Annotated in this window: 53 protein-coding genes and 1 pseudogene (1 of these 54 running past the window's edge); 39 read left to right on the top strand and 15 right to left on the bottom strand. The window is 63.9% G+C overall.

What is annotated here, in order from left to right; all coding sequences use genetic code 11:
* Together murJ and ABEA06_RS08395 are read right to left on the bottom strand one after the other, a co-directional pair.
* Window positions 1-1282 carry the 5' portion of a murein biosynthesis integral membrane protein MurJ gene (murJ, locus tag ABEA06_RS08400; protein ID WP_345311175.1) on the bottom strand. It extends 371 nt beyond the left edge of the window, so the window shows 1282 of its 1653 coding nt (coding positions 1-1282); it begins with the start codon at window positions 1280-1282; its stop codon lies off the left edge, out of view.
* 64 nt (window positions 1283-1346) lie between these two features.
* Window positions 1347-1847 carry an NUDIX hydrolase gene (locus ABEA06_RS08395; RefSeq protein WP_303381739.1) on the bottom strand — a complete coding sequence of 167 codons (501 nt, stop codon included), beginning with the start codon at window positions 1845-1847 and terminating at the stop codon, window positions 1347-1349.
* Window positions 1848-1940: 93 nt separating this feature from the next.
* Here ABEA06_RS08395 and ABEA06_RS08390 point away from each other — a divergent pair, with 93 nt between their 5' ends.
* The 9 genes from ABEA06_RS08390 to ABEA06_RS08350 all read left to right on the top strand — a co-directional run bounded on the left by ABEA06_RS08390 (window position 1941) and on the right by ABEA06_RS08350 (window position 8993).
* Window positions 1941-3365 carry a CCA tRNA nucleotidyltransferase gene (locus ABEA06_RS08390; protein ID WP_345311174.1) on the top strand — a complete coding sequence of 475 codons (1425 nt, stop codon included), beginning with the start codon at window positions 1941-1943 and terminating at the stop codon, window positions 3363-3365.
* A 197-nt stretch (window positions 3366-3562) separates the two neighbouring features.
* Window positions 3563-4825, top strand: coding sequence for a glycosyltransferase 87 family protein (locus ABEA06_RS08385; protein WP_345311173.1), 1263 nt, complete (start codon window positions 3563-3565; stop codon window positions 4823-4825).
* Between the two features lie 62 nt (window positions 4826-4887).
* Entirely contained in the window at window positions 4888-6021 is a 1134-nt protein-coding gene (locus ABEA06_RS08380) for a hypothetical protein (RefSeq protein WP_345311172.1), read from the top strand.
* 28 nt (window positions 6022-6049) lie between these two features.
* Window positions 6050-6493 carry a TM2 domain-containing protein gene (locus tag ABEA06_RS08375; protein WP_345311171.1) on the top strand — a complete coding sequence of 148 codons (444 nt, stop codon included), beginning with the start codon at window positions 6050-6052 and terminating at the stop codon, window positions 6491-6493.
* Between the two features lie 127 nt (window positions 6494-6620).
* Window positions 6621-6926: a 30S ribosomal protein S6 gene (gene rpsF, locus ABEA06_RS08370; protein WP_095797186.1), complete on the top strand. Its 306-nt coding sequence runs from the start codon at window positions 6621-6623 to the stop codon at window positions 6924-6926.
* 124 nt (window positions 6927-7050) lie between these two features.
* Window positions 7051-7737, top strand: coding sequence for a single-stranded DNA-binding protein (locus ABEA06_RS08365; protein ID WP_303381744.1), 687 nt, complete (start codon window positions 7051-7053; stop codon window positions 7735-7737).
* Between the two features lie 65 nt (window positions 7738-7802).
* Window positions 7803-8039 carry a 30S ribosomal protein S18 gene (rpsR, locus tag ABEA06_RS08360; protein WP_016998183.1) on the top strand — a complete coding sequence of 79 codons (237 nt, stop codon included), beginning with the start codon at window positions 7803-7805 and terminating at the stop codon, window positions 8037-8039.
* A 20-nt stretch (window positions 8040-8059) separates the two neighbouring features.
* A complete protein-coding gene (rplI, locus tag ABEA06_RS08355) occupies window positions 8060-8509 on the top strand; it encodes a 50S ribosomal protein L9 (RefSeq protein WP_303381745.1) in 450 nt (149 codons plus the stop codon).
* Between the two features lie 172 nt (window positions 8510-8681).
* The gene (locus tag ABEA06_RS08350) at window positions 8682-8993 is read left to right on the top strand and encodes a hypothetical protein (RefSeq protein ID WP_303381746.1); all 312 of its coding nucleotides are present in this window, start codon (window positions 8682-8684) and stop codon (window positions 8991-8993) included.
* A 96-nt stretch (window positions 8994-9089) separates the two neighbouring features.
* On the opposite strand, the gene ABEA06_RS08345 is transcribed toward ABEA06_RS08350, so the two are convergent.
* Window positions 9090-10136: a hemolysin family protein gene (locus tag ABEA06_RS08345; RefSeq protein ID WP_303381747.1), complete on the bottom strand. Its 1047-nt coding sequence runs from the start codon at window positions 10134-10136 to the stop codon at window positions 9090-9092.
* The gene (locus ABEA06_RS08340) at window positions 10133-11569 is read right to left on the bottom strand and encodes a hemolysin family protein (protein WP_345311170.1); all 1437 of its coding nucleotides are present in this window, start codon (window positions 11567-11569) and stop codon (window positions 10133-10135) included. The genes ABEA06_RS08345 and ABEA06_RS08340 overlap by 4 nt, the downstream gene beginning before the upstream one ends.
* Before the next feature lie 253 nt (window positions 11570-11822).
* On the opposite strand from ABEA06_RS08340, the gene dnaB reads away from it, so the two are divergent.
* The 5 genes from dnaB (at window position 11823) to ABEA06_RS08315 (ending at window position 18671) form a co-directional block, all read left to right on the top strand.
* Complete coding sequence (gene dnaB / locus ABEA06_RS08335; RefSeq protein ID WP_345311169.1) at window positions 11823-14195, top strand: replicative DNA helicase; 2373 nt, start codon at window positions 11823-11825, stop codon at window positions 14193-14195.
* 819 nt (window positions 14196-15014) lie between these two features.
* A complete protein-coding gene (locus ABEA06_RS08330; protein WP_303381750.1) occupies window positions 15015-15236 on the top strand; it encodes a hypothetical protein in 222 nt (73 codons plus the stop codon).
* Window positions 15237-16180: 944 nt separating this feature from the next.
* Window positions 16181-17323 carry a Fic family protein gene (locus tag ABEA06_RS08325; protein WP_303381751.1) on the top strand — a complete coding sequence of 381 codons (1143 nt, stop codon included), beginning with the start codon at window positions 16181-16183 and terminating at the stop codon, window positions 17321-17323.
* Window positions 17324-17455: 132 nt separating this feature from the next.
* The gene (locus ABEA06_RS08320) at window positions 17456-18256 is read left to right on the top strand and encodes a helix-turn-helix domain-containing protein (RefSeq protein WP_303381752.1); all 801 of its coding nucleotides are present in this window, start codon (window positions 17456-17458) and stop codon (window positions 18254-18256) included.
* Window positions 18257-18260: 4 nt separating this feature from the next.
* A complete protein-coding gene (locus ABEA06_RS08315; RefSeq protein ID WP_303381753.1) occupies window positions 18261-18671 on the top strand; it encodes a VOC family protein in 411 nt (136 codons plus the stop codon).
* Window positions 18672-18762: 91 nt separating this feature from the next.
* Here ABEA06_RS08315 and ABEA06_RS08310 read toward each other — a convergent pair whose 3' ends face one another.
* Window positions 18763-19623 (bottom strand): lipid II:glycine glycyltransferase FemX, encoded by an 861-nt coding sequence (locus tag ABEA06_RS08310; RefSeq protein WP_303381754.1) that lies wholly within the window; start codon window positions 19621-19623, stop codon window positions 18763-18765.
* Between the two features lie 310 nt (window positions 19624-19933).
* Here ABEA06_RS08310 and ABEA06_RS08305 point away from each other — a divergent pair, with 310 nt between their 5' ends.
* The 6 genes from ABEA06_RS08305 to recQ all read left to right on the top strand — a co-directional run bounded on the left by ABEA06_RS08305 (window position 19934) and on the right by recQ (window position 27899).
* Window positions 19934-21283: a threonine/serine exporter family protein gene (locus ABEA06_RS08305; protein ID WP_303381755.1), complete on the top strand. Its 1350-nt coding sequence runs from the start codon at window positions 19934-19936 to the stop codon at window positions 21281-21283.
* Between the two features lie 226 nt (window positions 21284-21509).
* On the top strand, window positions 21510-21893 hold the full coding sequence (locus ABEA06_RS08300) for a response regulator transcription factor (protein ID WP_345311168.1): 384 nt from the start codon (window positions 21510-21512) through the stop codon (window positions 21891-21893).
* A 7-nt stretch (window positions 21894-21900) separates the two neighbouring features.
* Window positions 21901-22998 (top strand): HEAT repeat domain-containing protein, encoded by a 1098-nt coding sequence (locus ABEA06_RS08295; RefSeq protein WP_345311167.1) that lies wholly within the window; start codon window positions 21901-21903, stop codon window positions 22996-22998.
* Window positions 22985-24430: a glycosyltransferase family 2 protein gene (locus ABEA06_RS08290; protein WP_345311166.1), complete on the top strand. Its 1446-nt coding sequence runs from the start codon at window positions 22985-22987 to the stop codon at window positions 24428-24430. Before ABEA06_RS08295 ends, ABEA06_RS08290 begins: the two co-directional genes overlap by 14 nt.
* Window positions 24427-25986, top strand: coding sequence for an ATP-binding protein (locus ABEA06_RS08285; protein ID WP_345311165.1), 1560 nt, complete (start codon window positions 24427-24429; stop codon window positions 25984-25986). The genes ABEA06_RS08290 and ABEA06_RS08285 overlap by 4 nt, the downstream gene beginning before the upstream one ends.
* Window positions 25987-26033: 47 nt before the next feature.
* On the top strand, window positions 26034-27899 hold the full coding sequence (gene recQ / locus ABEA06_RS08280) for a DNA helicase RecQ (protein ID WP_345311164.1): 1866 nt from the start codon (window positions 26034-26036) through the stop codon (window positions 27897-27899).
* 46 nt (window positions 27900-27945) lie between these two features.
* On the opposite strand, the gene ABEA06_RS08275 is transcribed toward recQ, so the two are convergent.
* Window positions 27946-29499 carry an LTA synthase family protein gene (locus ABEA06_RS08275; protein WP_345311163.1) on the bottom strand — a complete coding sequence of 518 codons (1554 nt, stop codon included), beginning with the start codon at window positions 29497-29499 and terminating at the stop codon, window positions 27946-27948.
* A 246-nt stretch (window positions 29500-29745) separates the two neighbouring features.
* Here ABEA06_RS08275 and ABEA06_RS08270 point away from each other — a divergent pair, with 246 nt between their 5' ends.
* Window positions 29746-30333, top strand: coding sequence for a DUF805 domain-containing protein (locus tag ABEA06_RS08270; RefSeq protein ID WP_312397698.1), 588 nt, complete (start codon window positions 29746-29748; stop codon window positions 30331-30333).
* Window positions 30334-30415: 82 nt separating this feature from the next.
* Window positions 30416-31180: a hypothetical protein gene (locus ABEA06_RS08265; RefSeq protein WP_303383830.1), complete on the top strand. Its 765-nt coding sequence runs from the start codon at window positions 30416-30418 to the stop codon at window positions 31178-31180.
* A 20-nt stretch (window positions 31181-31200) separates the two neighbouring features.
* Here the strand turns inward: ABEA06_RS08265 and ABEA06_RS08260 are convergent, their stop codons facing one another.
* From ABEA06_RS08260 to ABEA06_RS08250, 3 genes are all read right to left on the bottom strand, one after another.
* Window positions 31201-31458, bottom strand: a complete 258-nt coding sequence (locus ABEA06_RS08260; RefSeq protein ID WP_345311162.1) for a DUF6480 family protein — start codon at window positions 31456-31458, stop codon at window positions 31201-31203.
* Between the two features lie 47 nt (window positions 31459-31505).
* Entirely contained in the window at window positions 31506-31967 is a 462-nt protein-coding gene (locus tag ABEA06_RS08255) for a DoxX family protein (RefSeq protein ID WP_303382778.1), read from the bottom strand.
* Between the two features lie 131 nt (window positions 31968-32098).
* A complete protein-coding gene (locus tag ABEA06_RS08250; protein WP_303382777.1) occupies window positions 32099-32518 on the bottom strand; it encodes an organic hydroperoxide resistance protein in 420 nt (139 codons plus the stop codon).
* 82 nt (window positions 32519-32600) lie between these two features.
* On the opposite strand from ABEA06_RS08250, the gene ABEA06_RS08245 reads away from it, so the two are divergent.
* From ABEA06_RS08245 to ABEA06_RS08235, 3 genes are all read left to right on the top strand, one after another.
* Window positions 32601-33047 carry a MarR family winged helix-turn-helix transcriptional regulator gene (locus tag ABEA06_RS08245; protein WP_345311161.1) on the top strand — a complete coding sequence of 149 codons (447 nt, stop codon included), beginning with the start codon at window positions 32601-32603 and terminating at the stop codon, window positions 33045-33047.
* 63 nt (window positions 33048-33110) lie between these two features.
* The gene (locus ABEA06_RS08240; protein ID WP_345311160.1) at window positions 33111-33950 is read left to right on the top strand and encodes an NAD(P)H-binding protein; all 840 of its coding nucleotides are present in this window, start codon (window positions 33111-33113) and stop codon (window positions 33948-33950) included.
* Window positions 33947-34363, top strand: coding sequence for a hypothetical protein (locus ABEA06_RS08235; protein WP_345311159.1), 417 nt, complete (start codon window positions 33947-33949; stop codon window positions 34361-34363). Before ABEA06_RS08240 ends, ABEA06_RS08235 begins: the two co-directional genes overlap by 4 nt.
* Before the next feature lie 46 nt (window positions 34364-34409).
* Here the strand turns inward: ABEA06_RS08235 and ABEA06_RS08230 are convergent, their stop codons facing one another.
* Both ABEA06_RS08230 and ABEA06_RS08225 read right to left on the bottom strand, forming a co-directional pair.
* Entirely contained in the window at window positions 34410-35285 is an 876-nt protein-coding gene (locus tag ABEA06_RS08230) for a serine hydrolase (RefSeq protein WP_345311158.1), read from the bottom strand.
* Complete coding sequence (locus ABEA06_RS08225) at window positions 35282-36124, bottom strand: LysR family transcriptional regulator (protein ID WP_345311157.1); 843 nt, start codon at window positions 36122-36124, stop codon at window positions 35282-35284. Before ABEA06_RS08225 ends, ABEA06_RS08230 begins: the two co-directional genes overlap by 4 nt.
* Window positions 36125-36200: 76 nt before the next feature.
* Between ABEA06_RS08225 and ABEA06_RS08220 the strand changes: the two genes are divergently transcribed.
* On the top strand, window positions 36201-38147 hold the full coding sequence (locus ABEA06_RS08220) for a penicillin-binding transpeptidase domain-containing protein (RefSeq protein WP_345311156.1): 1947 nt from the start codon (window positions 36201-36203) through the stop codon (window positions 38145-38147).
* Window positions 38148-38155: 8 nt separating this feature from the next.
* On the opposite strand, the gene ABEA06_RS08215 is transcribed toward ABEA06_RS08220, so the two are convergent.
* Window positions 38156-38839: a GntR family transcriptional regulator gene (locus ABEA06_RS08215; RefSeq protein WP_425559510.1), complete on the bottom strand. Its 684-nt coding sequence runs from the start codon at window positions 38837-38839 to the stop codon at window positions 38156-38158.
* Between the two features lie 173 nt (window positions 38840-39012).
* Here ABEA06_RS08215 and ABEA06_RS08210 point away from each other — a divergent pair, with 173 nt between their 5' ends.
* Window positions 39013-41502, top strand: a complete 2490-nt coding sequence (locus ABEA06_RS08210) for a GcvT family protein (protein ID WP_345311155.1) — start codon at window positions 39013-39015, stop codon at window positions 41500-41502.
* A 40-nt stretch (window positions 41503-41542) separates the two neighbouring features.
* Complete coding sequence (gene purU / locus ABEA06_RS08205) at window positions 41543-42445, top strand: formyltetrahydrofolate deformylase (protein ID WP_345311154.1); 903 nt, start codon at window positions 41543-41545, stop codon at window positions 42443-42445.
* A gap of 14 nt (window positions 42446-42459) precedes the next feature.
* Here purU and ABEA06_RS08200 read toward each other — a convergent pair whose 3' ends face one another.
* Window positions 42460-43296, bottom strand: coding sequence for an IclR family transcriptional regulator (locus ABEA06_RS08200; protein ID WP_345311153.1), 837 nt, complete (start codon window positions 43294-43296; stop codon window positions 42460-42462).
* 10 nt (window positions 43297-43306) lie between these two features.
* Window positions 43307-43657 carry a bifunctional 3-phenylpropionate/cinnamic acid dioxygenase ferredoxin subunit gene (locus ABEA06_RS08195; protein WP_303382779.1) on the bottom strand — a complete coding sequence of 117 codons (351 nt, stop codon included), beginning with the start codon at window positions 43655-43657 and terminating at the stop codon, window positions 43307-43309.
* 346 nt (window positions 43658-44003) lie between these two features.
* On the opposite strand from ABEA06_RS08195, the gene ABEA06_RS08190 reads away from it, so the two are divergent.
* The 11 genes from ABEA06_RS08190 (at window position 44004) to ABEA06_RS08140 (ending at window position 55688) form a co-directional block, all read left to right on the top strand.
* The gene (locus ABEA06_RS08190) at window positions 44004-45194 is read left to right on the top strand and encodes an NAD(P)/FAD-dependent oxidoreductase (protein WP_345311152.1); all 1191 of its coding nucleotides are present in this window, start codon (window positions 44004-44006) and stop codon (window positions 45192-45194) included.
* Window positions 45195-45363: 169 nt separating this feature from the next.
* Window positions 45364-46017 (top strand): aromatic ring-hydroxylating oxygenase subunit alpha, encoded by a 654-nt coding sequence (locus ABEA06_RS08185; RefSeq protein WP_425559512.1) that lies wholly within the window; start codon window positions 45364-45366, stop codon window positions 46015-46017.
* Window positions 45938-46342: an SRPBCC family protein gene (locus ABEA06_RS08180; RefSeq protein WP_345311150.1), complete on the top strand. Its 405-nt coding sequence runs from the start codon at window positions 45938-45940 to the stop codon at window positions 46340-46342. Before ABEA06_RS08185 ends, ABEA06_RS08180 begins: the two co-directional genes overlap by 80 nt.
* A complete protein-coding gene (locus ABEA06_RS08175) occupies window positions 46339-48348 on the top strand; it encodes a BCCT family transporter (RefSeq protein WP_425559509.1) in 2010 nt (669 codons plus the stop codon). Before ABEA06_RS08180 ends, ABEA06_RS08175 begins: the two co-directional genes overlap by 4 nt.
* A 446-nt stretch (window positions 48349-48794) precedes the next feature.
* Window positions 48795-50075 (top strand): FAD-dependent oxidoreductase, encoded by a 1281-nt coding sequence (locus ABEA06_RS08170; RefSeq protein WP_345311149.1) that lies wholly within the window; start codon window positions 48795-48797, stop codon window positions 50073-50075.
* Between the two features lie 188 nt (window positions 50076-50263).
* Window positions 50264-50806: a hypervirulence associated TUDOR domain-containing protein gene (locus ABEA06_RS08165; RefSeq protein ID WP_345311148.1), complete on the top strand. Its 543-nt coding sequence runs from the start codon at window positions 50264-50266 to the stop codon at window positions 50804-50806.
* A 37-nt stretch (window positions 50807-50843) separates the two neighbouring features.
* Window positions 50844-51614, top strand: coding sequence for a spermidine synthase (locus tag ABEA06_RS08160; RefSeq protein ID WP_345311147.1), 771 nt, complete (start codon window positions 50844-50846; stop codon window positions 51612-51614).
* Between the two features lie 102 nt (window positions 51615-51716).
* Complete coding sequence (locus ABEA06_RS08155; protein WP_345311146.1) at window positions 51717-53174, top strand: MFS transporter; 1458 nt, start codon at window positions 51717-51719, stop codon at window positions 53172-53174.
* Window positions 53175-53716: 542 nt separating this feature from the next.
* The gene (locus tag ABEA06_RS08150) at window positions 53717-54412 is read left to right on the top strand and encodes an adenylate/guanylate cyclase domain-containing protein (protein WP_345311145.1); all 696 of its coding nucleotides are present in this window, start codon (window positions 53717-53719) and stop codon (window positions 54410-54412) included.
* The gene (locus ABEA06_RS08145) at window positions 54412-54912 is read left to right on the top strand and encodes a Pycsar system effector family protein (RefSeq protein ID WP_345311144.1); all 501 of its coding nucleotides are present in this window, start codon (window positions 54412-54414) and stop codon (window positions 54910-54912) included. The genes ABEA06_RS08150 and ABEA06_RS08145 overlap by 1 nt, the downstream gene beginning before the upstream one ends.
* Before the next feature lie 77 nt (window positions 54913-54989).
* Entirely contained in the window at window positions 54990-55688 is a 699-nt protein-coding gene (locus ABEA06_RS08140; RefSeq protein ID WP_345311143.1) for a hypothetical protein, read from the top strand.
* Window positions 55689-56440: 752 nt separating this feature from the next.
* Here the strand turns inward: ABEA06_RS08140 and ABEA06_RS08135 are convergent.
* Window positions 56441-57476, bottom strand: a pseudogene (locus ABEA06_RS08135) (IS481 family transposase); the annotation flags it as partial.
* Between the last annotated feature and the right edge of the window lie 195 nt (window positions 57477-57671).

Genomic DNA, 57671 nt, shown 5'->3' with positions numbered 1-57671 from the left:
CACGGGCAATGCCGATCGCGGATATGACCGTGAAGATCGAGACGATCAGCTGGACCACGAACGGTGTGCGGGCGTCCTCCTGCGCGTAGAAGGCGCGGCCGAGCATGAACGCGGTGGACATGAACGGTGCGCCGATCGCGATGACGGTGATGACTTGGCCGATCACTGCGCCGGCCGGGGCGATGCCACCGGAGAACATCATGCCCAGCGGGCCCGCGTACACGATGAGCGCGACCATGCAGAAGACCGTGGCCACGCTCGTGATGCGCATGCTGGAGGACAGCGAGGAGACCAGGCTGTCTCGGTCCTCGGCGTCCGCGGCGGCGGCCATGCGGTTGAACAGGACCGTGGCGATGGACAGCCCGATCACACCGTGGGGCAGCGAGTAGAGCAAAGAGGCCTGGTTGAGGGCGGTGACACCGGCGATCTGCTCCGAGACCCCGCCGGACGGGTCTACGTCACGGGCGCCGGTGGGGATCGCGGCGGTACGGGTCAGGGCAAGGAACGCGAGGTTGGCGATGACGCCGGTGGCCAGCGTCCACCCGCCCAGCTTGGCGGCGGTGGACAAGCCGATGCCGCGCCAGCCGAACTTGGGGCGCAGCCCCAGGCCCAGGCGCTTGAGCGGCCAGAAGAGAATGAGCGCCTGGGCGATCACGCCCACCGTGGACATGCCCACGAGCCAGAAGGTTTGAGCCGCGGTCCAGTTCTCCAGGGTGTGGGGAGTGCGCGCGAACGGACCGAACTGGTAAATGAACACCAACAGGCCGGCAATCGCAATGATGTTGTTGAGTACCGGCGCCCACATGTACGCACCGAAGGCACCCTTGGCGTTGAGCACCTGGCCCACCACGGTGTACAGGCCGTAGAAGAAGATCTGGGGGAACGTGAGCAGGGCAAAGGTGATGGCCATGCTCAGCTGGCCCTCGGACCAGCCCGGACCCATGATCCGGATGATCGGGATCGCACACGCGAGCACCACGGCCGTGACCCCGAGCAGCGCGAGCACGGCCAGGGTGATCAGTCGGGAAATGTAGTCCGCGCCCGCATCCGGGTTCTTGGAGGCCTTAATGATCTGCGGAACCAGCACGGCATTGAACACACCGCCGGCGATCAGGACATAAATCAGGTTGGGCAGGTTATTGGCGAGTTCGAACACGTCCGCCATGGTGGTTAGCGAGCCGATGGCCACCGTGATCAGCAATGCCTTGGCAAAACCGAGAACCCGGGAGACCAAGGTTCCGGACGCCATGATGGCGCTGGAACGCGCACCGGATCTCTGCATGAAACAGGCCTTCCTGCACGGGGAATGCAACGGCAGTCACCGCGGAGCCGATCCGCGGGCGCGATTACAACTGATGAATGATGTACTCCCGAGCGATGTCAGCAATGCGCCGCTCGTTGGGGAAGGACAGTTTGCGGTCAAGATCGTCGATACCGGACCAGGCGACGTCAACGGCCTCGTGATCGGGATCGTTCTCCGTGGTCAGGAAACCGCCGGTGGCTTCCAACAGGAAATGGTGAACGGTCTTGTGAACTCGGTGGCCGGACACCGTGAACCAGTAGTCGATACTGCCCAGGGGAGAGAGGACGCGGCCCATGATGCCGGTTTCCTCCTCGATCTCACGGACAGCAGCTTCTTGGTTGGTTTCATCGCCTTCGGGGTGGCCCTTGGGGAGGCACCATTCCAGGCGGCCACCGCGATTGATGCGAGCAATAATGGCCACCGGATGAGTGGGGTCCTGAAGGTTCACCACAATGCCGCCGGCCGAGACTTCTTCCACCGTGGGCAGCGCGGAGACCGGTTGGTTCGGTCGCCTCTTGGGCGCGCTAGGGACGGGAAAAGCCATGACTCCTACCTTAGCCATATTCCCCGAACACTCCCTGACCCGGGAATTGGCGGGCCGGGCACGGGTGGAAGAAATGAGATAATTACGGCCATCATGACGCAGCTGTTCGATACCTCCTCTCTCCACCCCGTCTCTTTCGAACTGGGGCGGCTCTTTGCCGACGCCGGATACGAGTTGTCCCTGGTGGGTGGTCCCGTGCGGGACCTCTTCCTGGACCGGGACGCCCTGGACCTGGATTTCACCACCAACGCCACCCCGGATCAGACCCTCGCGGTCATCAAGAAGTGGGCGGATGCGCACTGGGAGATCGGTCGGGACTTCGGGACCATCGGGATGCGCAAGGCCGGTCTGCAGCTCGAGGTCACCACGTATCGCGCAGAGGCCTACGATCCCGATTCACGCAAACCGGTGGTTGCCTTCGGGGAAGACCTCACCGAGGATTTACGACGCCGCGACTTCACCGTCAACGCCATGGCCCTGCGGTTACCGGACCTGGAGCTGGTGGATCCCTTCGGCGGTATCAAGGACCTGCACGCCGGTGTGCTGCGCACTCCGGGAACCCCCGAGGATTCCTTCACGGACGACCCCCTGCGCATGATGCGTGCGGCGCGCTTCAGTTCACAGCTGGGGTTGGAGGTGGTCGAGCCCGTCCGGGAGGCGATGACGGCCATGGCGCGGCGCATTGAGATCGTTTCCGCCGAACGCGTGCGCGAAGAACTGGTCAAGCTCGTGTGCGGCGCATATCCCCGCCGAGGCATAGAAATCATGACGGACACCGGTCTTGCGGAGATCGTGCTTCCCGAGGTGCCCGCACTCAAGTTGGAGACCGATGAAGCGCACCACCACAAGGACGTCTACCAGCATTCCCTGACGGTGATGGAGCAGGCGGCGGAGAAAGAGACCGGTGCGGACGGCCCGGTTCCGGCTCCGGACTTCGCCTTGCGTTTCGCCGCGCTCATGCATGACGTGGGTAAGCCGGCCACCCGTCGCTTCGAGCCCAGCGGCGCCGTGAGCTTCCGACATCACGAGGTGGTCGGTGCCAAGCTGACCCGCAAACGGATGAAGGCGCTGCGTTTCGACAACGACACCATTAAGAAGGTCACCCGCCTGGTCGAACTACATATGCGTTTCTACGGATATGGGGATGCGGGGTGGACGGACTCCGCGGTGCGCCGCTACGTACGCGATGCCGGTGACCAGTTGGAACGATTGCATCGCCTCACGCGCTCAGACGTGACCACCCGCAACAAACGCAAGTCTGCGCGCTTGGCCACCGCCTACGACGACCTCGAACGGCGCATCGCCGAATTGCGCGAACAAGAACAGCTCGAGGCCGTGCGTCCCGAACTGGACGGTCAGCAGATCATGGAAACCCTGGGGATCGGTCCCGGCCCCGAGGTGGGCAGGGCCTACAAGTTCTTGCTCGAGATGCGTTTGGACCAAGGTGCAGTGGGTGAACATGCCGCGCGCGAACGGCTCATCGAGTGGGCCCGATCCAAGGGCATCGGCACGGTCTGACGGCACGGGCCACTGAATGGGACCACCGGCGAGTCTGGTGGCGTGAAGTGCGTGGGCCCGCACCGGGGCCGGGTCCGCGTGCGCGACGTGCGCGAGCGGCGTCGTAAATTGTGGGGGTGGGTCGCGCCACGAGCGGCGAACGGGGCGGGGCCGTGGAAGACTAATGCCGTCCCTGTGTCCACCGGAGGAGTACGCGCATGAGCATGGAAGGCGCCAAGAAGCGCGGCGGCGGCGGAAATTCCGGCCTGCTGCTGCTCGGTCTGGGCCTCTACACGGTCATGATGGCGTACCTGCTGCGTGTGCCGTGCCGGGTGCCCAACTGGAACCTCGCGGAGGACGTCCCCGAACTGTGCGCCACCGTGATCGGCACCGGCGATATGGGTGTGCGCTCCACGGACGCGGCCGGCGGCTTCTTCACCGGCGGACCGACCGGGGATCAGCCGGTCCTGGTGGGCATGATCACCACCATCATCGGCTGGTTCGCCTCCAACCTCTCCTCCCTGCTGGGTATCGACGTGGACCAGGGCATCTACCTGGACCTCTCCCTCGTTCTGCTGGCCCTGGTGTGGTTGGCCATCGTGGCCGTGGTGTCCTCGCTGAGTGGTTCACGCTCATCAGATGCGCTGGTCATGGCCCTGTCACCCGTGGTGGTGCTCGTGGGTTTCCAGACCTGGGACCTGTGGGCCGTGCTTTTCATGATGCTCGCCCTGCTGGGCTACGTGCGCGGCAACCCGGCGCTCGCGGGATTCATGGTGGGCTTTGGCGCGTCCGTGGCGTTCTTCCCCGTGGTGGTCCTGCTGGCCATCCTGATCATGGCCGCACGCCACCGGTTCATCAAGGACTTCATCAGCGCGCTCCTGTGCGCCGCTATCGCGTGGATTCTGATCAACGGCACGTACATGCTCACGGCGTGGGATCAATGGCGGGCACAGTTCGACAACATCGTGGACTCCAATACGGAACAGTCCTCGTTCTGGAACGTGTGGAACAACAACATTGAACCGCGCACCGGTCTGGCCCTGGACGGCGGCAGCGTGGGTCAGTACGTGCTCCTGACCATGGTGCTGGGCTTGGTGTTCGTGCTGCTGATCTCGTTGCTGAGCCGCCGTGAACCGTCCGTGGTGCAGGTGATGTTCCTGCTGCTGGCCCTGTGGGTGCTGCTGGCCAAGGATTACTCGCTCAACTACGTGCTGTGGCTGGTGCCACTGGTGATCCTGTGCCGCCGCAACTGGATCGAATTCGGTCTTTGGCAAGCGGTTGAAGTGCTCTACTGGGCCACCGTGGTGCTCCCCGCTGCCGCCTGGCCCACCCTGCCGTGGGTCGAACAATTCGGGTGGGCGCCCCAGGACATTCTGGCGGTCATCCGCTACCTGTTCCTGATTTACTTTGTGGTGGCCGCGGTGATCGACATGTTTCGCGGCCGCAAGGCGCTGGCGCTCGGGGCGTCCGCTCTCACATGATGCAACCCCGGTCACCAGGCCATGAGCCAACCCCAGCCACCCATGCCTCTCGGAAAGGGATCATGGAGAACCGCAAGCCTTCGATGGCCCACTGGCAACCGCCCTCGTTGCGATCACTTCTCAAGCCCTTGTTGTTGATCTTGGCGGGAGTGGTCGTGGTGGTTCTGTTGTGGAGCACCGTGATCAACTTCTTCCTGGTCGCACGCGAACCCGAGTCCGCTGTTGACAACTACCTCGCGCAATTGGAGCGGGGCAGTGCACGGCAGGTTTTGGCCCCGCTGAGCATCACCAGCAGTGATCCCATGGTGCAGATCCTGCCCAACTCCGTGTACCGCAATTCGCACGACCGCCCGGTGGCTCATGAGATCGTGTCCGTCTCCGAGCACGGAACCCAGGCCGATGTCGAGGTGGACGTGCGCACGGGTGACGACCAGACCCACCGCCTGACGTACACGGTGGACAAGCTGACCACTTCCGGTTTCCTCAACGACACGTGGCGGCTCAAGGACCTGGACAACCAAACGGTCGAGGTGAAGCTGCCCGCGGCGGTGGACACCCTGTCCGTGAACGGCCAGTCCGTACGGCCCGCCACCGGCGCGTTGCGCGCTATAGATGACGGCCCCGCCCGTGCGTGGCAGTTCGCGGGCCTCCCCGGTAGTTACGACGTGGGTTTCCCTGAGGACTCCTACTTGGTGGCTAGTACGAATGCCACTGGGAGCATAGACATTCGAGATCCCCGGTCCGTGTCCATGGAACTCACGTTCGGGCCCTCCCCGCGAATGTGGGAGACGGTTGACCGTGAAATCGGCGCGGTGATCAGCGATTGTGAAGGTGGGCTTCGCCTGGACCTCGAAAAGTGCCCGGCGCCCAGCTCATGGGCGGAGGGAGCGGCGTCGGAGTCGGAAAACGCGCAACCCGACGCCCTGCCGGACGGGGTGAGCAATGTGGAATGGGAACTGGAGGTCCGGCCGGCACTGGTTCTGCAACCCGATGACGCGGATCCGCTCCAGTTCCATGCTCAGCGCTACCGCCCGGCCGTGGCCAAGGTGACGTATCGCGAAGACGGACGCGCCAAGACCGAGCGCGTGGAATTCGGTCTGGACGTTACCACTCGCTCCACCGGGAACGACATCACCACGGACGTGCAATTGCGCCGAGCGCTGACCGATACCGAACGGGCATTCGACGCCTCGTAAACTGGAACCAGTCGAAGAGGGAGTCATCGTGGCCCAAGAGCCGGAATACTACACACCTCAGCCGCTGCCCCCACGCGACGGCACTCGAGCCGGTGGATATCAGCGGGGCAATCACCAGGACGGCGGATTCCGCCCCGGCGGTTTCCAGCACAACCCCGGGCAGTCCTCCTGGGGTCAACCCCGCCAGGGTCCGGCCGTGGTCAACGTGGTGGGCGGCAAGTCCGCCCTGTTGTCCTATGTGCTGTGGTTCTTCCTGGGCTGGCTGGGTGTGCACAAGTTCTACCTGCAGCAGCCCTTTCAGGGAATCTTCTACATTCTGCTGTGGGCCATTGGTTGGTTCACCACCCCGATCATCATCGGCTGGTTCATCCTGGGCTTCTGGGGGCTGCTCATGATCATTGATCTGTTCCTCATCCCGCTGCGGGTCGCGCAGCTCAACGTGCGGCTGGCCCGCCGTGTCAATGGCTACTGAGCCGCAGTTGTAGTAAACTCGGCAAGTCTGTGTGCCGTTCGATACGCGATCGGTACCGACAAACGCACAGAACCTCCTGCTGCGGAAGGACCGCAGCCGTTTAGCCCGAAGGAGGTGGGTTCTTTACATGCGTGAATACGAATTGATGGTGATCCTCAACCCCGAGGTCGAGGAGCGCGCCGTTGAGCCGACCCTCAAGAAGTTCCTCGAGGTAGTCACCAAGGAGAACGGCACCGTCGACAACGTCGACATCTGGGGCCGTCGTCGCTTGGCCTACGAGATCCAGAAGAAGGCCGAAGGCATTTACGCCGTTGTGAACTTCACCGCTGAGCCGCACACCGCTCAGGAACTGGACCGTGTCCTGGGCCTGAACGAGGCCGTGATGCGCACCAAGATCATCCGCCCTGAAGAACAGAAGATCGAAGCCAAGTGAGTTGACTGTGCGGTCCACCAGGGCTGCACAGGGCGTCTCACCCACGCCCCTTACGGGATAACCGTGAGATGCTTCAAAACCCACAACGTCTCGCATCCAGCGTCCACAGATACCGGAGGTTCACATGGCTGGCGATACCGTCATTACAGTGATCGGCAATCTGACCGCCGACCCCGAACTGCGCTTCACTCCGTCCGGAGCCGCGGTGGCCAATTTCACGATTGCATCCACCCCGCGGGCCTTCGATCGGCAGTCCAATGAGTGGAAGGATCAGGAAACCCTGTTCCTGCGCTGCTCGGTGTGGCGTGAAGCAGCGGAGAACGTGGCAGAGTCCCTGAGCAAGGGCACTCGCGTGATCGTTCAAGGTCGGCTCAAAGCACGCTCGTACGAGACCAAGGAAGGGGAGCGACGCACCAGCCAGGAGCTGGAAGTCGACGAGATCGGCCCTTCCATGCGGTACGCAACCGCCAAGATCAACCGCAACTCGCGCGGTGGTGGCCAGGGAGGCAACTCCTACGGCGGCAACCAGAGCTTCGGTAACACCGGCGGTGGTGGTGGCGGCGGCGGATTCGGTGGAGACTCCGGATTCAGCGGCGGCCAGCAGGGTGGCGGCTTTGGTGGAAACCAGGGCGGCAACTTCGCCGGCTCCGGCGGCGGCAACCAGCAAAGTGGTTTCAGCGGGGGTAACCCCGGTGCCAACCGCGGCGGTGGCGCGCAGCAGCGTCCGCAACAGGGCAACGATCCTTGGGGTCAGTCCTCCGGTGGTAATTACGACTGGGGTGCCGATTCCGAAGATGAGCCCCCCTTCTAAACACACTTATTCACCCCATCCCGCAGGCCCGCCTGCGGGCTCCGCATCCGAAAAGGAGCACCACGATGGCCAAGGCTGAAATTCGCAAGCCGAAACCAAAGCAGAACCCGCTCAAGGCGGCAGGCGTCACCGAGATCGATTACAAAGACGTCGCTCTGCTTCGCAAGTTCATCTCCGACCGCGGCAAGATCCGTGCACGCCGCGTGACCGGCGTGTCCGTTCAGGAGCAGCGCAAGATCGCTTTGGCGATCAAGAACGCTCGTGAAGTTGCTTTGCTGCCCTACTCCGGCGCCGGCCGCTGATCTGAGAGGACTGAGAATCTATGGCAAAGATCATTCTGACCCACGAAGTTTCCGGGCTGGGTTCAGCCGGTGACGTGGTTGACGTGAAGAACGGCTACGCCCGTAACTTCCTCTTCCCGCGCGGTTTTGCAACCCCCTGGAGCCGTGGCGCTGAAAAGCAGATCGAATCCATCAAGAACGCACGTGCCGCTCGTGACCTGGCATCCCTGGAGGATGCACAGGCCCTGGCTGCCAAGCTGACCTCCACCACCTTGACCGTTCCGGTCAAGTCCGGTGCCGAGGGCCGCTTGTTCGGCACGGTGCGCGCTGAAGACGTTGCCAAGGCCGTCCAGGCCTCGGGTCTGGGCTCCATCGACAAGCGTCGTGTCGAGCTCACCCAGCGCATCAAGACCACCGGCGTGTACCAGGCCGTGGTTCGACTGCACGAAGAGGTCAACGCGAACGTCGAGTTCGAGGTTGTCCCCGCCTGATTTCATCCCCTGGGCATCCCGCGCGATGCCCCCGGAATGTGATTGAGAAGAATCCCGCAGGTCACCGACCTGCGGGATTCTTCTTTGTGTTTCCACGGTTTGGCCGGCACCGATGACTTTCCCAAGTTTCGCGGCCGGAAGCCCCGGGGGGTTACATGTGATGATTTTCGGTATGGAAATCAAGGCACGCAGGGGACTCAGCGGGTCTCAGCTTTACTGGGTCGGACTGGGCTGCCTCGGCCTGGCCGTCGCAGCCTTTGCCGGGAGCTTTACCCTGGGCACCTCTCTGGACCCCCGAGGGGCCGTATTGGTGCTGGTGATCGGGTTGGTCGTCAGCGTCATAGCGTCCATTATTGCGGCGATACTGGGCATTGCCGGGTTGGTTGCCTTTCCCCCGCTGAGGGGGAGGTTCATTGTCCTGTTGGTACTTTCGCTGCTGTTATCACCGTTGCTGTGGCTCGGGCTGATCGCCGCCGTGCTCTAGTTATCCACAGGGCCGTCCACAACCCGTGCACAAGTTGCGCGGCGTGTTCCACACGCTGTCCACAGGTTTTCCACAACCCGTGGACAGCGCATCTCGTCAAGCCTCGCGAATCATGCGGCTGTCGTCGCGGATCTGACCCACGAGTTCCTCGAGCATGTCCTCCAGCGTGACGATGCCGTCCACGCGACCGTCCGCTGAAATCACGGCGCCCAGATGGGCACCCGAGTTCTGCATGATGGTCAGCGCCTGTCGCAGCGGCATATCCGCGTCAATGCGCGGCAGTGCGCGCACCTGGGTGGCCTCGATGGGAAGGTCGCGAGCGGCGTCGTCCTCTTCGATCAGGTCCTTGATGTGGACGTAACCGGCCAGCGAGCCGTCACGGGCGAGCATCGGGAAGCGCGAGTAGCTGTCCGCGGCAATGATCTCCGCCTGGGCCGTGGTGACGCCCGAGGGCAGGCACGTCACCTTGCTCATGGGGATCAGGATGCCGTTGACGCTGCGTTCCTCGAAGGTCAGGGCGCCCAGGAGTAGGCGCTCGTCGTTGGCTTCGAGCAACCCGCCGTGGCGTGATTCGGCGACCAGGGCGGCAACCTCGTCGCGGGTGAAGACCGAGGTGACCTCGTCCTTGGGCTGCACGCGCATCAGGCGCAGAATGCCGTTGGAGATCCCGTTCATGAGCCACAGCAGCGGCCGCAGCACGGTGACCACGCCCATCAGGAGGGGGCCCAGCACCAGGGCGCTGCGCTCGGGGGTGGCCAGCGCGATGTTTTTCGGGACCATCTCGCCGACCACCACGTGCAGGTAGGTCACCAAGGCCAGCGCGATCGCGAATGCAATCGGGTGCTGCAGGGCCTCCGGCACGCCGATCGCGGCGAACGGAACTTCGAGCAGGTGCGCAATGGCCGGTTCACTGATCGCGCCGAGAGCCAGGGTGCAAATGGTGATGCCCAGCTGCGCGCCCGCCATCATGAGCGAGACGTTTTCCATGGCCCTGAGGGTGACCTTGGCGGCCCACTTACCCTCGAGCGCCCTGGGTTCGATCACGGTGCGGCGCGCGGAGATCAGGGCGAATTCCGCGCCCACGAAGAATGCGTTGCCCGCAAGCAGCAACACGGTGAGCAGCACTCCGGCGAAGTCGTTCATCGGTTTTCCTCCTGCTCGACGACGCCGCTGGGGGCCTCGGGGTGGTCCGTGGCCTTCGCGTTGTGCTCCTGGTTTTCGTGCTCGGTCTCATCCTCGGACGGCAGCTCGTGCACGCGAGCGGTCAGCTCGGTGATGCGGTGTTCGTCCAGGTCGGTCACTTCGAACGTGATGAGTTGGGGATCCTCGCCGGGGTCAGGATCGGATTCGACCGTGACGGTGTCTCCCACCTCGGCCAGGCGGCCCAGGTTCAAGGTGATGAGCCCGGCCAGGGTTTCGTAGTCCTCGTGTTCGGGGACCGTGACGCCCAGGTGCTCACTGGCCTCGTCCGGGCGCAGGGCCGCGGAGAAGGTCCACACGTCATCGTGTTGTTCGGCGTGGGGCTCGTCCTGGGGGTCGTGCTCGTCGCGCACCTCACCCACGAGTTCCTCCACGAGGTCCTCCAGGGTGACCAGCCCGGCGATGTCGCCGAACTCGTCCACGAGCAGGGTCATCTGCAGGGCACCGGTGCGCAGCACGTCCATGAGGTCGTCGAGTTCCACGGTGTCCGGGACAAAGCGGGCCTCGCCCATGATGTCCTCGACGGTCACGGACTCACGTTGGGCGTAGGGCACGGCCAGGGCCCGGCGTACGTGCACCTGGCCCAGAACGTGTTCCTTGTCGTCGTGCAGCACCGGGAAGCGGGAGAAACCGGTGGCCTTGGACTCTCGCAGCAGATCCCGCACGGTGTTGTTCGGGGAGAGGGTGACCATTTGACCGCGCGGGGTCATCACGTCATGTGCGCGGCGGTCACCGAACGCGAACGAGCGCTCAACCAGCTCCGCGGTCTGGGAGGCCAGTGCGCCCTGATTGGCGGAATGGCGGACCAGCCCGGCGAGTTCCTCGGGGGAGCGCGTTGAGGCCAGTTCCTCTTGTGGTTCCACGCCCAACGCGCGCACGATCTTGTTGGCGTTGTTGTTGAACAGGCGGATGGGCCAGCCCAGCACCTTGGTGAAGCCGCGCTGAAATCCGACCACTGCCTTCGCGGTGGCCAGGGGCTTGGCAATGGCAAGGTTCTTGGGTACCAGTTCGCCGAAGATCATGGTCAGGCCGGTGGCCAGCACCAGCGCAAGCGTGATGGAGGTGGAGCGGGCAGCGACGGGTGACAGGCCGACGTCGGTGAGCGGCCCCACGATGAGGGCGGCAATGGCGGGTTCCGCGAGGAAGCCGATGCCCAGGTTGGTGACGGTGATGCCCAGCTGGGCTCCGGAGAGCTGGGTGGACAGGGTTTTCATGCCCTTCAACACACCCTGGGAGCGGCGGTCCCCGGTCTTGGCGGCGGCCTCTACGTCATTTCGATTGACGGTGATGAGGGAGAACTCGGCGGCAACAAAGGCGCCGCACGCTGCGACCAGCACGAGTCCGACGATGATGGAGACGACTTCCACTAGCTCCACCACCCCTGGCTACAACTCAGAAAACCGGGTCTTTCACAGGGGGCGTCGCTAGGGGCGCTCATGATCTCCGTATCTAGGTGAGGGCGGCGCGCCAAGCGCCGCGAGGTATGAAACGGGATCAATCTACAGGCGAAACCCGGGAGTTTCCAGGGGGTGAGCGGCGTCGTGGTCCCCCTTGGCGAACGCGTGTTATCCGTGTCGTGGCACAGTGCGACAATGGAGCGCAGTCTTTGAGGAATGGAAGTGAGTGAGGGTGTCGGAATACACGTCCGGATCGCGCGAGGAGTACGGGCGCTCGCTGCCGCATGACAACGTGGCGGAGCAGTCGGTGCTGGGCGGCATGCTGCTCTCCAAGGACGCCATTGCGGACGTGGTGGAAGTGCTGCGCGGAGTGGATTTCTACAAGCCGGCGCACGAATCCGTTTACGACGCCGTGATCTCCCTGTACGGGCGCGGCGAACCCGCCGATGCAATCACCGTGGGCGACGAGCTCACCAAGCGCGGTGAGATCGAACGCATCGGTGGCGTGGCGTACCTGCACTCGCTGATCGCGTCCGTACCGACCGCGGCCAATGCGGGTTTCTACGCGGAGATCGTGCGCGAGCGTGCGGTGCTGCGGCGGTTGGTGGAGGCCGGTACCAAGATTGCGCAGCTGGGGTACTCGCAGGACGGCGAGGTCGATGACATCGTCAACGAGGCTCAGGGCGAGATCTACCAGGTGGCGGAGCGGCGCACGTCCGAGGACTACGTGGTGCTCAGTGACGTCATGGAGGCCGCGGTCGACGAGATCGAGGCCGCCGGTAACCGCGAGGGCATGCAGGGTGTGCCCACCGGGTTCATTGAACTGGACGAGCTGACCCACGGGTTCCAGGGCGGACAAATGATCGTGATCGCGGCGCGCCCGGCCATGGGTAAGTCCACGTTCGCGCTGGACATCGCACGCTCCGCGTCCATCAAGCACAACATGACCTCCGTGATCTTCTCGCTCGAAATGAGCCGTAATGAGATCGCCATGCGTCTGTTGGCCGCGGAGGGCACCCTGCAGATGCAGGACCTGCGCGCCGGCACACTGCAGGACGAGCAGTGGGCCAAGATCGCGCAGATCATGGGCAAAATGGATTCGGCGCCGCTGTTCATCGACGATTCGCCCAACATGTCGCTCATGGAGATTCGCGCCAAGTGCCGGCGCCTGAAGCAAAAGCATGATTTGAAGCTCGTGGTCCTCGACTACCTGCAGCTCATGAGTTCCGGCAAGAAGGTCGAATCCCGTCAGCAGGAGGTCTCCGAGTTCTCCCGTGCGCTCAAGCTGCTGGCCAAGGAGCTCGAAGTTCCGGTCATCGCGCTGTCCCAGCTGAACCGTGGCTCCGAGCAGCGCACGGACAAAAAGCCGCAGGTGAGTGACCTGCGCGAATCGGGTTGCCTGACCGGCGACACCCGGATTCTGCGCGCGGACACGGGCGCGGAGACGACCATGCGTGAGCTGTACGAGTCGGGCGAGAAGGACGTGCCCGTGTGGGCGCTCGCGGACGACCTGCGTTACGTGCAGCGACCGATGACGCACGTGTTCTCCACCGGTGTGAAGCCCGTCTTCCGGTTGCGTCTGGCGTCCGGGCGCGAGGTGCGGGCGACGGCGAACCACAAGTTCTTCACGTACGCGGGCTGGCGGGCTCTGGGCGACCTGGGTGTGGGGGATCGGTTGGGTATCCCGCGGCATGTGGGGGCGCCCGTTTCTTCTGTATCCATGAGTGACGCTGAAGTGACCGCCTTGGGCGCGCAGTTGGCCGGGCTCTCGTCCGTGCCAGCTTCAATATTCGGACTTCCCAAGGACCAGGTGCGGTTGCTGCTCAGCTCGGCATGGTCCCGTTCCGGATCGATTTCCTCGGCAACGTCCGGCGAGTGCGGTGAGATTTCTCTGACGACGACGTCGCGTGACGCCGCCGATGCCGTGGCCCGCCTGCTGTTGCGGTTCGGAATCGTGGGGACTGTTTCTTCAGGTGCAGGTACTGCTGCTTCTGTCGTGTCGATTGACGAGTTCGAGGATCAGCTGATGTTCCTGGAGCAGATCCCTGTGGCTGGTGAATCTGCGGTGGCCGCGACCCAGCTGCGTTCTGCTTTGCGGGCTGTGAAGGGAAAAAAGGCTGCTTCCGACCCCGACGGAATGTACAACGCGTGGGACGAGGTCCGGAGTCTTTTGGAAAACCGCGTATCGGCGTCCTCTGTGGCTGGTGGCGGCGCGGCGACGATCACCCGACCGCCCCAATCTCGGCTGGAAGAAGTCATTTCCGCGCTCGATACCCACGACCTGGACATGATGGCGATGAACGATCTGTATTGGGATCGCATTGTGTCCATGGAGGATGACGGCGTGGAGGAAGTCTTTGATGCCACCGTGGTTGGCGCCCACAACTTTGTGGCCAACGGCGTGACCGTCCACAACTCGATCGAGCAGGACGCGGACATGGTCATCCTGCTGCACCGTGAGGACGTCTACGACAAGGAGTCACCGCGTGCCGGTGAGGCCGATGTGATCGTGGCGAAGCACCGCAACGGCCCCACCAAGACGATCGTGGTGGCGTTCCAGGGTCATTACTCGCGGTTCGCGAACATGGCGCTGGAGGGGTTCTAAGATCCGGGGACATCAAGCCTTAATCCACTGACGAGGGCCTGATTGCGATACGTAATTATTGTCGAAATGCTCATTTGGCCGGGAAGAATAAGACTTGTTCAGGGTTCCGTCGTGAGCTCGCAAAGGTTTTCAACAAGTCACCGCGAACCAGCTATGTAGGGCTGTCCGTGGGAATCACGGCTCTCCTGATGATAGGAGGTCCCGCGGTCGCCTCGCCATCAGCTTCTAGCGTTGCGCCCGCTATGGGGGTGTCTTCGAAGGCGGCCTTTGCATCGAATAAGTCAGTAGGCGAGAAGTTTAATGCCCAGGTGTCCGAGTCTGGCAAATATATGCAGACCTCCCCTGACGGATCGGTCTACTTCGACCTGGCAGCCGCCCGAGCTGCCGGTGCAAGTCCAGAAATCATTGATATCGGGCAGACAATTAATCAGCTAGCGTCCGCTCATAACGCTACTGGAAATGGAACGACGGCTGCCCGGCTGAGCGTTCCTGTCTGGGGGAATTGGTGCGGGCCTGGTTACGGTGGAGGACCTGCTCTCGATGTGCTGGATTCGATCTGCAGGAAGCACGACCGGTGCTACGGCTCACGGGGTTACTTTGCTTGTTCCTGCGATCGAGCTATCGTCACGGACATCCGGCAGAACGCCCACCGCATGAATTCCCGGGAACGCGCAACGGCGGCCGCTGTGAGCACCTACTTCACCTACTGTTTGTGCAATCCGCTCAAGTAGAAATCGGAGTGTGGCTGTTATGGCTGCTACTGACCCGTCCAGAGACATTCGGGGGGCTGAGCGCCGGCCGACTGCTACGTGGATATTAATGCTTTTGGCCTTGGTGTTTGTTCTGCTGATGCCGGATTGGACTGGATCCGGCAGCAATCGACCCGTTTGGCTCTTCCTGATCCCCATCTTCCTCGGGCTGATCGGGGCGGCCTTCGCCGTGTACACTCGCCACTTCTGGTGGGCCTTCGCCTCCGTGCTTTGGGGCCTCGTGCTCATCCAGGGGCTAGTAGTGCTCGTCACACTTATCAGCGGGCCGTGAATTCATGGTCGCACCAAGCCATCAGTGCCCGTCCTTGGTCATCGGCCACCGGTCATCGTGGCGGAGCACCGTAACGGCCCCACCAAGACCATCGTGGTGGCGTTCCAAGGTCACTACTCGCGGTTCGCGAACATGGCGTTGGAGGGGGTCTAGGCGCGAGGGCCGGCCGAGCGGCGTCGTCCGCTGGAGAACGGTATTAGAGGGGCATGTACTCCCGAAAATTGGTGTACCCGTTAACTGGTTACGTGACGAGAGAAGGTAGACGATCTCTTAATCACGACTCTCGTGACAACAGCCCTGACCGCGTTGGGTCCCTCTGTGGTGGGACGCGAAGCAGGTGTCGGAGGGTTCCGCCTTTGCGCTGGCCACCAGTCTCGTCTCGAACAATGGAGCGTTCTTCGTGGGTAACAAGCTTGGGCGGGCGCTGCCCGAGTCCGACTTCCACGTGAGTGATGGCGCGAATCGAATCGGGAGGGTGTTGGATATGGATGTTTTCCGCCGGTTCCTCGACCTCATTCTGAGGAACCGAGTCGTGCGGTGCATGAAGCCTCATCTCACAGAACGCCGTCCGCCGAAAGAACTTTACGCCTCCGTTCGATCTTCAGGAATGGCGCATGCGTGGGGCGCAGCGGTCCATCTGGTCGTTGCGTTAGTCGCTGCTCCGATCTCATAGTTCGCCGTGCTGTGGATTCTGGGGCTGCGAGGGCTGCTGCACGTCTACCCGGTCTTGCTACAGCTGCGCATCCATTGGCGCCTGCAGCGATTGATGAATTGCGGGCAACCTTGATAACCGTGCTCGTTGAGTCATGGTCTGATGAGGTCAACTCTTGCAGCGGTGTTCGTTCAAATTTTTCACGTGGCATCTGCTCTCAGAACCCTTGAATTTAATGGGGTGCGACGTAGATGTGTTCAAATTCCGATCTGGCTATTGGTAAAATTCTGGCATGCAGCCCATCGTGTTCCCCCACATCCCGTTCGATGGTTCTTTGGCGTCGGCGCTCTTCGATCTTGAGCGTGTCCGAGTTGATTTTCGTACTGAACGGTTGGCGGATCCACTAACTCTTGAGCTCCGGCGACTGTTCCAGGGGCTGACCAGCATCATGTCAGCTCGGATCGAAGGTAACCGAACCACGGTGGCAGATGTGATCGCAGAAACACGTCGGGCGCAGAGCACGGGAGAAGATGCACAGGACGCCGTCCGAGAGATTCTCCAACTTGAGGAAGCTACAAGATATATAGACCGTCTGGTCGAGGAAGAGACTCTACGAATCTCGCATAAACTGGTCCGGGATTTGCACCAGTTGTCCGTGAACGGTCTGGAACGCGAGGGGGATCCTCATCCGGGTAGTTACAGGACGACCCCGGTTGCCATATCTGGGGCACGCCATATCCCCCCGGAACCAGCGGCGATTCAAGCGGACATGGATCAGTTGATCGATTTCGCGAATCAGGATGTCCTGTCTCAACAGCAGCTGATTCAAGTGGCATTGGTCCATCATCGATTTGTTTGGATCCACCCATTTGCCAATGGCAATGGCCGGGTCTCCAGACTCTTGACATACGCGATGCTCACCAATCGGGGATACACGTCCCCCAGCGACGCTCGACCGTTGAACCCCACCGCCGTCTTTGGCGCGGATCGACAGGCGTACTACGACAATCTGGCCGTGGCGGACAGCTTGTCGGAGGACGGCACTCTCGCGTGGTGCCACTACATGATCAGAGGGCTTCGAGACGATCTCTTTTCAGTAACCCAGTTGTCGGATCGGTTGTTCATTGCAGATGAAGTATTCGCTCCGGCGCTGAACGCTGCAGTGGCCGGGGGTGATGTGAAAGAAAGTGATGCCAATGTTCTTTACGAGGTGGCCAGGCGTGGGAAGTGCAAGCCGGGTGACCTTCGCGATGTCCTACCCGGATCCCCGTCATCTCGCAGCCACAAACTGAAGAAGCTCTTGGACGCTAACCTTCTGCTGAAAGTGCGGAATCCAGCTGGATACGGGATCGGTCTGTGGCAAAACCAGCTGACTATTCACGTGGTGCGTCGGTTGGACGAGTTGGGAATGTTGCCGTCAGTTCTGAAGGACTGACACGGTGTCTGCACTCCGCAGCGTGAAGTGAGATAGACGCAGAATCCGGGTTCGGAATTGACACTTTCATCCCCTCAGACTGCGTCCGTGCGAACCTGCGCCCCAGATGTCACCCCGTGCTAACTTGGCGGCATGACTGGGGCGATCCAGCAGCCGCATCCGGTCTTGCGGGACTACCTCGCCGGGCCAATGGTGGGCTATGACATCACCCTCAGCGAAGATCAGGTGCACCTCGGCGTCCCCAACGCGACGGCCACGCTGATCATCGCCCTTGATGAGCCACTCGATGTCGGCTGGTTCGGCGAGCGTGATTCGCAAAAGCTGTGGGCCTCGGCCTCCGGGCTGCACCTGTCTCCCGCCCTGATTCGCACCCACGGATTACAGCGCGGAATCCAACTTCAACTGACACCGTTGGGCTGCCGTGCACTCTTCGGAGCACCCTTGGCCGAGTTGGCCGGACAGAGCGTGGACCTGGTTGAGTTGCCGCGCGGGCTGACGGAGAGTGAATACGCTCGGATTGCCGAACAAGCCGAGTGGCCCCAGCGGTTTGCGGTCCTAGAATTTTTACTCCTGGACCGCCTGGAAGAGTTCCTGATGCCCGCCGACATCCGCCGCGCGTGGCGATTGCTGTGCCGCGGATGCGGGGTGGCCCAGACCGCCGCCGACGTCGGGTGGTCACGTCGGTATCTCAACATCAGGGTTCGCAGCGAGGTCGGCATCTCGCCCAAGCAACTCAGTCGCCTCGCCCGTTTCTCCCGAGCTCGAACGATGGTCCGCCAGGGTGCCAGGCTCGCCGACGCCGCTTACGCCGCAGGTTTCGCCGATCAGTCCCATCTGTCGAGAGAATGGCACACGCTCGCGGGGCAGTCGCCGACGAGCGAGCAAGAGTTCCCATTTCTTCAAGACCTGCAGTACCCCGGCCCGGCAGGATGAGGTCATGACACACAACATGAAACCACAGCTGTTCCATTCACTGACCTTCACCGACGCCGCTCGCGGCGCGGAGTTCTTACGGGCCCTGGGGTTCGAAGAGGTGGTCTTGTATGCCGATGACAACGATCCGAGCGTCGTCGAGCATGCCCAATATCGATGGCGCGACAACGGCGGCGTGATGTTCGGGTCCGTGCGCAAAGACAACCCGCACGCGCATGCCGAGATGGTCGGGCAGGCCAAGTGCTACTTGGTGGTGGACACAGACACCGAAGTGGACGAAGTATTCCGAAGGGCGCTCGCAGCCGACGGCACAAGCATTGCGGAGCCCACGGATCAGGACTACGGAGGGCGTTCGGCAACCATCGCGGACCCCGAAGGTAACCAATGGAGCGTGGGGTCTTATCCGGGTGAGTGATGTCTTGAGGGGCAGCATGGGAAGGTGCGCGGCTCGAGGGCTGACTGGGTGCCGATGATCGGGTGACGCCCCGACCCCAGCCACACAATGCTCACCGGATTCTCTGCACCGCCCGCAGTGCGTGGTACGCGGCGGGTCGAATGGGCAGGTCCCAGGCCCCCAGGTGCTCCAGAACATGACCGCCGAACGATGCTTTGAACTTGGTGAACCCTGCCCACGGGTGCCCGGGGTCGTCGTTGGGTGCGATCCCGAACAGATCGGCCGCCTCAAGTTTGCGTTCTCGACCGTCCAGAACGGCCGCGACCGTGAGCGACTGTTGCGCCCGCAACTTTCGGTACGCGGGATCGGATGCACCGTGGAGGAACATTCGCACACCGCCGTCATCGATCACCAGGTTCGCGCTGAGCACCTGGTCACCCTGACGGGCGAGAAAGAGGGTGCCGGCGCCGGTAGGAAGTGTGGTCTCGGCCAGGGTCCTAAGATGCGTGGAGTCACGAGACCGGAAGTCCTGACGCTGTGCGGTCGAGGCCAGCAGGCTGATCAAATGATGGATGTCCCCCGGGTCGTGGCTGGCCTCAATCGTCAGGCCACGTTTTGCCGTACTGCGGTGGAGGGTGCGGTTGGTGCCGGTCATGGCTCTCAGCAGTTCCGGCTCGTCCACCGTCAGGTCCAGACACCGGGTCCGGAGTGGCTGCAGGGCGCGAGCCGCTCGTCGGAAGCCTCGGCTTTGCAGGACTGTTCGACGCCGGAAGATTTCCTTGTCGGTCGCCTGCCGAAACCAACCCGACGGGCTGGGTGGTTCCACGCGCAAGAACCACGATCGGGTGTCTCGAGCCTGGGTGAATAGCCAGCGCAGGGCGGCGTCGAAGGATTCGTTGTCTCGGGCCACCGGGCCGTAGGGGCAGTACAGATAGCGGCCAACGGGCCGCTCCTCCACGATGGCCTGCGCCATCCATCCCTCTCCATGGCCGGAAAGCACACGGCGACCTTCGGCCTCCTGGACCCGGCGCCACGTGGTCCCTTGAAGCGGAGCGAGAATCACTGTACGGGGCTTTCGGTGGTTACTGAGCAGCACCGGGCGAGAAGGAGAGCGTTCTGGCGGGGGGCATTCAGCAGGTCGTCAAAAAATCTTATTATCTGCATTTGCACAGAGTACAGCCGCCCGGTGCGAGTCGACAGTGGCACCCGGGTCTGATCAGGTGTGTTGCTCCGCCGCTATCGTCATTGGCGGCAGCCCGCGTGGTGACGTTAGGGTGACCGTCATGCTTTCCACTGAACAGGCGGCTTATAAGCTGGCCTTTCTGATCGCGGACGCTTTGATCCGGAGTGGTTCGGGATCGGCCAGCACCACCAAGTCCCTCCTGTCGATCTTCCAGAAGACCGAGATGCCCAACGTCACCGTGAGTGTCAGCTTGGGCCAGGTCACCATCAGTCACCAGGAAGAGCCCGACGACGCGCCCAGCACCCGCATCCTCGAATCCGAACCGGGCACGCTGGACATTGGCCTGCGTACCGAGACCGGTGAGGTACTTGAAGCCTTTGTGATGAATCAGCTCTCCATCGATGAGGCCATCCGGAAGATGGAAGAGGTCACAGCCACATCGCGTGTCATCGGGCATCGTCTGACTGCCACGGGCTTCGCAATGTTCGGTGTCGGATTCGCTCTCATTCTGGGTGGCGGACTGGTCACGACCCTGAGCTCCGCCTTGGTTGCCGCTGCCGTATATGCGGTCTACGCACTGGTCGTGCGCACCCAGGCACCCGCGATTTTCAGTCTCGCAGCGGGTGGCTTCACCGCGGTTATGGGCGCATGCGTCTCCGGCCTCTTCTTTTCGACGTCGCAGCCCGCGGTCTGCATCGTCGCGTCCCTGGCTGCCTGGTTGGCAGGTATCGCCGCCTACAGCGCGGTGCACGACGTCATCACCGGATGGTACATCTCAGCCTCCGGCCGCATCTTGGACGTGGTCACCAGTACCGCCGGCCTGGTCGCCGGTGTGACCCTGGGTATCCATTTGATGCAGCCGATCTTTGGTGAGGACATGAACTTCATCGAACACCTGGAGATGGACGACACCCGCTGGGGGCTGTCAGTGCTCGGTGCCGTTCTGGTGTCGGCCGGCTTTGCGCTCGCCTCCGGAGGACGTGGTTGGAAACTCGGAGCACTTGGCGTGTTCGGCGGGTTGGTGATGCTCTTCATGCTTTCCCTGACCACCGCCGGTATCAGTTCCTTCGGGGCCATCTTGATCGCATCCATTGCGGCCGGGGCCGTGTGCGTGGTCCTCACGCGCGCGCTCAACATGGCGTCCAACGCCTCCCTGATGGTCGTACTCCTGCCGCTGTTCCCCGGGATGCTGGTGTACCAGGGCGTGCTGGGCACGATCTTCGGCATGGACGGCGCCGGCGAGTCATTGTTGGACGCCACCATCACGGCGTTCTGCTTGTCCATGGGGGCCATCCTGGGTCAGTACCTCGCCTCCGAGGCGCTGTGGGCCAGCCGCCGCAAACAATTCACCCACAAATACCCGGATCGTGCTTTCCGCAAGGAGATGGCTGACGAGGAGAATTTCAGCGACATCATGGTCCCGATCTTCTCCAAGCCGTTCACGCAGTGACCGGTTGAGTCGGGGTTCTGCAGCACAGAAATCTCATGTGCAGAAAATGCCGCTTCGCCGCGGGATCCGTGCACTTGCCTCCCACCAGATTGCGGTGCTGCGTTTTCCTCCCCTAAGACCGCGGGCAATCCCGGTTTTTTCTATGAACTCGCATATTCTGTGTGGTAGTTCCACGCCCGTACCCCCCGCGGAGCGTGTTCCCCCCCCCACCCCACGGAGTTCCCTCGTGACCCCTGACCAGCACTCAGTTCTCGTGGCGGACGACGACCCCGATATTCGGGATCTCGTGGTTTTCAAACTCGAACAGGCCGGTTTCAATGTTCGAGCCGTGGGAGACGGCAATGCGGCCCTCGAGGTGCTCAAGGACACCGCACCGGACCTGGTGGTGCTGGACGTCATGATGCCGGGACTCAGCGGATTGGACGTCTTGCGTCAGATCCGGGCCGAGCAACGCCTCGATCCGGTCAAGGTGCTCCTGCTGACCGCACGCGCCCGGGACACGGACGTGGACGACGGTTACAACACCGGCGCGGACGACTACGTGACCAAGCCCTTCAGCCCGCGAGAATTGCTGCACCGGGTCAACACCCTGCTCGGCCGGGGACGGTGAACCGTTCGTGGTGACCCCCACCGTGGTGGCCCCGCAGCTGTTGACCGGGGTGTTGTGGGTCCTGGTGTGGGCCGCGATCTTTCTGCTCGCCGTGATCCTCGGCGCGCGGGCCGGGCGGCTCTGGCGCGAACGCCGAGAACGCCAGGTCCTCCAAGAGCTGAGACCCGCCATGCTCGCGGTGGCCTCGGGGGAGGACGAAGACTCCTCCGCACTGGGTCGGCTGACCACGGTGACCCACCAACGCGTACGCGTGGTGGACCGCACGGTCTCCACCATGCTCTCCAAGGTCAAGGGGGAACCGGCGCGCGCCCTGGCCCAGGTGCTGCGCTCGCACGGCCGGGCGAACTGGGCGCTGCGGGGGCTGGCCTCCAAACGCTCGATCCGGCGCGCGTACTCGGCCTGGCCCCTCGGGTTGATGCGGGAGCGCGAATCGGGGTCCAAGATCGTCCCCCTGCTCCAGGACCGTTCCATGGACGTGGTGGTCGCCGCAGCGCGCGCCCTCACGCTCCTCGGCGACAGCACGGCCGCCCGGCCCGTGGTGCGCGCGGTGGCCCCGCGACGTCGTCCGCGCGGACTCCCCAGCTGGGTGGCCGTCGAGTCCCTGTGCGCGTTCGACGACGCCGTGGCCCCCGTGGTCGCGGAGGCGACGGCGCACCCGCAACCTTCCGTGCGCCACGTCGCGGCCACGGTGATCGGCACCCGCCCGTTACCGCGAGCTGCCCCTGTGGTCCGGCAACGGCTCGCCGTGGAGCAGGACCCCCGGACCCTCGCGGCGCTCGTGGAAGCACTCGGTGAAATCGGGGGTTCGCTCGATCTGCCCATGCTGTCCCGCTTCGCACAGCATTCGGACGAGACCGTGGCGCTCGCTGCCGTGGATGCCCTTGAGGAAATCGGGCTGCCCTCATCGGTGGAAGCGTTGGCCCCGCTCGTTGCGGACACCCGTCCGAGACTGTCCGAACGCGCGGCCGTGGCCCTCGCGGAGCTGGGGCCGCGGGGCCGCGAGCGGCTGCGGGCGTTCGCGGACGCCCCGGGTCCCGCTGAGCTGCCCGCCACCTACGCACTGCAACTCGCAACCATGAGGAGTGCCACCCGTGGACTGGATTGAGTTGTTGCGCGCCGCCGTCGCGGCCGTGCTCGCGTTCGTAGCGTGGCCCGTTCTCGTGTACTTCCTGCTGATCAACACCTCCTACCTGGCAATGATCGTGCTGGCGACCGTGGACTTCGTGTCGCATCGGCAGCGGGTCCCGTTCGCCGGTCGCGAGGAGCTCATGCGATCCCGGACCATGCCGGGAATCAGCGTGGTGACGGCCATGCATAACGAGGAGATGGGGATCCGCGTGGCCGTGGAATCATTCCTGTCCCTGCAACACCCGCATCACGAGGTCATTGTGGTGGACGACGGCAGCACCGACAACGGCTTTGAGGTGCTCCGTAAAGCCTTCGACCTGGTCCCGGTGACACGCCGGATGCCGCAGGACGTGGCAGTTCTGGAAGCGCCCACGAGTATTCATATGCCTCGCGACGGGCGGACCCGGCTGACGGTGGTGCGTAAGGCCAACTCGGGCCGCAGTGATTCGGTCAACGCGGGCGTGAACCTGGCCCGCGAGGACCTTGTGTTGTTCGTGGACTCGGACTCCATTTTGGACCCCGGGGCGCTGCTGGCGGTGGCCCGGCCGTTCATTGAGGACCCGATCACCACGGTGGCAGCCGGAGGGGTCATCCGCGCCGCCAACGGGTGCCGGGTGAAGGGCGGGCGCGTGCTGGATGTCCGGATGCCCGGAAGGCCCCTTGCCGACATCCAGGTTCTGGAATATCTTCGCGCCTTCCACCTGGGCCGGGCCGGGTGGTCCCGGATTAATGCGCTCTTACTGATCAGCGGGGCTTTCGGCGTCTTCCGCCGTGACGCATTGATCTCGGTGGGCGGCTTCGACACCAGTAGCATCGGCGAGGATTTCGAGCTGGTCATGCGGTTGCACAAGACCTTCCGGCAGCAGGGCAAGCCCTACCGTGTCACGTTCTTGACCGAACCCATCTGCTGGACCGAGGTGCCCGACACCGCTGCCGTGCTACGCAGACAACGGTCACGGTGGCATCGAGGCCTGTGGGAGACGCTGTGGGCCTACCGGGACATGCTGTTCAACCCCCGCTACGGTCGGCTGGGTCTCGTGGCGGTGCCCTACTACTGGGTCTTCGAGCTGATCGCCCCGCTGTTGGAGCTCCTGGGATTGGCGCTCATCATCCTCGGTTTCGCCCTCGGGCTGGTGTCATGGCAATACTTCCTGCTCTTCATGTTCGTGGCCTACGCCTACGCCATCATCGTGACCCTTGCCGCGGTGACCGTGGAGGAACTGAGCTACCACAAATACCCTCGCTGGCGGGATCTGGGGATCACCCTGATAGCCGCCGTGCTCGAGAACGCGGGTTACCGTCAACTCACCGCGTGGTGGCGTCTGGAGGGCTGGTTCGCCGCACTGACGGGGCGCCAGCAGAAGTGGGGGACCATGACTCGCTTGGGCTTCACCGAGGTGGACTCGTGAGCTCCCGGGCTCAGCGCATGCGCGCGAGGCTGGGTAGCGCGGGCCACCGCAGGGTACGTGTCATCCTGCAGCGGTTGATCATCCTGTGGTTTGTGGCACTGCTGATCACGGGAGCCACAGCCGCGTGGGGACTGGCATCCGTGCGGGAGCACGTGGAGACGACCCGGACCACCATCACGCCCCTCGTGGACGCAACCCATGAAATGCAAGGGGCCCTCCTGCAGGCCCAGACCGCCTCGCGGGGGTTTGTCATCAGCCAGGATGAGGATTTCGCGCAGGATTATGTGCGGGCGACCGCTGATCTGACCGCCGCCCAGGAGCGACTCGAGACCATTGCGGCAGGCCGTCTGCCCGAGATCCAACGCATGAACGATGCCGTGGATGAATGGCTGGTCCTGACACGCACTCCGGACAGTTCCTCCCCGCGGTCAACGACCAATCTGCAGCAGACCGCGGCGGCAATGGATGAGGCCCTGGCCCAGTTGGACGGTCTCAGCGACACCGCGGTGGAGTTGCGGAAGCAAAGTAGGACGGAACTGAACCGGTCCATGAGGGCGGCCGGTATAGCCTTGCTGGCGGCCGCACTGGTGTCCTCCGCCGTGATCCTCGTGGCGCTGCGTCGGGTGGATCAGCTATTGGCCGCTCCCCTGCTGAATCTGCAGCGCACCGTGGCTCGACAAAGTCAGAGTGAAGCCGATGCCGTTGCGGACACCTCGCGGGGTGCCGTGGAACTCATCCACCTTGCGAAGACCTTCAACGAGGCGGTTCGGGAGGCCCGGGAAGTGGCCGCTCAGCGTGAGCGGACGGTCGAGCAACTGCACGAGTTGAACCGGCAGAAATCCATGTTCGTATCCACCACGAACCATGAGCTGCGCACCCCGCTCACCTCCATCAGCGGCTATGTGGAAATGCTGCAGGACGGGGACTACGGGAAGATCACTCCGGAGCAGGATCGCGTGCTGAACGTGGTCCACCGCAATACCAACCGGTTACTACTGCTCATCGAGGACCTCCTGCTGATCAATAAGCTGGACCAGGAGCAAGAGGGCCGCTCAAGGCACTACCGCGAGCTGGATCTCGCAGACTGCGCCTCCCGGGTGATGACCAATCTCGTCCCGCAGGCCACGAGGGGTCAGGTGGTCATCAGGGGTGAGATCGCAGGAACGTGGCCGGTGCTGGGGGACAGGGACCGATTGGAACGGGCCATCACCAACGTGGTGGGTAATGCCGTGAAGTTCACCCCACCGGGTGGCACGGTGACCCTTTCCCTCTCCCGCACGCCCGACGGCACGGGAGCGCGATTGCTGTGCGAGGACACGGGAATGGGGATCCCCGCCCAGGACATCGATTTGTTGTTCACCAGCTTCACCCGTGCCTCGAACGCCGCGGACCAGCAGATCCCCGGTACGGGATTGGGGCTGGTCATTGTGCGCACGATCGTGGAGCAGCACGGCGGGACCGTGGAGCTGCACTCGGTCGAGGGAGAAGGAACCACGGTCATCATGGACCTGCCCCTGGTTCCGGAGGATGGCGCGGCGCCTCTGTCCCAGGGCTGAGCCGCTCGGGTCTTCCTGAACCCGGAACCGGACATAGTGTGGAGACCATGCAGGACCACCACACCGCTATGCAGACCGTCGCCGCCGCACCCACACCCCTGAGCGTCCTCTCCGACGTCTTCGGCTACGACGAGTTCCGCGGTGAACAGGCCGCCATCATTGATCAGGTGATGAGCGGGGGAGAAGCGGTGGTCCTCATGCCCACCGGCGGCGGTAAATCACTGTGCTATCAGATCCCCTCGATTCTCCGTGAGGGCACCGGGATCGTCGTCTCGCCCCTGATCGCGCTCATGTCGGACCAGGTGGCGGCGCTTGAGGCAGTGGGAATTCGAGCGGCCTTCCTGAACTCCTCCCTGGATTTCCAGCAGGCCCAAGCGGTTGAACAACAACTGCTCGCCGGCGACATCGATCTGCTCTACATGGCACCCGAACGACTGATCCTGCCGCGCACCCTGGACCTGCTCCGCCGGGCCCGGATCGCGCTCTTCGCCATCGACGAGGCGCACTGTGTTGCCCAGTGGGGCCACGACTTCCGACCCGATTACCTGGGTCTGTCCGTGCTTGCGGATGCGTTCCCCAGCGTCCCTCGAATTGCGCTGACCGCCACGGCCACCCGCAGCACGCATCGCGAAATCACCGAGCGCCTGCGCATGGAGAACGCCGTTCACTTCGTTTCCAACTTCGACCGCCCCAATATCCAGTACCGGATCGAGCCCAAGGACCGCGGCCGCGATCAGCTTCTGAAGTTCATCACCACCGAGCACGACGGCGACGCCGGCATCGTCTACTGCCTCTCCCGCAAAAGCGTGGAAACGACCGCGCAGTGGCTGGAGAAGCACGGGATTGCAGCATTGCCATATCACGCGGGTCTGGAGGTGTCGGTCCGGCATGATCACCAGGAACGGTTCCTGCGCGAAGAGGGGATCGTGATCGTTGCAACCATCGCGTTCGGCATGGGCATCGACAAACCGGACGTGCGCTTCGTCGCCCACCTGGATCTGCCCAAGAGCATTGAGGGTTACTACCAGGAGACGGGCCGCGCGGGACGCGACGGGCTCCCGTCGACCGCGTGGCTGGCTTACGGTCTGGGTGATGTGGTCAATCAGCGGCGCCTGATCGACCGCGGCGAGGGCAACGAACTGCACATGCGCAACGCGCGCTCGCACCTGGACGCGATGCTCGCCCTGTGTGAGACCGTCTCATGCCGGCGCGTGCAGCTGCTGCGCTACTTCGGCCAGGAGTCCGAGCCGTGCGGAAACTGCGATACGTGCCTCAAGCCGCCCACCATGTGGGATGCGACGGTGCCCGCACAAAAGTTGCTCTCCGCCCTCATCCGGTTGCAGCGCGAGCGCAGTCAGCAGTTCGGGTCGGGCAAGGTCTTCGACGTGCTGCTCGGCCGAGAGAACGAGCGTTCCGTGGAGTCACGTCACCATGAACTCAGCGTGTGGGGGATCGGCACGGAGCTGACCGAGCGCGAATGGCGTTCGGTGCTGCGGCAGCTGCTCGCGCGCGGGGTCGTGGAGGCCGTGGGTGACTACGGTGTGCTCGTCCCCGGTCCGAACGCCGGTCCCGTGTTGCGCGGCGAAGTCACCCTGGACTTGGCGGTCGACAGGGCGCCGACGTCGCCGGCTCGCGGTCGCGCTCGGTCCGCCGGGGGCGCCCGCACCTCGGCCGCCGAGGGCTTGGAGACGGCGGACCGCGACGTCTTCGAGACCCTGCGGTCATGGCGCACGTCGGTGGCCAAGGAGAAGCAGATTCCGCCGTACATGGTGTTCTCGGATGCAACCCTGGTGGGCATCGTGGAGGCGAAGCCTGCGAGCGTGCGAGCATTGGGTGCCGTGAGCGGCGTCGGCGCGAAGAAGCTCGCGGAGTACGGGGACGCGGTGCTGGAGGCGCTCGGCGCGCACGCGTGAACAACACGTGCACGCGGCGTCGTCGGCGAATGACGGATGGACTGCGTTATGGCGCGGCGGGACTGGCCCAGGCCTCGGAGTAAAACCTCTCCGACCGGGATTCCAGCAAGTCCCTGTACGGATCCGGCTCGAAACTCTGCGCGGAATCCCCGGGGATGTCGGAAGTGAAGACGGAAACGCCCAACCCGGCCTCGCGAGTGTCCAGGGTCAGCCCGGCGGCCTCGATCAGGGTGGGGAACATGTTGAGCTGATCGGCGTCGGAGCGGGTCTCGGGGGTGCCGGTCTCGCCCGGAACCCAGATGCGATTGAAGATCGTGCGGTTGGTGTCCCCGCCCAGCTGCTCGTGGAAGGCGTCGCCGGCGCTCATGTGCTTGAGGTGGTCACCCATGATCACCACGGAGGTGTCCTCGAGATATCCCATCTGGTTCAGATATTCCACGAAGTCCGCGACCTGGGTCATGGAACAGAAGAACGCGGAGGTCACTTCACTTTCGGTGTCCACGGTGCAGTAGTCGTAGATGTGCACCGGTTCGTGGGTGTCCAGGGTGAGCATGGACAGGTTGAACGGCTGGCCCGTCTGCACCGACGTGGCGTGCAGCTGATCGATCTCGTCCTTGGCGTTGGCCATGAGGCGCTGATCGCTCAGGCCCCAGTCACTGCGGAAGCTTTCCTCGGCTTCCCCGGCGGCACGCCAGTCGTCGAGGCCCAGATCCTTGGTGTACCCGTGGCTTGCCAGGAACGTGCCCTTGGCGGCAAAGGACGGGTTGGCGCCGCCCAGGAACACGTTGTTGTAACCCTGCTCGGCCAGGATGTCGCCCAGGCAGGTGAGGCCGCCCAGGTAGTTGTTCATACTGCCGACGAGTTGGTCGGGGGAACCACTGTCCACCGAGGCCCCCACGCCCTTGAGCGGTACACCGCACTGCGTGGAGACCAGCCCGGACATGGTCCAGCCGCCGCCCTCGTACTGGTTGAAGTTCTCGATGCTCTGCCAGCCGTCTTCGGGTCGCGTCACGTCCTTCAGGGGAGCAAAGGCGTCCTTCTCGAAGTGCTCGTCGTTCGCGAGGGTCTGCTCACCGGACTCCAAGTAGATCGTCACCAGATTGCGCTTGGCGTCCGCGCTGGTGACCGTGGGTTCCGCGTAGTAGTCGCCCATGTTGTACGGCGAACTGGCCGAACGGATGTAGTCCCCAATGCCCACGGTGGAGGCGAACGCCGTGGTTCCGCCCGCCGCAACCGTGGCAACCACGGCGGTCGAGATACCGCGCATGGCCCATTTCTTGCTGTGAGGCTGGGTGTCGTACCCCAGCCGACGGCGCTTGCGGCGCCGGAAATACTGCCACACCGCAATGCCGACGGTGATGACCAGGGGTAGTACACCGATGCCCAGAATGCCCATCCAGACCAGGGAGCCACCGCCGCCGTCGGTTTCCAAGGTGACAATGTTGAGGCGCATCTGCCCGAAGGAGATCTTGCCGAAGTAGTTTCGGATGCCGATCGCGGCAATGAGCATGGCGAGACCGGCCCAGATCAACACGTACACCAGGAGGTACCCCAGGATCACGCCAAACCGGCGGATTGCAGGGAGGGTCCGGGTGATCATGAGAACTCCTCGCGTGCGATGCCCAGCCCATTGCCGAGCATCCGTGGATCCGCCCGTACCGGGCACCTGAAAACGACTACCGTTAACCTACCCGTTCCCCTGGGTTAAGGCGGGGGTTGATTGCTTGGAATTACCGGCGAAACCGGGTTGGGAGGCTCGGAAAGGACTCTCGCGAGCTAATGGAACGGCGGCTACTCACGGGTTAGTGTCTGTAAACACATCATTCGCACGTGTGAAGGGCATACCATGACCACCCCCAACTCTGATGCCTCCCAGCAGGGAGACTCGCAACCAGGCAACTACCAACGGTACGACGCTTATCCGGCCGCCGATCAGTATCGGCCCGGTCGCGCACCCGGTGACGACCAGGGCGGCTACCGGCAACCTGGCTCCCAGCCGGGCGTTCCCGTGGGACCCGGCCAAGCCATCAAGCGGTTCTACAAGAAGTACGCCCAGTTCTCCGGGCGCGCCAGCCGTTCCGAGTACTGGTGGATTGCGCTCTTCATGTTCCTGGTCTACGCCCTGTTCACGGTGCTCATCAGCACGGTCGGCAGCGAGGTGGTGAGCAGCAATACGGTCTCATCCGCCACGTCCTACTCATACTCGGCGAGGAGTGAACCCAACGGATTGGGGATCTTCTTGTCGCTGCTGTTCCTCGTGTTCCTGTTGGCCCACATCATTCCAAGCATTGCGCTCGCCGTCCGGCGCCTGCATGACGTGAACATGTCCGGATTCCTGTACTTGCTGTCTCTGATTCCGTTCCTCGGACCGCTCATTTTGCTGGTCTTCTACGTGCTGCCGCCGAACCCGGCCGGAGCGCGGTTCGACCGGTGAGTTGATTCACTGTGAACGTCGAGGGCCGCCGATGCGAAAGGATCGGCGGCCCTCGGTCTGTCCCGTCCCGTACCCTCTATGGGTGCCCTATCCCGCTGAACTCCCCGCCCGGCCCGACGATCACGACGACGCTCCGCCCGCCGGTTCCCGCTACCAACACCTGGACAGCACCGCCGTCCGCGAATCCACGGCAGCCCTGCAGAAGCGGGTTTATTCGCGCTTTCCGGACCGCGGTCTGTGGGAGGTGTGCGGAGAACTGCTGGGACTCGTCGATGAAGTCACCAGTGGTGGCGGCATCAGTCGACGTCGCATTCGGCTTGCCCGGCTGCTCTCCCGCTTGGGGATCATCACGGTGCTCGCGATTTTCGGTGGCGCGATTGTGCTTGCTGCCGTCAGTATCTGGCAGACACCGGATTCGTTGGGCCCGGTGGACTGGCTCCCGCTGCTGGAAACCGTGGTCAACAACCTGGTGTTCGCGGGCATTGCCATTTTCTTCCTGGTGGCGATCCCGGAACGATTGGAACGCGCCCGCGTGCTGCGTCTGGTTCATCGTCTGCGCTCGTTGGCGCACGTGATCGACATGCACCAGCTCACCAAGGTGCCGGAGCGGCTCCAGCGTGGTTCCCGGGCCGACGGCGGGTTGGACCTCACCCGTGAACAGCTCGCCCACTACTTCGACTACTGCACGGAAATGCTCTCACTCGTGGGAAAGACGGCCGCGCTCTTCGCGGAGGACACCACCGACGGTGACGTGCTCGATGCGGTCGAGGGCATCGAGACCCTCACCTCCGACATGGCCCGAAAGGTGTGGCAGAAGATCGCAATCATCCAGGCGCAGGGATTCTGATCCCGGCCCGCGGCAATGGTTTACATGAACCCGATGACGCGACCAATGATCGCGAGGATCACGAACACGGCCACGAGGACGGCGAGCACTACCACCGTGATTTTTCCCTTGGAACGGTCACCGGGGCGGTCGACATCCAGCTCGTTGTTGGTGTCCCCCACACCCAGACCCTCGGCGGGCGGAGTATCTCCCTCGATGCTGTACCCCGAATCCTCGTTGGTTGCAGCGGCCAGCTGCTCACGGTCGGGACGCGGGTTCTGGGGATTGATGTCTGACATGTGGGCCTGCTTTCCGTAATGGGGGGGGTGGGAAGTCACAAGTCCCGTTAAGAAAGCATACTTGCCACGTGCTCCGATGGAGCGGGTGCGCGGTGGGAGCGTCTCGGGAGCCCAGCGGCCCACAATGCGGCCGCGATCAACAGCGGCTGGCCGAACAGCCGCGCGAGGCGTTTACCATCCGTGTCCAGGCCGAAGGCATCCGTTCCTTCCACGTATTGCGCGATGTTGCCGGGGAACACCGCCACGAAGAACACGGCCAGGGCAACGCCGGTGATCAAGCGGTACCTGGGGAGCGCGATCAACGCGGCACCCAGGGCGATTTCGACCACGCCGGAGTCCAGCACCACCAGGTCGTGATCAATGGGCAGCCACGATGGAACTTGTGCCTGGAACTCCTCGCGGGCAAAGGTCAGGTGCGCGATGCCCGCGAACAGCATGAAGATGCCCAAGACGACTCGGGTGATCGTCCGGGAGCGCTCGCGGGCGGGGCGACGTCGGGGAGAAGACATGTAGCGAATCTACTTCGAATGGCAGGGGAGCGGATGTGCGGTGACCTCGGCTCGGGAGCCGGCAGGAGCGGCGTCGGGCGGCGCGTCCTCGCTGAGAACGAGACCGCGCCGCCCGGCTCGGAACGAGAGGCTTACTCGTTGGTGACGCGCAGCTCGACCTCAATGTTGCCGCGGGTTGCGCGGGAGTAGGGGCACACCTGGTGAGCCTGCTCAACCAGCTCCCGGGCTTCGTCTTCGGGCAGGTTCGGGATGACGGCTTCGAGGACCACTGAGAGGCCGAAGCCCTCGCCCTCCTTGCCGATGGACACCTGGGCTCCCACGGCGGAGTCGCCCAGGTCCTTCTTCGCGGACTTGGCCACCAGCTGCAAGGCCGAGTGGAAGCACGCGGCGTAACCGGCGGCGAACAGCTGCTCGGGATTGTTGCCGTTACCGCTGCCGCCCATTTCCTTGGGCGGGGCCAGGTCAACGGAAATGGTGTCGTCGCTGGTGCGGACGTGACCGGAGCGGCCGTCGCCGGTGCTCAAGGCTTCTGCGGTGTACATCGGTTCCATGGTGTCTCCTTCGTGAGTAATGATGACACAACTATATTGCGCACAATCTAAATGTGTCCAGGGTTCTTGCTAGAATTCAGGTGTGACCGCCTCGTCCTCTCCACTGGATCTCGACAACCAGCTGTGCTTCGCCCTGTACCGCGCCAGCCATGCCGTGGTGCGCGCCTACAAGAGCGAGCTCGACCAATTAGGCCTGACATACCCGCAGTACCTGGTCATGCTCGCGTTGTGGCAGACGGACGAGCCGCAGGGCGTTGGTCAACTCGGCGACCTCCTCGGCCTGGACAGCGGCACGCTCACTCCCGTGCTGCGCCGGCTTGAACAGCGGGGCCTGGTGGTGCGGCACCGCGACGAACACGACGAACGACGTCGCCTGATCGAGCTCTCCGATGCCGGTCGAGATCTCCGCGTACTCGCCGAAAAGGTCCCCGCAAAGATTGCCGCTCGATTCCCCCTGCAGGGGCAGGACTACCACCTGCTGATGGCGCAGCTCGGAGACATCGCGCAGGCTTTCGGCAACGACCGCTGACCGTTCCACAATGTCCGCGGTGGCGGACGGGCGCTTCCCGGCCCCGGATGAGAGGCTTGACGCATGACTCACCACGTACTTCTGGCCGGTTGCGGTGATGTGGGCACGGCCCTGGGGCAGCGCCTTGTGGAGCGCGGTTGGCACGCCACGGGGGTACGACGCCGCCCCGACCAGCTTCCCGCGGAGATTTCACCTGTCGCTCTGGACCTGACAAACCCTGGAACCGCTGCGCTGCCGCCGACTGATGCCGTGGTCATTACGTTGACCGCGGACGGGCGCGACGTTGCTGCCTATGAACGTACGTATCTGGGTGCGTTGCGGGGCCTGCATCGAGCGCTGAGTTCCGATGGGAGCGCGCCCCAGCGCATGGTGCTGGTGTCCTCGACCGGGGTGCTGGGCGGCGGCGACGGAGAGATTGTCACGGAGGCGACCCCACCGTCCCCCGCTCGAGACACTGCCCGCGTATTGTTGGCGGCCGAGGAGTTGGCGGCGGAACTGTTCCCCGGCGTGATCATCGTGCGGCCGGCGGGGATCTACGGACCCGGGCGCGCGTCGCTGATCGATCGCGTGCGCCGCGGCGAGGCGCTGACTCACAACCGGATGACCAATCGAATCCACCGGGACGATCTGGTGACTGTGCTGCAAACCGTGCTCGAGTCTCCCGAACCGCCCGCGTTGGTGCATGCCGTGGATACCGAGCCCGCTGTCTTGGGCGATGTCGCAACGCACATTGCCGGATTGCTGGGTGTGCCCGTGCCGGCCGACAGCTCATCGTCCGCCGATAACGCGCCGCGCGGCAAGGTGTTGGACAGTTCTCTCATGCAGGAATTCGTAGGGGCGCTGCGCTATCCGACCTACCGCGAGGGATATGCCGCCCTGCTTTCGACCGAGGAATCCTCGTGACCGTGCACTGGCTGCTGCCGATCAACCCGGCGGCGCACCTGGAGTTCCAACCGGCGGACTGGCTGACCCGTTCCGATGCCACCGCTGTGTGGGAGGCCATCGGGCGCTCCCAGCGGGCGGATCGGTGGTGTCTGCGCAGCGGCTATCGCAGCATGCGATCCGGTGATCTGATCTGGGCGTACCTGTCCAAGCGGCAGGAGGTGTGCGCCGTAGGCCCGGTCAGATCGGTGTCCGAAGAGGCCCATGGCTGGTATGTATACGTCGACTGGGATATGAATCGAACGGCTCGGTTATGTCGCGAGCCGATCCCGCGTGCAGAGTTCGGGCAGGTGCCGATGTCCACGTGTCGGGCGAACGAGGCAACGGGGACTGTGCTGGCAGAGGCCTATGAGTTCCTGTCCTCCCAGGCCTGAATGCACGAGAGCTGGGCGAGATTATGGGCCGTGTCAGGGCCCTTGGTTATTCCGCTGTCCACCCCTGTCTCATCGACTGGACGACCGCAGCCGCGATGCGACCCACGGCAGCATGGGCCAGGGGCTGTTGTTGGGCGGAGCGTGCGGAGCGCGTCATCACGCTGATCACCACCGGCGGCTCCCCGGGGTGGGTGACCGCCCCTGCCTCATGGCGGTACGGCCCCCAGGTGCCGGTCTTACCCGCAACTTCCACGCCGTCATAGTCGAACCCACTTGCCAACCGATGTCGAAAGAGCTGCTGCCCGAGGACGCTCCGCAACCAGGAGCAGAGCTCCGGAGTCGCGAGCCGACCGGTCCATAAGCGCTCCAGAATGACGCGTAGGTCGGAAGCGGAGGTGACGCTGAAAAGTTGCAGGTCGGTCTTCTCCGAGGTGAAAACTCCCAATTCACTGGGCCAAAGATCATCACCACTGCTCAGGTCCACGCGGGAGATGTCCTGCCGACCGGTATCGACAATGCTCGAGGCAGCGGCGCCCCAGGCGTTCAGCTTCTCCTGAATGTACTCGGCCTCGAGATCGGACCAGATCCAGTGAGCGGCCGTGTTGTCCGAGACGATCAGCATGGAACGCACCAAATCCCGGTAGCTGAGTTCCACCGGATCATCGGCGAGTGAGAGTCCCGTCGGCCCGTCCCGGCGGGCATGTTCATCGATCAGAACCCGGCGATGTGGATCCGCTATCCCTTCCGCGACCGCCTCCAGCCAAGCGGCCGCCAGGATGAGCTTGTACGTCGATCCTGCGGTCCAGGGGACATCGGCGCGCACGTCGAACCGGGCGCCGGTACCAAGGTGACGGGCGCTGACGGTGAACTCGACGGCGGCGTCGTCGGCGATCTGTTCCAGTGAGTCCTCGAGCCAGGTCATGAGCGATCCTGCTGGTTGAACACCATGGTGAAGGCTTCCGCCCACCCGGCGTCCTCCCGGATGGTGGGCTGAACAATGAGTTGAAATCCAATATGTAGCAGGGCGGAATCAACGCGCCGACTTGTCCATCCGGGAACCTCGCGGCCCAGGTTGAGTACGCACCCGCCACGGGCGATGACGTTGAACGCGGCCACATCGTTCTCGACCTCGGTGAGGACTGCGGTGACCCCGGCGCGCCGCATACTGTCCTGGACTTCATGCGAGACGGCCGTGTTCCAGCGCCGCGGTGAGACAGCCAATTCGGTCCCCGCCGCCGAGCGCAATTGCCCGGCCGTGGTGATGGCACCGCCGTGCTGAGTTGTCCACAGCATCACTTGCGCTGCAGCGCCAACCAGCGGCTTCACGCCGGTAAGCAGGGCTGGGGTAATGACGACGCCGGCGGCCAGCGCTCCCGCACGCACGTCCGTCACGCATTGGGTGCTCGAGAGGCGTAGGGCCGTGACCGGCTGCAGCCGTTGGATCAGCGCAAGAGCTAGCTCCTGGGGCACCTCATGGGCGATCCCCAGCAGGGGCACCGCCCGATCGCGGGTGGCCACGAAATCCTGCTCGGCCCTGATCAGGGTGCGAGCTCGCCGCACAGCCGTCTCGCCATCTCGGGAAAGACTTACCCCGGAGCCGGATCGGATGAACAGTTGGCATCCCAGTACGGTTTCAAGCTGCCGGATGGCTTGCGAGAGGGCGGGTTGGCTCATTCCAAGATGCTCCGCAGCGCGACCGAAATGCAGGTGTTCACTCACGGCCACGAAACACGTGGCAAGACGTGTCACATTGACCGCCATGATAACTCCCTGCTTATGGACTTTGGGTACTCATCATATTGGACCTATGGCGATTGCGAGTCCTAGGTTCAAAGGCATGGAATCCACCAACCGACGAACGTTCCTCATCTGGTCCGGGCTGGGAGTGGCAAGCGTGTCAGCCGCGGTGCTGACGTCTTGTTCCCCGGGGCGTTCGGAGAGCCCCCGGGACGTTGCGGAGCGGCTGGCTACGGCCCTGCATCAAGGAGATATCGCCGGGGTTCCCCTAGTGTCCGCGCCCTCGGGCACGGGTGCGTTCCTTGCCGAACGGATGAAAGGGTCGCTGCGCCCAAACGTGGAAGTGCGGGAGATCGATGAACGCGATGATGCAGCCACCGCCCGCATCGGTTTCACCTGGCCGTCCACCGATCCCCAGCAGACTTGGACCTATGAGTCCCAGGCCCAGCTGGCGAAAAGTGACGGACAATGGCGGGTGCGGTGGGAGGACTCAATCCTGCACCCTGGCCTCGAGGAAGGGCAGGGGCTTGCTCTGGCCACCCTCCCGGGTGAGCGCGCGCAGATACTCGACCAGAACGGCGTCGCCCTGGTGTCGGACCAGCAAGTGCACCTGCCCGGGATCAATAAGGAGGGCCTCACCGATGACCAGGCCGCGGCGTCCGCCCGCAAGCTTGCCGCTGTGCTCGACATCGACCCCAAGGGCTACCAGGAGAAAGTCGCGGCGTACGGTCCCCAAGCATTCGTGGACGCCCTCACGTTACGGCGGTCGGACTTCCTCGAGTTGGACGCGGCCGCGCTGAAGACCATTGACGGCTACATGGTTCTGACTGACACCATGCCGCTGTCTCTGCAGCGGGGCTTTGCCGGTGCTGTACTGGGGGCAGTGCGTCACCCCACCGCAGAAGACGTCGAGAGTAAAGGCGAGGAGATCAAGGATGTCGAGTGGATCGGCGCGGGAGGGCTACAGGAGGCCTTCGACGAGAAACTTCGCGCGGCGCCGTCGTTGCGAGTGACGATCCGAGAACTGGACGGCTCTGCGCCGCCGGTCTCTACGGGACCGCTGTGGGAGCAGAAGGCCCCGGCCAAGAGTCCTTTGAAGACGACACTTGATGTCGCTTTGCAGAAAGCTGCCGAGGAAATCATCAAGGATACGGCGAGCCCCAGCGCGATCGTTGCGGTGCGGCCCTCGACGGGTGACATTTTAGCGGTGGCTTCCGGGCCGGACGGGAATTCATACCCCACGGCCACGGTGGGCCAGTACGCGCCGGGGTCCACGTTCAAAATTGCGACGTCGCTGGCGTTGCTGCGCCACGGCGCGTCACCCGAATCGACCGTGCAGTGTTCCGAATCCATCACCGTGGACGGACAGACGTTCAAGAACGCCGGAACTTATTTGCCGGACCACCTGGGCGATATATCCCTTCGGGAGGCGATCGCGCAGAGTTGCAATACCGCGTTGATCGACAAGCACGATTCCGTGAGCCAAAGCGACCTGGCATCCGCGGGGGAGGCTCTCGGTATCGGGGCGGACTGGGATCTGGGCATTCCCGCGTATTCCGGCAATATTCCGCGTGATGATGCGGGGACCGAACATGCGGCGTCGATGATCGGCCAAGGCAGGATTCAGACCTCTCCACTGGGCATGGCGGTTTTTGCCGCGAGCGTGGTTCGAGGGCGCGCCGTGTGTCCGCAGCTGGTGCCTGAAGAGAAGCCCGCCCGAGAGCTGCCGACAAATTTGACCGACCAAGAAGCCACGCAGTTGAGAGACCTGATGCGAGCCGTTGTCACTGAGGGACACCTTGACCTACTGAACAACCACCCGGGAGGCGAGGTCTTGGGTAAGACAGGCACGGCGGAGTTCGGTCAACCGGACCCCGACCGGGGCGGATTCCCCCGGACACACTCGTGGGTAATCGTGGCGCAGGGTGATCTTGCGTTCTCCGTGTTCGTGGAGGACGGCGACTACGGCTCGGTCACGGGCGCGCCGCTGGCCAAAAAGTTCTTGGATGCAGCGTATGAGGCGGGCAGTCACGTGCCGGCCCCCTGAACCGGGAGTCAGGCGGCGAACAACGCTGAACGAACGGCGGCTTCGAACCCTTCCACGTGATGGCGGGCCAGCGCGGAGGCCTGGTCCTCGTGACCGTCGATGATTTCCTGCAGCAACTGAATGTGCTCCTGGACGTGCTCGGCGAGACGCGGCAACCGGTCGATCACCATGCACCAGATGCGGGTGGCCAGGTTGTTGTAACGGATCAGGGTGTCTTCGAGATAAGGATTGCCCGCGGCCCGGTAAACGGCCCGGTGCACCATGGAATCGCACGTCAAGATGTCCGTAACGCTGGCGTGCTCGATATCGAAGTTGCGGAGCTGCTCCTGCAAACTTGCCAGCTCCGACCGCGTAGCCGCAGACGCCACGCGCGCGGCCCGAGAAGCCGCCATCGGCTCCAATTGCATCCTGATTTCCGAGACGTAGACCAGATCGGTGATTTCCACCCGCGTGGCAAACGTCCCCCGCTTGGGGTAACTCACCACCAGCTTGTCGGCCTCGAGTCGTTTCAGGGCCTCGCGCACCGGTGTCCGGCCCATGCCCAGACCCTCGGCCAGGGCGGCGTCGTTCAATGGATCGCCGGGACGGATGTCGAGGGTGAGTAGTTGTTGGCGTAGCGCCTCGTAGGCCGTATCGGCCAGCGAGGTTCGCTGGGGTGTCGATTGCTCCGCCCCGATAATGCTCACGTCCACGGGACCTCCCACATTGATTTTCAGTGCACCCTTGACCGACGAACGCGTCTTATCTACGCTACATGAAACTCTAGTATATAAGTTGTTCAGCTCAGGTGTACATGTGCCTGGACCATTTACCGGACTCCCGACAATTCACCGCTTCCACACCGCACCCATCCCAGGAGAAGCACATGTCCACACCGCGCATTGTCATCATCGGAGCCGGGATCGTCGGGGCCAACCTGGCGGACGAGCTGGTGGCCCGGGGCTGGAACAACATCACGGTCCTTGATCAAGGCCCCCTGAACATGCCCGGCGGGTCCACCTCCCACGCGCCGGGCTTGGTGTTCCAGACCAACCCCTCCAAGACCATGAGCGAGTTCGCGGACTACACGGTGACCAAGCTCAAGTCACTCCAGAAGGACGGCACCTCGTGCTTCAACCAGGTAGGCGGACTGGAGGTTGCCACCACCGAAACCCGCTGGGCGGATCTGCATCGCAAGCACGGCTATGCGACCTCCTGGGGAATCAACGGCCGGTTGCTGGACTCCGCCGAATGCAAAACGCTCTACCCGCTCATCAATGAGGACCTCGTCCTGGGCGGGCTCCACGTCCCCAGCGACGGCCTGGCGCTCGCGGCCCGCGCGGTCCAATTACTGATCGAGCGCACCTCCGAGGCCGGGGTCACCTACCGCGGTTGCACCGAGGTGGTGGACGTGGAACAGTCCGGCGGCCGGGTCACGGGCGTGCGCACCGCGGAGGACGTCCTGCCGGCGGACATCGTGATTTCTTGCGCGGGATTCTGGGGCCCCAAGGTCGGACGGCTGGTGGGCATGGACGTGCCCCTGCTTCCGCTGGCCCACCAGTACGTGAAAACCGCTCCCGTCCCGGACCTCGAGGGCCGCAACGAACACCCCAACGGGGCGGGCCTGCCGATCCTGCGCTTCCAGGACCAGGACCTCTACTACCGCGAACACGGCGACCGGTACGGCATCGGCTCCTACGCCCACCGACCCATGCCGGTGGACCCCGATGACCTGGGGAGCTATGCACCGCAGGACATCAACGAGAAGCACATGCCCTCGCGTTTGGAGTTCACCCCGGAGGACTTCATGCCCTCGTGGGAGGCCTCACGGGACCTGCTGCCCGGGCTGCGCGACAGTGAGATCGAGGACGGGTTCAACGGCATCTTTTCCTTCACCCCGGACGGCGGCCCCCTCATGGGGGAGTCCTCCGAGGTCGATGGCTTCTACATTGCGGAGGCCGTGTGGGTCACCCATTCGGCCGGCGTGGCCAAAGCCATGGCCGAACTCATCACCACGGGTCGCTCCGAAACGAACCTGGGCGAGTGCGACGTGAACCGCTTCGAGGAGGTGCAGCTCAGCCCCTCCTACGTGAGCGAAACCTCGCAGCAGAACTTCGTGGAAATCTACGACGTGCTCCACCCGCTGCAACCTCGGCTGTCCCCGCGGGACCTGCGGGTCACCCCGTTCCACGCGCGTCACAAGGCGCTGGGAGCCTACTTCCTGGAATCCGGCGGGTGGGAGCGCCCCTACTGGTTCGAGTCCAACGCCCGTCTGCTCAAGGAACTGCCCACCGAGTGGCGTCCGCCGGCCCGGGACGCGTGGTCGCAAATGTTCCACTCGCCCATTGCCGCCGTGGAAGCGTGGAAAACCCGCACCGCAGTGGCCATGTACGACATGACGCCGCTCAAACGCCTGGAGGTCTCCGGCCCCGGCGCGTTGGCCCTCCTGCAGCGACTGAGCACCAACAACCTGAACAAGAAGCCCGGCGCGGTGACCTACACCCTGCTCTTGGATGAGCAGGGCGGGATTCGCAGCGACATCACGGTCGCACGATTGGGAGAGCAACTGTTCCAGGTCGGGGCGAACGGCAATATCGACCTGGCCTACCTCACGCGCGAGGCCAAGGCCCAGACCGACGGCGCTGCGCCCGGTGGGTGGGTCCAGGTCCGGGATACCACCGGCGGTACGTGCTGCATCGGCCTGTGGGGGCCGCTGGCCCGCGAGGTGGTCACTTCCGTGAGCGACGACGACTTCTCCAACGAGGCCCTGCGGTACTTCCGCGCCACGAAGGCGCGCATCGGCGGCGTTCCGGTGACCGCCATGCGGCTGTCCTACGTGGGAGAACTGGGGTGGGAGATCTACACGAGCGCGGACAACGGCCAGCGGTTGTGGGATGTGCTGTGGGAAGCGGGTCAACCGCACGGAATCATTCCGGCGGGGCGGGCAGCGTTCGCGTCCCTGCGACTGGAAAAGGGTTACCGTGCGTGGGGCACGGACATGACCACCGAACACAATCCCTACGAGGCCGGGGTGTCGTTCGCCGTCAGGAACGACAAGGGAGACTTTGTCGGTAAGGACGCCCTGGAGGGTCTCACCGAGGAGACCGTGGACCGTCGGCTGCGGTGCCTGGTCATCAACCGGACGCAGTCCATCGTGCTGGGTAAGGAACCGGTGTTCCACAACGGCGAACCCGCCGGGTACGTCACTAGCGCCGCCTATGGCTTCACGCTCGGCAAGCCCATTGCCTATTCGTACTTGCCGTCCTCGGTGCAGCTCGGAGATGAGGTGGAGATCGAGTACTTCGGCGCCCGCATCCCCGCGACCGTCACGGCGGATCCGCTCTTCGACCCGGAGATGACCCGGCTGCGCGGCTGATGAATACCATGACCGAATTCGCATCCCAGGAGGTGGCGTGATGAGCGCAACGACGGAAACCACAGAAGCCAACGTGCCCCGAGCGGCGTCGTCGGAACTGGTGCTCACCCTGGACTGCCCCGAGACCCTGGGCATCGTGCATGCGGTGAGCGGGGTGCTCCTGGATCACGGGTGCAACATTGTGGAGCTCACGCAGTTCGACGATCGGCGTCGTGGGCACTTCTTCATGCGCGTCCACGTGGCCCCGGCGGCCGGGGAAACCCTGGACCGCGACGCGCTGTATGCGGATCTGGAACCGGTGGCGCAACGGTTCCAGATGAACTGGCAACTCAACGTGCACGGTGCCAAGCGGCGGGTGCTGGTGATGGTCTCCAAGTTCGGCCACTGCCTCAATGACCTGCTGTACCGCAGCCGCACCGGGGAATTGCCCGTGGACATCGTGGCGGTGGTGTCCAACCACCTGGACCATCAACGGCTGGTCGAATGGCACGGCATCCCGTTCTACCACGTGCCCGTCACCCCGGACACCAAACCCGAGGCCGAGGCCCGCCTGCTGGATCTGGTGGATCGCTTCGAGGTGGACCTGGTGGTTCTGGCCCGGTACATGCAGGTGCTCAGCGATTCGCTGGCCACGCGGATGTCCGGGCGGGTGATCAACATCCACCATTCGTTCCTGCCCAGCTTCAAGGGCGCCAAGCCCTATCACCAGGCCTATGAACGCGGGGTCAAGACCGTGGGGGCGACCGCGCACTACGTCAATGCGGAACTCGATGAGGGCCCGATCATTGCCCAGCAAACCGTGCAGGTGGACCACACGTTCGGCCCGGAGGACCTGGTGGCCGCAGGCCGGGACACCGAATGCAAGGCGCTGTCCGATGCCGTGAAATGGCACTGCGAAGGCAGAGTGATCCTGCAGGGCCCCAGTACCGTGGTGCTGCGCTGAGCGAGCGAGCCTGACTAGCCCCGCGGGTCGTAGCCCAGGCGTCTACTGATGGCCAACCCGGAGGCCTTGAGATCCTCGCTCATGGCCACCATGGTGTCCTCGGTGAACCGGAAGGCAGGACCGGAGATGCTGACCGCGGCCACCACCGTGCCCAGGTGGTCGCGCACGGGAACGGCAATCGCGTTGATGCCGATTTCGAGTTCTTCCAGGACGGTCGCGTAGTCCTGTGCTGCGACGTCGATCAATTGCTCTTCGAGGTGGCGGCGAGAGGTGATTGTGCGCGCGGTGTAGGACGTGAGGCGGGTCTTCTTGATCAGGTCCGCGCGCTCTGCGGACGAAAGCGCCGCGAGCAGCACCTTGCCGCTCGAGGTGGCGTGCAGGGGTGTGAGGTTACCGATCCAATCGTGGGTGCCGAGCGATGTGGGCCCGATTTCCTGGGCCACATTCACCGCAACGCCTTCCCGCAGGACGGCGAGATTAACGGTCTCGCGGTACTCGTCGGCCAGCCGCCGAACCTCGGTCTGGGCCTCCGCGACCAGGCTCAATCGTGCCGGGATGGCATGGGCCAGGCGTAGGATGCCGAACCCGAGTTCGTACTTGCCCCACTCGTGATTGGCCATGACCAGGTCGCGTGATTCCAGTGCGCTGATCAGCCGGGACGCGGTGGATTTGTGGACCCCGAGCTCCTCGGCCACCTGGCCGACACTTGCAGTGCCCAGTCGCCCCAGGAGTTCCAGGACGGTGATGGCCCGGTCCACGGACTGGACGCCGCCCGGAGTCACGCCGTCCCCGGCCGCCGCATCCACTGGTGTGGAGGGCGGCGGGGAGGGCGATTTCTCGGGGGAGGCCATGCCCGTCATCTTATCCGTGGCCGCTCACGGTGAGCCCGGGCGGCAGGTTGGGGCGCTCGCTGGATTCCTCGACCATGATGACGCCGTCGACCACCTCCACGCGATGCGCCCGCACGGGCAACTTGGCCGGGGGCGCGTCCACCTGCCCCGTGCGCAGATCGAACTTGGACGCGTGCAGTGGGCATTCCACTTCGCATCCCTCGACCCAGCCGTCGGCCAGGGAGGCGTCCTGGTGGGTGCAGGTGTCATCGAGGGCGTACAGCTTGCCCTCCTCGGTGTGGAACACCGCAATGGGCGGGGTCGTCTCGACGCGGATGGCGTCTCCGGGTTCGAGATCGGAAAGGGGGCAGACCTTGTGCATGGGCGTGGTTCTTTCACTGGGTCCTGGATGAGGGGCCTCGAACACGCGGTGAGCAAAATCGCGAGGGGCGCAACTCATGTCGTAATACGCAACATTCTCCGAGCCGGTTTCGGGGAGTGTCAAGGGGGCTGGGTCAGTGAAAATCGGCCTGGGACTTGGGAGACAGCTGTGATGTGAACAGTGTGTAAAGGATGCTCCACACCCCTTGACACCCTTCCGTGACCCGCTTCACACTTAAGCGCATTACGAAGTGTGTTGCGTAATGCGCGTCGTGAGGAACATGGGTCTCGGGCGACTCCCTGGTGCAGTTCCGAGGTCCCGACCAGCTATTCGAAAGGGGTCCATCATGGAGTCCCTCGTGATTGTCGGTGCCTCGCTCGCCGGCCTCTCCGCAGCCCGAGCCGCCCGCCGCCAAGGATTCACCGGCCGCCTGGTCATCATTGGTGATGATCCGGAACGCCCCTACGACCGCCCGCCGCTCTCCAAGGAATTCCTCAGCGGCCAGTTCCAGGCGGCGGACCTGACGTTGGAAATCGACGGGGAGCAGCTCGACGCCGAATGGCTGCTCGGCGTGCGCGCCGTCTCGTTCGACCCCGTCAGCCGAGAGGTCACGCTCGAGGACGGCCGCACGGTCCGCGCGGATCTCCTGGTCATCGCCACCGGCGCCTCTGCACGACAGTTGCCGGAGCTCTCGGGCCTGGACAACGTGCTGACCTTGCGCACGCTCGAGGACGCCCGCAAATTGCGGGCCCTCGTGGAACGCGGTGGGCAGCTGGTGGTTCTGGGCGCCGGATTCATTGGCGCGGAGGTCGCGTCCACGGCGCACTCCCTGGGCCTGCAGGTCACCGTGCTGGAGAAGTCGACCACCCCGCTGCGCGGACCACTCGGCGCCGAAATGGGTTCCGTGGTGGCACGGCTGCACGAGCAGGCCGGCGTGGAACTGCTGTGTGGGATCGACATCGAAGGCTTCAACACGGAGGACAATTCTGTGACTCACGTGCGCCTGACCGACGGCCGCGTGCTTCCGGCGGACATCGTGGTGGTCGGCATCGGAGCCCAGCCCAACGTGGCCTGGCTGGAAGGCTCGGGGATCGACGTCGGCAATGGCGTGGTCTGCGACGCCGCCGGGCGCACCACCGTGCCCGGGGTCGTGGCCGTGGGCGATTGCGCGGCGTGGCTGGACACCCGCACCGGGCAGCACCGCCGGGTGGAGCACTGGGCCGGTGCGGTGGGCCGTCCGGCCGTCGCGGTGGGTGCGTTGCTCGACCACGACGACGCGTACTTGCCCGTGGAGCAGCCCTACTTCTGGTCGTGCCAGTACGGCGCGCGCCTGCAGTTCGTGGGGGACATGACCGGCTCGGACCGTGTGATCTACGAGCACGGCGGGCCCGGTGAGGAGAGCTTTCTGGCCGTCTACTACGCCGGCGATGATCCCGTGGCCGTTCTGGGCTGGAACCAGCCGAAACAGTTCACGCGCTGGCGCAAGTTCTTGGCCAAACTGGCGGTTTCCTCCGCCGAACAACGCTTGATCGCCTGAACCACAGCAAACGACACCCGATCCCCACTTCCCTCGTGTGAAGTAGTTCTGCAAGGAGGGCCCCGTGTCCACCAACATTGTTTCCGAAAGCCTCATTGCCACGTTGCCGGGCCGCACCTACACCGACCAGAACTTCTTCCGGGCGGAACAGGAGCAGATTTTCGAACGGATGTGGTTCTGCGCAGTGCGCTCTGCGGACCTGGACAAGCCTGGTGCGTACCGGACCGTGCAGGTGGGGCGGGAAAGCATCATCATCACTCGCAACCGCAAGCACGGCATTCGCGCGTTCTACAACGTATGCCGCCACCGCGGAGCCAAGCTGTGCACGGAGGACAGCGGCGAGGCCAAGCGGTCCTTCCAGTGCCCGTACCACGCGTGGACCTACGACTTTGACGGCAAGCTGATTGCCGCGCCCAACCTCACCAAGATGCCCGATATCGGCCGCGAGGAGTACGGCCTGGTGACCATCCCCGTGCGCGAGTACCTGGGCTACGTGTGGGTGTGCCTGGCGGACGAGCCGCCATCGTTCGAAGAAGACGTCATGGGTGCCATCGAGGAGCGGCTGGGCGATTCCGAGTCCATCCAGGCCTACGACATCGCCCATCTCGCCCTGGGACGGCGGATCAGCTACGACGTGAAGGCCAACTGGAAGCTCATCATTGAGAACTTCATGGAGTGNGCTGGCGGCCCAGTACTTCGTGGGTCACGGCGCGGAGTTCGGGGAGGACGTCAAGGGCTTCACGGTGGACGGCTCGGAAGGCCTGGACCGAATTCCAGGGGTCGACGAGGACCACGACCGGCGCTACTACGCGATCACCATTAAACCCACGGTGTTCGTGAATCTGGTGCCGGACCACGTGATCATCCACCGCATGTTCCCCGTGGCCGTGGACCACACGATCGTGGAGTGCGATTGGTTGTACCTGCCCTCGGTCGTGGAATCCGGTCAGGATGTCTCTGCCTCCGTGGAATTGTTCCACCGGGTCAACCAGCAGGATTTCGATGCATGCGAACGTTGTCAGCCCGCCATGGGGTCTAGGATCTACGCCAAGGGCGGGGTTCTCGTGCCCAGCGAGCACCACATCGGAGTCTTCCACGACTGGGTCATGGCTACAGTCGGAAGCGCTGGCAATGCGAAGGGACCATGATGAGCAGTGAACGTTCGAATCCAGGCACGTCGGATGAGCCGGGCAGTCTAGGGACAGGCACGGAGCCGACAGCGGCCAGTCCCGTGGATGACCCCACCGAGTTGCATCACGCGGAAAAGAACGAAGCGGACATCCTGGCGGCCCTCAAAGAGGGGGTGGAGCAGCGTCGTCGGCCGATCCGAGACCGGTTCGAAGGCCTCGACAAGGTGATCCTGGGCGTGACCGGCGCGATCGTCGTGGCGTTCGTGGTCTGGGGGTTCGTGGGCACGGAGAGCCTGTCGACCACCTCGACCACGGCCCTGAACTGGGTCATGGAGAACACCGGCTGGATCTTTGTTCTGTGCTCGTCCTTCTTCGTAATTTACGTGCTGTGGTTGGCGCTGGGCCGGTTCGGCGCGATCCCGCTCGGCAAGGACGGCGAGCAGCCCGAGTTCCGCACCACCTCCTGGATTTCCATGATGTTTGCGTGCGGAATGGGCATCGGCCTGATGTTCTACGGCGTGGCCGAACCGCTGTTCCACTACATCTCGCCACCCCCGGCCACGGTGGACGGGCAGACCAGTGAGGCGATCGAGACGGCCATGGCCACGTCGCTGTTCCACTGGACGCTGCACCCGTGGGCCATGTACGCGGTGCTCGGTATCGCGGTCGCGTACGGCACGTTCCGGATGGGGCGCAAGAATTTGCTCTCGGAGGCCTTTGTCTCACTCTTCGGCCGACGTGCCGTGGACGGCGCGGGCGGGAAGATCATCAACATTCTGGCGATTTTCTCCACGCTGTTCGGCTCGGCGGCCTCGCTGGGTCTGGGCGCGTTGCAAATCGGTAGTGGCCTGCAGTTCAACGGGCTGGTCGGGGAGGTCGCCACGCCCCTGCTCGTGGCGATCATTGCCGTGTTGACGTTCTGTTTTGTGGCTTCGGCGGTGTCCGGAATCGAGCGCGGTATCCAGTTCTTGGCCAACACCAACATGGTGCTCGCGGTGCTGATGGCCGTGGTGATTTTCGTGGTGGGGCCCACCCTGTTCATCCTCAACCTGATTCCCTCCGCGATCGGCTCGTACGTCCAGCAGCTTCCGGACATGGCCGCGCGCACGGAGGCGGTCGGTGACGAGGCCATGCGCGAGTGGCTGTCCGGGTGGACCATTTTCTACTGGGCGTGGTGGATCTCGTGGACGCCCTTTGTGGGCATGTTCATTGCCCGCATCTCCCGCGGGCGCACCATCCGCCAGTTCGTCACCGGCGTGCTGGTAGTTCCGTCGCTGGTGTCCCTGCTGTGGTTCGCGGTCTTCGGCGGCACCGCCGTCAACATTCAGCACATTGCGGACGGCACCCCCGACCCCAATGACGGCATTGCCACGATGGTCGACGGCGTTCCCACCATTTCGTTCGACGGTGCCCTCTACGACATGTTCAACGGGCTCGACGCACCGCAGTTGCTCACCGCGGGCCTGGCCGTGCTGGCCATGATCCTCACGGGTATCTTCTTCGTCACCGGTGCGGATTCCGCGTCAATCGTCATGGGGTCGCTGAGCTCCCGGGGCACCCTGGAGCCGTCCCGACCCGTGGTGGTCTTCTGGGGCGTACTCATGGGCGGTGTTGCGGCCGTGATGCTCCTGGCCGGTGGCGACACCCCGGACGAGGCGCTGGGCGGGTTGCAGCGGATGACCATTGTGGCGGCGCTGCCGTTCGTGCTGGTGATGTTCGTGCTCTGTATCGCCCTGACCCGCGACCTGCAGGCCGATCCCATGTGGTTGCGCCAGCGGCTGTCCGAGTCCGTGATGCGCCGTGCGGTCCGCTCCGCGGTCAACGACTACGGGCACCAGAAGTTCACGCTGGTCACCCGGGAGAACACCGACCCGGACACGGGACAGATCCAGGCCGTGGACGCCACGGCGGCGGGGCAGCCCATTTACGAGTCCCACGACGGCCACGGGGAAACGCGCCGCCGTAGACGGCGCGGCGGACGGGACGAGCCGCGCGACGGAGAGGGATCTACGGCAAGGAGGTAGGGGTCACCGTCCACCTCAACTCTCCGCGGGGTGTATTTGAAAGTGCACCTCGTGGAGGTTGGGCTCCGCTCAACCACCGTAGGCAGGAGAGAACGCGGGCTCAGTGCATGGAGCAGCTTTACTGGCGTCCGGGGGCATTGGGTGAGGCCGAGATCGGCGATCGAACGTGGTTCGATCAATATGATGGAACGATCGAGCGGATCAACATACCGCTATAGAAAACGCGAAGGCCAGGTCCCGTCAGCGCGGGGGCCCTGGCCTTAACTTCCCTGCTCCCTGCGGGAGTGGGCTATCTCAATGTTAGTTGGCTCCTACCCCGATGTCGACAGCATATGCGTGGCCGACTTCCTACTGGTTCCTGCTAGAAGTAGTGCGATTCCCCAACCGGAGTAGCCTCAAACCTACGAGCCTAGCGATAACGCCCGCTCCCCGAGAGGAGCACTTTCATGAGCGACAGGACCACTCAGCCCGGTACTCTCCGGCGCACCACCTGCGCGATTGTCGGCGGTGGCCCGGCGGGCCTGGTGCTGGGCCTGCTCCTCGCCCGCGCCGGCGTGGCGGTCACCGTGCTGGAAAAGCACCAGGACTTCCTCCGGGACTTCCGCGGGGACACCGTGCACCCCACCACCCTGGCCCTGTTGGAGGACCTCGGGCTGTTCGAGCGCTTCAACGCCATTTCGCACTCCAAGGTCACTCACGTGGACCTGCCCCTTCCCGGCGGGTCCTCCGTGCGCATGGTCGACTTCTCGCGCCTGCCCGTGCGCCACCCCTATATCGCCATGGTCCCGCAGTGGGATCTGCTCAGTCTGCTGGCCGAGGCGGCCGCCACTGAACCCACCTTCACCCTGCTCACCGAGCACGAGGTCACCGGTGTGGTGCGCGAGAACGGGCGGGTGAGCGGCGTCGTCGTGGAATCCCAGGATGGCCCCGGCCGCGTGCTGGCCGACCTCACGATCGCGTGCGACGGCCGCTGGTCCGTGATCCGTCAGGACGTGGGCCTGCCCGCGCGCGAGATCCCCGTCAAGTTCGACGTCTGGTGGTACCGCCTCCCCGCCGCTCGCCACGCGGGCGAGTCGCTGCTGCCGCGCACCGACCGCGGGCGCGTGGCCATTGGCATCCCCCGCGACGGCTACATCCAGGTCGCGCAGCTCGGGCCCAAGGGCGCCGACGACGCCGTGCGCGCCCGCGGTCTCGACGCCTTCCGGGCCGACGCCGCGGCGCTGTTCCCCGAAGCAGCCGACGGGGTGTCCGGGATCGAGTCCATGGCCGACGTGAAGCACCTGGACGTGCGCGTGGACCGACTGCGGCGCTGGTACGCCCCGGGTGTGCTGTGCATCGGGGATGCCGCGCACGCGATGTCCCCGGTGGGTGGCGTGGGCATCAATTTGGCCGTGCAGGATGCGGTGGCGGCGGCGCGTGTACTGGCGCCGCTGTTGCTGGCCGGTTCCGTGTCGGAGCGGGACGAACGGCGGGCGCTGGCCCGGATCCAGCGGCGACGCATGGTGCCCACCATCGTCGTTCAGGGTCTGCAGCGTGTCCTGCACGCGCGGCTGATCATGCCGGCGATCAACGGGCGGGAACTGCGGCCGCCAATGTGGCTCGTGAAGCTCGTCCGATGGGTGCCCGTGCTGAGTGTGTTCCCGGCGCTCGCGGTGGGTGTGGGGCCGCGGCCGGAGCGGGCGCCGGGGTGGGTGCGGGGGTCTCCTGGTGGCCGCCGCGGGATTTAAGGTTCCGTATTACGTTTTGTGAGGCGTTTTGCGGGAATAGGGAACCTTAAATCCATGGGTTAGCGGCGGGTATGCGCCGGTGACGCGGTGTCGTCCCGTGTGGTCTACTGAAGGCCCGCGGACGGGTTCGGTCGGAACGCAACCCCGGCTCGACGGTTTCTGCGGTCGATGATGAGAAAGGCGTTCACATGGCTTTCAGCAAGGGTGACCGGGTCGGGTGGAACACCCCGCAGGGCACCACGTACGGGACCGTGCAGTCCAAACACACGAAGGACCTGGAGTTCAAGAATCAGACGTTCCGGGCCGACGAGGACGATCCCGTGTACGTGGTGGAATCCGAGAAAACCGGTTCCCAAGCCGCCCATCACGAGTCCGCGCTCACGGACGCCACGGACGGCGACAAGGACGACGATTCAGGTCACCGCCCGATCAAAAAGGTGCAGGAGGCGGCCCAGCGCGCCGTGAAATGGATCGACGAGGGCAAGGCCGGCAAAGGTTTCACGGACACCGGTGAGCATCGCGCGCACCAGTTGGCCGACGGCCAGACCGTGGACGATGAGGTCATCAAGAAAATGCGCGCATACTTCAAGCGTCATGAGGTGGACCGCTCCGCAGAGGGCTTCCACGGCGGCGAGGACGATTACCCCTCCCCGGGACGTGTGGCGTGGGACGCGTGGGGTGGAAATCCCGGCCGGGACTGGGCCGAGTCCCAGAAGATTGACGGGGAGTGAGCGGGGAAGACCCGGCGTCCCCGACTCGATGAACGGCATGCGCAGGTACCTCACCGCGGCCGGAGTGCACGCGGAGATCGCCCCGGATCAGTTCACGGATGGCGGGTGGGTGCTGTCCTTGGACGGCGCGGAGCAGTCGCACGTGAATCTCGCGCACCCGGAGGAAATCTTCTACGAGTACCTGCGGAGGGTCGGCAACGTGGTGGATGTCGTGGCCCCGGCGGGGTCTCCGATCACCGCCGTGCACCTGGGCGCGGGCGCCCTGACCCTGGCCCGCTACATTGCGGCCACCCGCCCCGGATCGGCGCAGGTAGCTGTGGAGTTGGAGCCGGAGCTGCCCGGTTTCGTACTCGAGGCGCTGCCGTTACCGGCGGACGCGGATGTGCGGATGGTCGTCGACGACGCCCGCGCGGCCCTCCCGCACGCGGCCGCACCGGGCACCGTTGACGTGGTGGTGCTCGATGTCTTCACCGGCATTGATGCGCCCGCCCACCTCACGGAGGCCTTCTTCTATGAGGAGGCCGCGCAGCTGCTCGCCCCGGGCGGGGTCATGGTGGTCAACGTGGGCGACGACGCCGGCCTCACCTTCTTCACGGACCAAGCCCGGGTGATGCGTTCCGTGTTCGCCGACGTGTGGTGCCTGGCGGACCGGCAGTTGTTCACGCGTGAGCACGCCGGGAATCTGGTTCTGGTGGGCGGCCGGCGTCCGTTGCCGCGGGAGTGGGCGGCGTCGTTCGAGGCCGCGGGCCCCCATCCGGCGGGTGTGCTGGATGGGGAGGGGTTGGTGGAATTATTTGAGGAGCGGTGACCAAGAGCCTGCACCGACCGCCGGGTCAGCGGAGCACGCCAAAGATTGTTGCCGCGGCACTGGGCTCTGTCCGGCGGTTCCGAGTTCCACTACGCTCAATGTGTGACCGAGAACCGAACGTCACCGGTCTCCGAGGCACGATCCGAGCCGTCGCGGCGTCGCACGTTTGTGAACATCCTGGTGAACACGGCCGTGGCCAACCTGACCACGAGCTACCTGTGGTTCGCCCTGACGTTCTGGATCTACCTGGAAACCCGCAACGTGATCGCCACCGGGGTGGTCGGCGGGATCTACATGCTGCTGCTCGCCCTGAGTTCCATCAGCTTCGGCACGCTGGTGGACCGCTACCGCAAGCTGGCGGTCATGCGCTTTGCCGCACTGTTCACCCTGGTGATGTTCCTGCTCGCCGGTGCGGTCTTTCTCCTCGCCCCGGAGGGCCAGATCGCTCGGCTGGACGGTCCGTGGTTCTGGGGATTCGCGGCCGTGACCCTCATCGGGGCCGTGGTGGAGAACATGCGCAACATCGCCCTGTCCACCACGGTAACCATCCTCGTGGAACCAGAAAGACGCGCCAACGCCCACGGATTGGTCGGGATGGTCCAGGGGATCGCCTTCATGGTCACCTCGGTGCTCTCGGGGCTGTCCATCGGCCTGCTGGGCATGGGCGCCACGGTGGTCATCGCCGTCGTACTCACCGCCCTGGCCTTTGGGCACCTGCTCACGGTGAGGATGCCGGAAGAAGCCGAGCCCGCGCCGTCGGACGCCCACGGCGGGTTCGATCTGGCCGGTTCCTGGCGCGCGGTCATGGCGGTGGCCGGGCTGTTCGCCCTGATCATCTTCAGCACCTTCAACAACTTCATTGGAGGCGCCTACATTGCCCTGATGGATCCCTACGGGCTGGAGCTGTTCTCCGTGGAGATGTGGGGTGGCCTCTTCGCCCTGGCGTCCACCGGGTTCATCGTGGGCGGCGCGGTGATCGGGAAGGTGGGGCTGGGCAGCAACCCCCTGCGCACCATGCTGCTGGTGGTGATGGTGCTGGGCCTGCTGGGTGCCTTGTTCACGATCCGGGAGTGGGGGTGGCTGTACATCGCCGGCACCTGGCTGTACATGGCGCTGTTCCCCGCTGTGGAGGCGGCCGAGCAGACCGTCATCCAGCGCGTGGTGCCCTTGGCCCGGCAGGGCCGCGTGTTCGGGTTCGCCATGGCCTTCGAGTCCTCGGCCGCGCCCGTCACCGCCTTCGTGGTGGCGCCGCTGGCCGAGTTCTGGATCATCCCCTACGCCCGCAGCGACGCCGGGGCCGCAGCACTGGAACCGCTGCTGGGAGAGGGCACCGCCCGGGGAATCGCGCTCATCTTCCTGTGCGCCGGCGCGTTGATGATCCTGGCCGCGGCCCTTGCCTTCCTTACCCCTGTGTACCGCCGTGTCTCCGCCGAGTATGCCCACGCGGCCGCCGAGGATGGGGCCGCGGGGGAGCGGGGTGAGGTGCTGGAGACGGCCGACGGCGCAAGCCTGAGCAGTGAGACCCGCGCCGGGGATGAGCCCCTGGAGTCGCCGCGTTGATATCGGGTGGTAAGGGCTGTTCAGACGGGAAGCAGCGTGTTCTACTCGATCTCATGAACGATGGTCCCCTATCCATTGCCCCCAACGCCTCAAACCACGCGTCCGGATCCGGAATCTGGGCGTACTTCTCGGGCGCGGTCGTCCTCCACGCTTCCTGAGCGAACTTGCCGTATGTGTTATCACGAACCTCCTGGGGTTCCGGGAGGAGAAAGGTGTCACTGCTCAACTACCCCTTGACTTATGTCCTCTTACGGGCTCGGGCCATGGGGGGCTTCTGAGTGAGATCGGAAATCTTCCTCACACGCTACCCAGCACTTCCCAAGCCGCCTTAGAGAACACGCACCAGCCCACTCTCATTATGTTGACGTATCAAATTGTTTGTGGAAGCACCCGCGCCTGCCCGACCTAATAGGAGGCCATCATGTCAAGCACGCCTTCTGGGCTTCCGCCACGGCACACGCAGGATGGTCCTGCAGGGCCAGCTTGTCCGAGGGCATCGCTAGATTCGACACATAAGCAAACAGCCCACAAGAAAGTGAGCCATGCACCCCTCCATTGAGTCGTCAGTGCGCGACATTTTTTATGCCGGTTGGAACATTAGCAACGGCACCAAGGTGCCCGAAACCGACGACGTAGTCATGAAGAACGGCGGCAAGCTCGTCGATGCAACTTACTTGTACGCAGATCTGGCCGGCTCCAGCAAGCTAGCTCACCGCTTCACAAAAGAAGCCACCGCCATCATCATTCGGGCGTACATCAACTCGGCATCAAGGATCCTTCGCCAGTACGGAGGTGAGATTCGGAGCTTCGACGGCGACCGGGTCATGGCGATTTTCATGGGCGAAGACAAGAACCGCAAGGCAGTTCGGGCAGCTTTCGGCATCAACTGGGCCGTGCATCAGGTCATCAAACCCGCCATCGAAACCAAATGGAACGATGTCTCTAAGCAATATCAAATTAGCCACGGCATCGGTATTGACACCGGGGAGGCTTTAATTGTGCGAGGCGGTGTTCGCAACAGCAACGATCTAATATCTATCGGCGACGCACCCAATGACGCTGCCAGACTCAGTGATTACCGGGGTTCTACCATTAACGTCACCAAGGCAGTCCACGACGACTTGAACGAAACACTTCTCGCCTTGGAAGGTGAATCATTTTGGACGGCGTCCCACGGCCGCGACGTACTAGGTGGCTATGCGACGACGTTCCACAGCACCGGTTGGATGGAGGTCTAGTGACTACTCCTGCCGAGCATGCCTGGCAGATCCATTCCGCTCAGTTGGACTGGACTGGCAAGGTAGACGCCAAAGCAGGCTTTGCAGTAGCCCTTGATTCGGCTGCCATCGCGGCGCTTGTAGCTCTGTCAGCGGAGAGAATGATTTTCGCGGATATCAGTAACAACTGGGTACGCTTCCCGTATTGGGCGAGCGTTGCGCTCTTCATTCTTGGCGGCTTCCTGGCGCTCTCGGCAGTAGCTCCTTCGCTCCGTGTGCGTCAGATAAAAGCCGAACGGCACGACAACTTTATATTCTTCGGACATGCAAAGGACTGGAGACCGGAATTTCTTGAGACCGAGCTCAGGGCAGACGACGTCACCCTTGTACTGTCCCGGCAAATTGTGATCATGGCCGGTATAGCGTGGAAAAAGCACCTCAAAGTTGGCTGGTCCCTTTGGTTAATCGGCGCCGGAGTGCTTTCGTTGTTCGCTGCTTCCCTTATGGCTGTGGCGAGCTAGATTCTACAGCTATTCCCACCAGGCGTTCCTCGCCATATGCTCAAGTTAACAGGAGAGACGCTACCTCAGGAGGCTCCATGCGAACCACGGCCCTGAAGATCGTCACTGGTTCCTGTGCGGTCTCACTCCTGCTGACAGCATGCGGTGGAAGCACAGGCTCCGGAGGTGGTGATGTGACAGCGCCAGCGACTCAGCCCAGTGCCACAGCGACACCCTCGGCGGTTGCCCTACCTCAGCTTGAAGCCGGTCAGTCGGACCAGGAACTCGCCTTTGACTTCGTCGACGCGCTTAATGAGTGGTTCCAATATGGAGAGGAAGAGCTTGAGGAGCGCCTACCGGAGAACGCCACCCCACAGGTTATCGCCGAGACGGCCATGGAGATCGCCCGGGAGAACAGTCCACAATTCAGCGAAGCCCTGTTGGTGGAGGACTTTGATACGCGGCGCCCTCGATTCGATGGTCTTTACACGACCGAGGGCTTTGAATGGTGGAACGCTTCGGTCATCAACCAGACCATCGACGGTCACAGCGACTTCTATCTCGACGAACAGGGCGAAGTTCAGATGACGCCAATAGACGACACACATGAGAGCTACAAGCTCACCCTGACTGTGGCCCAGCCAGTCACATCTCGGCCCGACGACGTGATGTGGATTAAAGTCCACCGCATCACAGACCCTGCTCAGGAGCTTGTACCCGTGGACATCAAGCCAATCGTGGCCCAGTTCGAGACGGACGGCGATCGTGAACGCCTCGCCTCCATGCAGTGGGGGTAAGCAAGAAATAGGATCCCCCCGCCGCAACCCAACGTATACCGAGCCTGACCCCGTAGGTGGCTACCGACCACCACATGCTGGGGTCGGCAAGAGGCGTCCTCCGCGGTGAGCGTAGCGATGATTGCGATTGCCGCTGATTTGATCGTGACGGCGAACGCGGTCTTGGTACCAACCCGGCAGATCCACCGTGATGCCTCATAGTCAATTCCCCGGGAAATCTAGCTGGCCTGCCGGTGGTGGAGCTTGATGCCGGCGGGGTGGGGCAGGGTGGAGGCGGCTTGGACTTCTCGTTCGAGGTGGTGTGTCTTTTCGGCGGCTAGGCGGATTAGTTGTTGGTGGATCCGGTCGATCTCAGTGGCGATGGCCACCGGATCCAGACTGTCGTGGCGCGTCCTGAGTTCGGCTTGCTGGGCGCGACTGAGTGTCCCGGAGTCCAGCAGCCGGCGGTATGGGGTCTGTGGGGCGTCGTAGAGACGTTTGCGCCGGCCGGCCGCGTCGGCGCTCCAGCCGGTGGGTTTCTTCGTGGGAGACAGGTAGTTCAACCGGTCGTTGACCAGGGGCCAAAGCCGGTTCAGCAGTTGAGGTTCGGCGCCGGTGTCGTAGCGGTAATAGAACCCGTAGCGGCGCACCAGGTGTCCGTTCTTGGACTCGATGGTGGCCTGGTCATTCTTCTTGTAGGGCCGTGACCGGGTGAAGTAGATGTCTTTGTCGGCGGCCCAGTTGACCACGTCGTGGTTGATGAACTCGGATCCGTTGTTGACACGGGCTGGGGTGCGTGAGGCCGGGGGCTGGCCGCCGCAGGCGGTATGGGGTCGATGGTAATTATAGTGATTGACCCAGACCGCCACCGCGGTGCGTCGGGCGTGTTCGCTGGTGTAGGTGCGGGTGTAGAGCACCTCATCGACCAGTAACCGGTTGTAGCGTTCGACCTTCCCGTTGTGCCGGGGCGTGTAGGCACAGATGCGCTGATGGCGGGAGGCCAGGGCTTTCCCGGTGCGGGTGAAGTCCGCGGCGCGATAGTTGGACCCATTGTCGGTGACCACCCGATGGATCTTCTCGATGCCATGGGCGGTGAAGAACGCTTTGGCCCGGGAGAAGAACCCGATGGTGGTGACCGCTTTCTCGTCGTCGGCGGCTTCGGTGTAGGCCAGGCGGGAGAACCCGTCGATGGCCGTATGTAGGTAGGTGTAACCGGCCCTGGCCCCGGGCCCGCGCTTGGCCGCCTTCGCCTTGGTGGTGCCGCGGCCATGGGCGGCCCAGCCGCCCCCGTCGGGGATCCGCCCGACCTTCTTCACATCCAAATGCACCATATGCCCCGGGCCAGTACGCCCGAATCCGCCCCGGGGTGCTTCGGGCGTTGTCCCCGTCGGGGCTTAGATCCCGCAGCCGAGAGATCCCCAGCCGGGCCAGCCACCGGCCCACGGTGCGTAGCGCGATGATCACCGGAGCGTGGAAGAGCCCCGGGTCCTGGGCGGGGTCGTGGTCGTAGCCGCCGGCGGCCAGGTGGTGCCAGATCCGGCGCGCGGACCACTTACGCCCCCGCCGCAGGGCTTCTATGCGTTCCACCACTTGCGGTGGTATCTGGGCCGAGGAAGTGTCCGGGACCGAGGGGCGATCGGTTAGACCCTGCTCACCTTCGGCCAGATAACGGGTCACCCAGGTGCTTACGGTGGGGCGCGAGACCCGGAACTCAGCGGCCACGTGGGCCTTGGGGATCCCATCATCGAGGTGGCGCAACACCATGCGCAGCCTGCCGGTAGGGGTCAAGGGTGCATTACGGTGGGTCATGAACGGGCTCTTTCGTCTCGGACGGTCGCTGTAGCAACTTCCATCCTGGGCAAGGAGCCCGTTCCTCACCTCACCAACACACCCCTGACAAGAACCTCATGACCCACAACACCTAGACAGTATGTAGTGACCGCCCGGGTGCCTTGGGGGGTTGCGGGCCGGGGCCTCGCTCACAGATATTCGTGGGTTACCGGA

The sequence above is a fragment of the Kocuria gwangalliensis genome (genome assembly GCF_039544365.1).
In the GTDB taxonomy this organism is placed as follows: Bacteria; Actinomycetota; Actinomycetes; order Actinomycetales; family Micrococcaceae; genus Kocuria; species Kocuria gwangalliensis.
The sequence above is the reverse complement of the archived record's forward strand: the minus strand, read 5'-3'. Positions and strand labels throughout refer to the sequence as shown.

Excerpts from the sequence above, each read along its gene's own strand:
- ABEA06_RS08395 (WP_303381739.1), bottom strand. The coding sequence starts at position 1,847 with ATGGCTTTTCCCGTCCCTAGCGCGCCCAAGAGGCGACCGAACCAACCG.
- ABEA06_RS08390 (WP_345311174.1), top strand. The coding sequence starts at position 1,941 with ATGACGCAGCTGTTCGATACCTCCTCTCTCCACCCCGTCTCTTTCGAA.
- ABEA06_RS08385 (WP_345311173.1), top strand. The coding sequence starts at position 3,563 with ATGAGCATGGAAGGCGCCAAGAAGCGCGGCGGCGGCGGAAATTCCGGC.
- ABEA06_RS08380 (WP_345311172.1), top strand. The coding sequence starts at position 4,888 with ATGGAGAACCGCAAGCCTTCGATGGCCCACTGGCAACCGCCCTCGTTG.
- rpsF (WP_095797186.1), top strand. The coding sequence starts at position 6,621 with ATGCGTGAATACGAATTGATGGTGATCCTCAACCCCGAGGTCGAGGAG.
- ABEA06_RS08365 (WP_303381744.1), top strand. The coding sequence starts at position 7,051 with ATGGCTGGCGATACCGTCATTACAGTGATCGGCAATCTGACCGCCGAC.
- rpsR (WP_016998183.1), top strand. The coding sequence starts at position 7,803 with ATGGCCAAGGCTGAAATTCGCAAGCCGAAACCAAAGCAGAACCCGCTC.
- rplI (WP_303381745.1), top strand. The coding sequence starts at position 8,060 with ATGGCAAAGATCATTCTGACCCACGAAGTTTCCGGGCTGGGTTCAGCC.
- ABEA06_RS08350 (WP_303381746.1), top strand. The coding sequence starts at position 8,682 with ATGGAAATCAAGGCACGCAGGGGACTCAGCGGGTCTCAGCTTTACTGG.
- ABEA06_RS08345 (WP_303381747.1), bottom strand. The coding sequence starts at position 10,136 with ATGAACGACTTCGCCGGAGTGCTGCTCACCGTGTTGCTGCTTGCGGGC.
- ABEA06_RS08330 (WP_303381750.1), top strand. The coding sequence starts at position 15,015 with ATGCTTTTGGCCTTGGTGTTTGTTCTGCTGATGCCGGATTGGACTGGA.
- ABEA06_RS08325 (WP_303381751.1), top strand. The coding sequence starts at position 16,181 with ATGCAGCCCATCGTGTTCCCCCACATCCCGTTCGATGGTTCTTTGGCG.
- ABEA06_RS08320 (WP_303381752.1), top strand. The coding sequence starts at position 17,456 with ATGACTGGGGCGATCCAGCAGCCGCATCCGGTCTTGCGGGACTACCTC.
- ABEA06_RS08315 (WP_303381753.1), top strand. The coding sequence starts at position 18,261 with ATGACACACAACATGAAACCACAGCTGTTCCATTCACTGACCTTCACC.
- ABEA06_RS08310 (WP_303381754.1), bottom strand. The coding sequence starts at position 19,623 with ATGGCGCAGGCCATCGTGGAGGAGCGGCCCGTTGGCCGCTATCTGTAC.
- ABEA06_RS08305 (WP_303381755.1), top strand. The coding sequence starts at position 19,934 with ATGCTTTCCACTGAACAGGCGGCTTATAAGCTGGCCTTTCTGATCGCG.
- recQ (WP_345311164.1), top strand. The coding sequence starts at position 26,034 with ATGCAGGACCACCACACCGCTATGCAGACCGTCGCCGCCGCACCCACA.
- ABEA06_RS08275 (WP_345311163.1), bottom strand. The coding sequence starts at position 29,499 with ATGATCACCCGGACCCTCCCTGCAATCCGCCGGTTTGGCGTGATCCTG.
- ABEA06_RS08270 (WP_312397698.1), top strand. The coding sequence starts at position 29,746 with ATGACCACCCCCAACTCTGATGCCTCCCAGCAGGGAGACTCGCAACCA.
- ABEA06_RS08260 (WP_345311162.1), bottom strand. The coding sequence starts at position 31,458 with ATGTCAGACATCAATCCCCAGAACCCGCGTCCCGACCGTGAGCAGCTG.
- ABEA06_RS08255 (WP_303382778.1), bottom strand. The coding sequence starts at position 31,967 with ATGTCTTCTCCCCGACGTCGCCCCGCCCGCGAGCGCTCCCGGACGATC.
- ABEA06_RS08250 (WP_303382777.1), bottom strand. The coding sequence starts at position 32,518 with ATGGAACCGATGTACACCGCAGAAGCCTTGAGCACCGGCGACGGCCGC.
- ABEA06_RS08240 (WP_345311160.1), top strand. The coding sequence starts at position 33,111 with ATGACTCACCACGTACTTCTGGCCGGTTGCGGTGATGTGGGCACGGCC.
- ABEA06_RS08230 (WP_345311158.1), bottom strand. The coding sequence starts at position 35,285 with ATGACCTGGCTCGAGGACTCACTGGAACAGATCGCCGACGACGCCGCC.
- ABEA06_RS08225 (WP_345311157.1), bottom strand. The coding sequence starts at position 36,124 with ATGGCGGTCAATGTGACACGTCTTGCCACGTGTTTCGTGGCCGTGAGT.
- ABEA06_RS08220 (WP_345311156.1), top strand. The coding sequence starts at position 36,201 with ATGGAATCCACCAACCGACGAACGTTCCTCATCTGGTCCGGGCTGGGA.
- ABEA06_RS08210 (WP_345311155.1), top strand. The coding sequence starts at position 39,013 with ATGTCCACACCGCGCATTGTCATCATCGGAGCCGGGATCGTCGGGGCC.
- purU (WP_345311154.1), top strand. The coding sequence starts at position 41,543 with ATGAGCGCAACGACGGAAACCACAGAAGCCAACGTGCCCCGAGCGGCG.
- ABEA06_RS08200 (WP_345311153.1), bottom strand. The coding sequence starts at position 43,296 with ATGGCCTCCCCCGAGAAATCGCCCTCCCCGCCGCCCTCCACACCAGTG.
- ABEA06_RS08195 (WP_303382779.1), bottom strand. The coding sequence starts at position 43,657 with ATGCACAAGGTCTGCCCCCTTTCCGATCTCGAACCCGGAGACGCCATC.
- ABEA06_RS08190 (WP_345311152.1), top strand. The coding sequence starts at position 44,004 with ATGGAGTCCCTCGTGATTGTCGGTGCCTCGCTCGCCGGCCTCTCCGCA.
- ABEA06_RS08175 (WP_425559509.1), top strand. The coding sequence starts at position 46,339 with ATGATGAGCAGTGAACGTTCGAATCCAGGCACGTCGGATGAGCCGGGC.
- ABEA06_RS08170 (WP_345311149.1), top strand. The coding sequence starts at position 48,795 with ATGAGCGACAGGACCACTCAGCCCGGTACTCTCCGGCGCACCACCTGC.
- ABEA06_RS08165 (WP_345311148.1), top strand. The coding sequence starts at position 50,264 with ATGGCTTTCAGCAAGGGTGACCGGGTCGGGTGGAACACCCCGCAGGGC.
- ABEA06_RS08160 (WP_345311147.1), top strand. The coding sequence starts at position 50,844 with ATGCGCAGGTACCTCACCGCGGCCGGAGTGCACGCGGAGATCGCCCCG.
- ABEA06_RS08150 (WP_345311145.1), top strand. The coding sequence starts at position 53,717 with ATGCACCCCTCCATTGAGTCGTCAGTGCGCGACATTTTTTATGCCGGT.
- ABEA06_RS08140 (WP_345311143.1), top strand. The coding sequence starts at position 54,990 with ATGCGAACCACGGCCCTGAAGATCGTCACTGGTTCCTGTGCGGTCTCA.